Annotated in this window: 32 protein-coding genes (1 of these 32 cut by a window edge); 5 read left to right on the forward strand and 27 right to left on the reverse strand. The window is 62.9% G+C overall.

Annotated elements, in window-relative coordinates:
- The 4 genes from HBO41_RS12145 to HBO41_RS12160 all read right to left on the reverse strand — a co-directional run.
- Positions 1-356 carry the beginning of a LysR family transcriptional regulator gene (locus HBO41_RS12145; protein WP_017139629.1) on the reverse strand. The gene continues 541 nt to the left of window position 1, outside the view, so the window shows 356 of its 897 coding nt (coding positions 1-356); it begins with the start codon at positions 354-356; its stop codon lies beyond the left edge, outside the window.
- Positions 357-375: 19 nt separating this feature from the next.
- Positions 376-681, reverse strand: coding sequence for an XRE family transcriptional regulator (locus HBO41_RS12150; RefSeq protein WP_017139630.1), 306 nt, complete (start codon positions 679-681; stop codon positions 376-378).
- Positions 674-1,039, reverse strand: a complete 366-nt coding sequence (locus HBO41_RS12155; protein ID WP_138453449.1) for a type II toxin-antitoxin system RelE/ParE family toxin — start codon at positions 1,037-1,039, stop codon at positions 674-676. The genes HBO41_RS12150 and HBO41_RS12155 overlap by 8 nt, the downstream gene beginning before the upstream one ends.
- A gap of 215 nt (positions 1,040-1,254) precedes the next feature.
- On the reverse strand, positions 1,255-12,633 hold the full coding sequence (locus tag HBO41_RS12160) for an autotransporter-associated beta strand repeat-containing protein (RefSeq protein ID WP_169986389.1): 11,379 nt from the start codon (positions 12,631-12,633) through the stop codon (positions 1,255-1,257).
- A gap of 302 nt (positions 12,634-12,935) precedes the next feature.
- Here HBO41_RS12160 and HBO41_RS12165 point away from each other — a divergent pair, with 302 nt between their 5' ends.
- Positions 12,936-14,744, forward strand: a complete 1,809-nt coding sequence (locus HBO41_RS12165) for a monovalent cation:proton antiporter-2 (CPA2) family protein (RefSeq protein ID WP_017139633.1) — start codon at positions 12,936-12,938, stop codon at positions 14,742-14,744.
- A 72-nt stretch (positions 14,745-14,816) separates the two neighbouring features.
- Positions 14,817-15,374 carry a hypothetical protein gene (locus HBO41_RS12170; RefSeq protein ID WP_017139634.1) on the forward strand — a complete coding sequence of 186 codons (558 nt, stop codon included), beginning with the start codon at positions 14,817-14,819 and terminating at the stop codon, positions 15,372-15,374.
- A gap of 72 nt (positions 15,375-15,446) precedes the next feature.
- Here the strand turns inward: HBO41_RS12170 and HBO41_RS12175 are convergent, their stop codons facing one another.
- The 22 genes from HBO41_RS12175 to gspG all read right to left on the reverse strand — a co-directional run bounded on the left by HBO41_RS12175 (position 15,447) and on the right by gspG (position 50,942).
- Entirely contained in the window at positions 15,447-16,166 is a 720-nt protein-coding gene (locus HBO41_RS12175) for an alpha/beta hydrolase (RefSeq protein ID WP_169986391.1), read from the reverse strand.
- Positions 16,167-16,177: 11 nt separating this feature from the next.
- On the reverse strand, positions 16,178-16,933 hold the full coding sequence (gene cobF / locus HBO41_RS12180) for a precorrin-6A synthase (deacetylating) (RefSeq protein WP_017139636.1): 756 nt from the start codon (positions 16,931-16,933) through the stop codon (positions 16,178-16,180).
- A gap of 9 nt (positions 16,934-16,942) precedes the next feature.
- Positions 16,943-17,533 (reverse strand): histidine phosphatase family protein, encoded by a 591-nt coding sequence (locus HBO41_RS12185; protein WP_169986458.1) that lies wholly within the window; start codon positions 17,531-17,533, stop codon positions 16,943-16,945.
- A gap of 105 nt (positions 17,534-17,638) precedes the next feature.
- On the reverse strand, positions 17,639-18,619 hold the full coding sequence (locus HBO41_RS12190) for a LysR family transcriptional regulator (protein WP_017139638.1): 981 nt from the start codon (positions 18,617-18,619) through the stop codon (positions 17,639-17,641).
- Between the two features lie 53 nt (positions 18,620-18,672).
- Complete coding sequence (locus HBO41_RS12195) at positions 18,673-19,614, reverse strand: peptidylprolyl isomerase (RefSeq protein WP_017139639.1); 942 nt, start codon at positions 19,612-19,614, stop codon at positions 18,673-18,675.
- Positions 19,611-20,090 carry a YbjN domain-containing protein gene (locus HBO41_RS12200; RefSeq protein WP_099549256.1) on the reverse strand — a complete coding sequence of 160 codons (480 nt, stop codon included), beginning with the start codon at positions 20,088-20,090 and terminating at the stop codon, positions 19,611-19,613. The genes HBO41_RS12195 and HBO41_RS12200 overlap by 4 nt, the downstream gene beginning before the upstream one ends.
- Before the next feature lie 19 nt (positions 20,091-20,109).
- The gene (locus HBO41_RS12205) at positions 20,110-20,739 is read right to left on the reverse strand and encodes a DNA repair protein (protein ID WP_169986393.1); all 630 of its coding nucleotides are present in this window, start codon (positions 20,737-20,739) and stop codon (positions 20,110-20,112) included.
- Positions 20,740-20,757: 18 nt separating this feature from the next.
- Positions 20,758-22,458, reverse strand: coding sequence for a putative porin (locus tag HBO41_RS12210; RefSeq protein WP_169986395.1), 1,701 nt, complete (start codon positions 22,456-22,458; stop codon positions 20,758-20,760).
- Positions 22,459-22,500: 42 nt separating this feature from the next.
- Positions 22,501-23,202 carry an energy transducer TonB gene (locus tag HBO41_RS12215; RefSeq protein ID WP_099549254.1) on the reverse strand — a complete coding sequence of 234 codons (702 nt, stop codon included), beginning with the start codon at positions 23,200-23,202 and terminating at the stop codon, positions 22,501-22,503.
- Between the two features lie 3 nt (positions 23,203-23,205).
- On the reverse strand, positions 23,206-23,631 hold the full coding sequence (locus tag HBO41_RS12220) for a biopolymer transporter ExbD (protein WP_017139644.1): 426 nt from the start codon (positions 23,629-23,631) through the stop codon (positions 23,206-23,208).
- 11 nt (positions 23,632-23,642) lie between these two features.
- Positions 23,643-25,442, reverse strand: coding sequence for a DUF2341 domain-containing protein (locus HBO41_RS12225; RefSeq protein ID WP_169986397.1), 1,800 nt, complete (start codon positions 25,440-25,442; stop codon positions 23,643-23,645).
- A gap of 23 nt (positions 25,443-25,465) precedes the next feature.
- On the reverse strand, positions 25,466-27,046 hold the full coding sequence (locus HBO41_RS12230; protein ID WP_017139646.1) for a ShlB/FhaC/HecB family hemolysin secretion/activation protein: 1,581 nt from the start codon (positions 27,044-27,046) through the stop codon (positions 25,466-25,468).
- Positions 27,047-27,108: 62 nt separating this feature from the next.
- Positions 27,109-27,702, reverse strand: a complete 594-nt coding sequence (locus HBO41_RS12235) for a transposase (protein ID WP_017139647.1) — start codon at positions 27,700-27,702, stop codon at positions 27,109-27,111.
- Between the two features lie 725 nt (positions 27,703-28,427).
- Positions 28,428-41,042: a filamentous haemagglutinin family protein gene (locus HBO41_RS12240; protein WP_169986399.1), complete on the reverse strand. Its 12,615-nt coding sequence runs from the start codon at positions 41,040-41,042 to the stop codon at positions 28,428-28,430.
- A 227-nt stretch (positions 41,043-41,269) separates the two neighbouring features.
- Complete coding sequence (locus HBO41_RS12245) at positions 41,270-42,442, reverse strand: substrate-binding domain-containing protein (protein ID WP_017139649.1); 1,173 nt, start codon at positions 42,440-42,442, stop codon at positions 41,270-41,272.
- A 471-nt stretch (positions 42,443-42,913) separates the two neighbouring features.
- Positions 42,914-44,125 carry a type II secretion system inner membrane protein GspF gene (gspF, locus tag HBO41_RS12250; RefSeq protein WP_017139650.1) on the reverse strand — a complete coding sequence of 404 codons (1,212 nt, stop codon included), beginning with the start codon at positions 44,123-44,125 and terminating at the stop codon, positions 42,914-42,916.
- Positions 44,125-45,543: a type II secretion system ATPase GspE gene (gene gspE, locus HBO41_RS12255; RefSeq protein WP_169986403.1), complete on the reverse strand. Its 1,419-nt coding sequence runs from the start codon at positions 45,541-45,543 to the stop codon at positions 44,125-44,127. The genes gspF and gspE overlap by 1 nt, the downstream gene beginning before the upstream one ends.
- Positions 45,544-45,670: 127 nt before the next feature.
- Positions 45,671-47,995 (reverse strand): type II secretion system secretin GspD, encoded by a 2,325-nt coding sequence (gene gspD / locus HBO41_RS12260; protein WP_169986406.1) that lies wholly within the window; start codon positions 47,993-47,995, stop codon positions 45,671-45,673.
- Positions 47,992-48,504 carry a type II secretion system protein GspM gene (gene gspM / locus HBO41_RS12265; protein WP_169986408.1) on the reverse strand — a complete coding sequence of 171 codons (513 nt, stop codon included), beginning with the start codon at positions 48,502-48,504 and terminating at the stop codon, positions 47,992-47,994. Before gspM ends, gspD begins: the two co-directional genes overlap by 4 nt.
- Entirely contained in the window at positions 48,497-49,582 is a 1,086-nt protein-coding gene (gene gspL / locus HBO41_RS12270; protein ID WP_169986410.1) for a type II secretion system protein GspL, read from the reverse strand. The genes gspM and gspL overlap by 8 nt, the downstream gene beginning before the upstream one ends.
- On the reverse strand, positions 49,579-50,484 hold the full coding sequence (gspK, locus tag HBO41_RS12275) for a type II secretion system minor pseudopilin GspK (RefSeq protein ID WP_158235129.1): 906 nt from the start codon (positions 50,482-50,484) through the stop codon (positions 49,579-49,581). Before gspK ends, gspL begins: the two co-directional genes overlap by 4 nt.
- A gap of 8 nt (positions 50,485-50,492) precedes the next feature.
- The gene (gene gspG / locus HBO41_RS12280) at positions 50,493-50,942 is read right to left on the reverse strand and encodes a type II secretion system major pseudopilin GspG (protein ID WP_017139656.1); all 450 of its coding nucleotides are present in this window, start codon (positions 50,940-50,942) and stop codon (positions 50,493-50,495) included.
- Between the two features lie 148 nt (positions 50,943-51,090).
- On the opposite strand from gspG, the gene gspI reads away from it, so the two are divergent.
- Complete coding sequence (gspI, locus tag HBO41_RS12285; protein ID WP_017139657.1) at positions 51,091-51,456, forward strand: type II secretion system minor pseudopilin GspI; 366 nt, start codon at positions 51,091-51,093, stop codon at positions 51,454-51,456.
- On the opposite strand, the gene HBO41_RS12290 is transcribed toward gspI, so the two are convergent.
- The gene (locus tag HBO41_RS12290) at positions 51,443-51,874 is read right to left on the reverse strand and encodes a type II secretion system protein N (protein ID WP_169986412.1); all 432 of its coding nucleotides are present in this window, start codon (positions 51,872-51,874) and stop codon (positions 51,443-51,445) included. The two genes, gspI and HBO41_RS12290, sit on opposite strands and share 14 nt — an antisense overlap.
- 93 nt (positions 51,875-51,967) lie before the next feature.
- Between HBO41_RS12290 and gspH the strand changes: the two genes are divergently transcribed.
- Both gspH and HBO41_RS12300 read left to right on the forward strand, forming a co-directional pair.
- The gene (gene gspH, locus HBO41_RS12295) at positions 51,968-52,420 is read left to right on the forward strand and encodes a type II secretion system minor pseudopilin GspH (RefSeq protein WP_026013888.1); all 453 of its coding nucleotides are present in this window, start codon (positions 51,968-51,970) and stop codon (positions 52,418-52,420) included.
- A complete protein-coding gene (locus HBO41_RS12300; RefSeq protein ID WP_017139660.1) occupies positions 52,417-53,028 on the forward strand; it encodes a prepilin-type N-terminal cleavage/methylation domain-containing protein in 612 nt (203 codons plus the stop codon). Before gspH ends, HBO41_RS12300 begins: the two co-directional genes overlap by 4 nt.
- Positions 53,029-53,288: the final 260 nt, after the last annotated feature.

Genomic DNA, 53,288 nt, shown 5'->3' on the forward strand with positions numbered 1-53,288 from the left:
GGGTACTCACGATGAAAGTCCACCAACGCCGGAATCAACAGGCAATTGGCAAACGAGGCCGGTGCATCCACGCGCAGGTGCCCGCCGGGCTTGAGGATCTGCCCGCGTGCGGCGCTGTCCACTTCATCCAGCTCAGCCACCAGCCGTCGCGCATGGCGGTAATACTCCAGCCCTTCAAGCGTGGGCGCCAGGGCGCGGGTGGTTCGGTGCATCAGCTGGGTGCCCAGGTGTCTTTCCAGGTCAGTGATGAGTTTGCTGACGGTAGAGCGTGGCAGCGCCAACTGGTCGGATGCACGGCTGAATGAACCGGTATCGACAACACGGACGAAGGCGCGCATGGCCAGGAGCTGATTCATCGGGGTGGTCCACTGTGACTTAGTGAGCGAAGTTGTCGATCTTGACCTGGCCATCCGGGAAGGTCGCGATGATTTCCAACTCGCCGCCCATCGCCCGGATGTAGTCACGCAGCGTGCTGATGTACATGTCGGTACGCCGCTCCATCTTGGAAACCGCTGCCTGGTTGATATTCAACGCCTTGGCCAGGCTTTCCTGGCTCAGTTGCTGGGCCTTGCGCAGCTCATGCAGGGGCATTTCCTTGAGGTGCTGGCGGAACAGCTGCTCGGCTTCGGCACGCGATTGCGGGGTCATGCGCGCTTGAAGTTCAGCGAATTTTTTAGCCATGGTGACGGGCCTCTTTACGCAATGTTTGCAAATGGATGTCGTACACATTTTCGGCCAAGGGCACATGCACCTCGTACCACCTGGGGTGTGCGGCTTTATCGCCGCCGATCAGCAGGACAGCGCAGCGCCGGGGATCAAATGCATACAGCACTCGATAGGGCCGGCCGGCGTGCCGGACCCGCAGTTCCCGCAGGTTGCCATGCCGGGAACCCTTGATATCACTGGTATGGGGGAAGCCCAGGCCAGGCCCTAAAAGCCCCAGCAGATCAACGCTGGCGGACACGGAGACTTGCTCCTTTGCGCCCAGTTCATCCCACCATTCTGCGAATTCATCCGTGTATTCAACGTCCCAATCCATGCGAATATGCCACCTAAGGAATATAAACTCAAGGGCATACTTTAGATTCAGAAAAGACTGCATTACCAGCCGGGTTCCAGGGGAAATTGTTTGTACATCCTTCTGACCAGACGCTGAGCAACAACCCTGCCCTATTGGCAAACCATCGAATAGCGTTAAGAAATACTTCCAAAAAAAAACCGCCCTTTCGGGCGGTTAAAAATACTCGGCTTTGATCAGAAACCGAGGGAGAAGCTGATCGTCATCGCATGGTCTTTATCGTTGCGCGACAGTTGGCCGGAATAGCCCAGGCCCAACTTGCCATTCTGACTGATCTGGTAGTCCACGCCCGCCTCCACCACCGCGCTGTCCTTGGCGATCGGCACACCTTGGGTGCTGAACGATGCACCGCCGTTGATAAAGCTCAGGTCGGCATCCGACTTGGTGTCGCCAAAGGCATGACGCCAGCCGATGCTGCCCCGTGGGTTGATTTTCGAGCCGTTACCCAAGGTGATGGTCTGGCCGATGCGCACGCCCAGGGTCGAGAAGGTCACGTCCTGATCGGCATCACCGCGCAGGGCCGCCGAACCGCCTTTCTCCTTGATCGTGTCGCTGTCGTAGTTGACGTAAGCCAGGCCGGCGAACGGTTCTACTACCACTTTGCCGGTTTCAATGGTGTAGCCCACTTCACCGAACACTTGCGCGCTGCGCGCTTTGTAGTCGGCTTTGAGGCGTTGCCCCACGCCGCCTACGGCCACATCGCGTTTGCTTTCGATGTCGTGCCAGCTGTATGCCACGCCCATGCGAGCGGCGAAGGCTTCCTGCTGGTACGCGGTGTAGGCCATCAAGTGGTAGCTGTCGACGTCGGCGCTGGAGCTGCGGCGCTTGGCGTCCAGGTCGCTGCGGGTGTAGCCGGCGGCCACACCGACGCGCCAGGCGTCATCCACTTGTTTGTCGGTGCCGAGCAGGAAGCCGCCGAGGTTGCGGTCCAGCTTGGCGGTGTTGCTGTCGCCGCCCATGTGGCCCCAGGTGCCCAACACACGCATCCAGCCGACCATCTCGCCGTGGCAACCGGCGCTGCTCAGGCGGTTTTCGCTGGGTGCCAGGCTGTTGCGTGGGTCATCTTCGCGGTAGCAGCCGGGCTGACGCAGGCGCTCGTTGACTGCGTCACGCACGTAACGCGAATCTTCGAGCATGGCGCTGGCGGTGCTGGCATGAATCTCCCCGGACAAGCTGTCGAACGCGGCGCGCGCCCCGGCAACATTGGAGTTGAGCAGCGCGTTCTGCACCGTTGCGCCACCCACCGCGGCACCGCTGTCCAACGCGGCGGCCACGCCACGTTGGTTACCAGTGGCTGCCACGCTGGCGTAGCTGACGTTGTTGCGGCTAACCGCCAGCGCCACCTGAGTAGGGCTGTAGTTCAACGCGGTATTGAGGAATGCCAGGTTCTCCAGATTGGTGGTGCCGAAGGTGCCGTTCACTGCACCCGCCGTGAGCAGCGTGTAGGTGGCCGGGCCGGCGTACGGCGCCAGGTTGACCACATTCAACGTGCCGCCCAGGTTCGCCGTACCCCCAACGGCCAGGGAGCCGGTCGACGATGGGGTGATGAGCAGGTTCAACGCGCCGGTACTGCCATTAGTGAAGTTACCGGCCACCGTCAGCTTACCGTTATCAGGTGTGACGCTGCCGTTGTTGACCAACGCGCCGACGCTGCCGTTGCCGGTCAGGCCTGCACCGTTGGCGACGGTCACCTGCCCACCAAACACCGCACCTGGGTTGGCCGCGTTGCCGACTTGCAGTACGCCCTGGTCCACCGCCACCGTGCCGCTGAATGGCTGGTTGCCGGTCAGCAACAGCGCGCCTGCGCCTTGTTTGGTAATGCTGCCGGTTCCGCTCAATACACCATTAAAGGTGCCGTTAGTGGGTTGGACAAACAACAGTTGCGCATTGTTGAGGATGCGACCCTGCAAGCTCAGCGTGTTACCGGCCAGCGTACCGCCACTGACGGTCGTGCCACCGGAATAGGTGTTGGCGCCGGTCAACAGCAAGGTGCCGGCGTCAAGTTTGTTGATCGACCCGGCCCCCACGATTGGCGCAGCCACTTCGGTAGTGACGCCCGAATTGACACGCACCACTGCGGCACCGGTTGGCGACAAGGTCCCACCTGCGCCTGCCGTCAGCGTGTAACCAGGGTCAAGGAATTGCAGGCCAGTAAAGCCTTGGTTACCGACCACGGTGACCGTACCGCCCTGCCCGCCGAACACGGCAAACTGGTTATTTGACGCCTGGCCCTGGGTACCGGTTGGATCGGTCCAGTTGGTGCCTGGGCCCCAGGTACCACTGCCGCCGGTGATAGTGCCGTCAGGGTTGGTGGTGCCGCCGTTCCAGAACTGGATTTGCCCCGGCGTGGTTTGCACCAGCAGGTTCAGTTGGTTGGCCAGCGCCGTTTGCAGGCTCAGATTACCCACGCCGACCGGCAGCGAGCCGAGGGTCAGGCCGTTGTCGGTCAAGGCGCCGCCGTAGCGGAACAGTTGATAAACGCCGAGTCCGAAGCCCCCGGCATCGGTAACGTTGAGCGTGCCATCAAGGGTCAGGTTGCCCGCCACATTCACCGCCGTGGTGGATGCGCCAGGCGCGCCGAGGGCGAAGTCCAGGGCAGTGCCCGACGACAACGCCAGCGAACCCACCGACAGCGGCGTCGCCGCCCCGGCCTTGAGGGTCGAGCCATCGGCCATCGTCACAGCACCGCCCAGGCTGCCGCTGCCGCCAAGGGTCGCGCCGCTGGCTACCTGCACCGCTGCGCTGTTCAAGGTGCCGTTGACCAGCAAGCTGCCGGCGTTGACGTTGGTGTTGCCGGTCAAGGTGTTGTTGCCAGTCAACAGCAACGCGCCGGTGCCGGTTTTATTCAGCACGCCTGCGCCGGTAAGGTTACCGGTGTAGGTGCCATCGGTGCCTTGCTCGAAGGTCAGGGCCGCATTATTGGCAATCGCGCCTTGCAAGCTGTTGGTGTTGCCGGTGGTGGTGCCGCCGTTAAGGGTGGTGCCACCGCTGTAGGTGTTGGCGCCGGTCAACAGCAGCGCACCGTTGCCGTTTTTCACCAGGCTGCCGGTGCCGCTGACCACGCCGTTAAGCGCTAGTGCATTGCTGCCGACCAGGGTCAGCGGCCCACTCAGGCTGATGGCGTTGGCCAGTTGCAGGTCGGTGCTGCCATCCAGCGCCGCAGCGCCGCCGACGGTGAGCGCGCCGCTGCCCAATGCGGCGTTATTGCCCAGGGTCAGTTGCCCGGCGTTCAGGCCGGTGCCGCCACTGTAGGTGTTGGCGCCGTTGAGCGTCAGGGTTGCCGCGCCTTTTTTCAGCAGGCTGCCATTGCCGCTGATACTGCCGTTAAGCGTCAGCGCATTGCTGCCGCCGATGGCCAGTGCACCATTGAGTACCGCAGCGTTGCCGAGTGTGACGGCCGCGTTGCTGTCCAGGGTGGTGCCGTCGGCCGCCGTCAGTGCGCCACTGCCCAGCGCGCTGTTATTGCCGACCACCAGCGTGCCGCCATTGAGCGCAGTGCCGCCGGTGTAGGTATTGGTGCCGTTAAGCACCAAGGTGCCAGTGTCGAGTTTGGCCAGGGTGCCAGCACCACCAAGCGTGACGCCCAACGTTGCGGTGGCGTTCGGGTCGACACGGATCGCCGTGTTGCCGGTGCCGCCATTCACCAGGTTGAGCACGCCCGCCGTGCCGGAGGCCAGGTTGTAGCCATCGGTGACGAACTGCATGCCGGTGAGGTTTTGCGTGCCCTCCACGGTCACGTTACCCGCCGCGCCCTGGAACACTGCAAAGCTGTTGTTCCAGTTCTGGTTGAGGGTGCCGTCAACGTTGGTCCAGTTGGTGGTGCCAGTGCCCCAGGTGCCGTTGCCGCCGTCGATGGCGCCGTTGCCGATCAGGTTGGCGCCGTCCCAGAACTGCACGGTGGTATTGGGCGCAGTCACCAGCAGGTTGACCTTGTTGCTGATGGCCGTCTGCACTTGCACATCGCCCGGAATCACACTGCCCGGCAAACTGCCAAGGGCCAGGCCATTATTGGTGAGTGCCCCGCCGTAGTTGATGATGTTGTAGACGCCGCTGCCAAAGCCGCCGATATCGGTGACGTTGAGTTTGCCGCCCAAGGTCAGATCGCCGCCGACATTCAGCAGCCCGCTGCCACCGCCCACCACCGGCACGCCGAGGCCGACGTCCAGGTTGGCGTTATTACCCAGCACCAACGAGCCCACCGACAGCGTGCTGCCGGCGTTCAGGCCGATGTGCCCGCCATCAGCCACCGTCACCGCACCCGCTAATGAGCCAGTACCGGCCAGCGTCGCGCCGTTGTTCACCGCCACCGTGCCACTGGCCAGTGAGCCGCTCACATTTAAAGTGCCGCCATTGACGTTGGCCGCGCCGCTGATCCCATTGGTGCCGCTCAGGTTGAGCACGCCGGTGCCGTTTTTATCCAGGTTACCGGCACCGTTGAGCGTGCCTGCGAAGGTGTTGTCGAGGTTGCTGCCACCCACCGCCAGCGTGCTGCCGCCCGCCACTTGAATCGCGCCGGTACCGGTCAGGGTATTGAGGCTGGCATTGCCACCCAGGTTGAGGCTGGCACCGCTGCCGACGTTGACGCCGGTGGTGTTGCCCAAGGCCGCGTTACCTGTAGTGGTCACACTGCCGCCGAGCACATTGAGTGGACCGGTGAAGGTGTTGTTACCACTGAGCAGCAAGTCCGCCGCGCCATTTTTGATCAGCGCCGCATTGCCGGCCAACACACCCGCCAGGGTCAGGTTGTTGTTACCGGCCACACTGAGGTCGGCATTCAAGTTGACGGCGTTCGCCAGTACCAGCGGCACGCTGTTGTCCAACGTACTTGCTCCATTGACGGTCAAGGCGCCGGAACCCAAGCCCGTGGCATTGCCGACAGTCAGCGTACCGGCCGCGAGGGTGGTGCCGCCGCTGTAGGTATTGGCGCCGTTGAGGGTCAGGTTGGCAGTGCCGTTCTTGATCAGCGATCCGGAGCCATCAACCACACCGCCAAGCGCCAGGTCGTTGCTGCCAACCACGGTCAGCGCAGCATTGAGCGTGGTGTTATTGGCCAGCGCCACTGCGGCACTGGTATCCAGCGTCGCTGCGCCGTTGACGGCCAGGCTGCCGGTGCCAAGTGCCGAACCATTGCCCAGTACCAAGCCACCTGCGTTCAACTGCGTACCGCCGAGGTAAGCATTGTTGCCGTTGAGTGTCAGGTTGCCCGCCCCACTTTTAGCCAGGCTGCCAGCCCCGGTGACCAACCCATCCAGGGTCAGGTCGGCGCTGCCGAGAATGCCCAGGTTGCCCGCCAGGTTCACGGCGTTTGCCAGGGTGACTGCACTGCTGGTATCGAGCGTGGTGCCTGCCGCCGCATTCAGCGCGCCGGTGCCCAGCGCAGTGTTAGAGGCCAGGATCAACCCGCCGACGTTCAATGCCGTCGGCCCTGCATAGGTGTTGTTGCCACTCAAGGTCAGGCTGGCGATGCCGTTTTTGATCAGGCTACCGGTGCCGGCCACGCTGCCGGCCAGGGTCAGCGCGTTGCTGCCGCCGACTGTCAGCGTGCCGTTGACGTTCACATCATTGGCCAGGCTGACAGCCGCATTGCTGTCCAGGGTGGTGCCATTGGACGCGGTCAACGCACCGCTGCCCAACGCACTGTTATTGCCGACCACCAACGTACCGCCATTGAGCGCGGTGCCGCCGGTGTAGGTGTTGGCGCCATTGAGCACCAAGGTGCCCGCATCCAGCTTGGCCAGAGTACCACCGCCATTGAGGGTGACGCCCAGGGTCGCGGTGGCATTCGGATCAACGCGCACGGCGGTGTTGCCGCCGGTGCCATTGAACAAGGTCAAGGCCCCCGCCGTGCCGCCGACCACGTTGTAGCCGTCGGTGACAAATTGCAGGCCGGTAATCGCTTGGGCGCCGTCCACGCTGACAGTACCCGCCGCGCCCTGGAAGACCGCAAAGCTGTTTGGCGCCCAGGCGGCGTTGAACGAACCGTTGACGCCTGTCCAGTTGGTGGCGCCGCTTGTCCAGGTACCGCTGCCGCCCTCGATGCTGCCGTTACCGGTGGTCTGGCTACCGTCCCAGAACTGCACGGTGGTGTTGCCGTTGACCAGCAGGTTGATCTGGTTGCCGATTGCTGTTTGCAGGTCCAGGTCGGTGGCCGGGATATTCACCGGCAAGCTGCCCAGCTGCAGGCCGTTATTGGTCAGGCCGCCGGTGTAGTCGATCAACCGGTAGATACCGGGGCCGAAGCCACCGATATCGCTGACATTCAGCGTGCCATCCAGGGTCAGGTTACCGCCCACATGAATCAGCGCCGTGCCGCCGGTAGACGGGGCACCGAGCCCGGCATCGAGGTTGGAGTTGGTATTGAGCACCAACGAGCCGACTGTCAGGGTGTTGCCCGAGTTGACGGCCAGGTGGCCACCGTCGGCAATGTTGACGGCCCCCACCAGGGTGCCGGTGCCGCCGAGGGTGGCGCCATTAGCCACGTTCACGTTGGTACTGGCCAGCGCGCCGTTGACCAGCAGGCTGCCGGCGTTGACCTGGGTGTCACCGGTCAACACGCTGAGGCCGCCGAGGGTCAAGGCACCGCTGCCGATTTTGTTGAGACCGCCCAACCCGGCGAGTACGCCGCCGAACGTGCTGTCGAGGTTATTGCTGCCGACACTCAAGGTGCTGCCGGTGCCAACAACGGCCACGCCGGTGCCGGTGAGTTCACCCAGGCTGGCCGAGCCACCCAGGTTCAATTGCGTACCACTGCCCAGGTTGACCCCGGCGCCTGCGCCCAGCGCGCCATTACCCACGGTGGTAAGGCTGCCTGCTTGCACATCGAACAGGCCGGAGAAGGTGTTGTTGCCAGTCAGGGCCAGGTCGCCAGTGCCGGTTTTGATCAGATTGGCGCTCCCCCCCACCACACCCGCCAGCGTCAGGTTGTTATTCAGGCTGCCCACCGTGAGGTTGGCGTTGACGTTGACCGCATTGGCCAGCACCAGTGGCGTGCCATTGTTTAGGTTGGCCGCGCCGCCCACCGTCAAGGCGCCCGTCCCGAGGGCTGTCGCGGTGCCCAGGGTCAAGGTACCCGCATTGAGGGTCGTTCCGCCGCTGTAGGCATTGAGGCCATTGAGGGTCAGGTTGGCCGCGCCATCCTTGACCAGCGCGCCGGTGCCCGTGAGCAGGCCACCCAGGGTCAGGTCATTGTTGCCAGCCACCGTCAACGCAGCGTTCAGCACAGCACCATTGCCGATGCTCAGCGCGCTGCTGTTATCGAGCGTCGAAGCACCCCCCACCGTCAGGTTGCCCAGGCCCAGCGCGAGGTTATTGCCCAGGGTCAATGTGCCCGCGTTCAGCGTCATGCCGCCGAGGTAGGTATTAGCACCATTGAGGATCAGGTTGGCTGCGCCATTTTTCGTCAGGCTGCCAGCACCATTGATTGCACCGCCCAAGGTCAGGTCAGCCGTGCCGCCTATACCCAGGTTGCCTGCCAGGTTGATCGCGTTATTGGCAGTGACCGCCGCACTGGCATCCAGTGTCGTGCCGCCAGCCGCATTCAACGCGCCAGCGCCCAAGGCATTGTTGGCGGCCAGGATCAGCCCACCCGCGTTCAAGGCCACAGGCCCGAGGAAAGTGTTACTTGCGCCCAGGGTCAAAGTGGCCGCGCCGTTTTTGATCAGGCCGCCAACGCCGCTGATCCCGCCATTAAGGGTCAGCGCGTTGCCGCCCGCGACAGTGGTGTCGCCGTTCAAGAGCACCGTGTTGCCCAAGGTGATGGCAGCATTACTGTCCAGTGTCGTCCCGGCCGCTGTCGTCAACAGGCCGCCGCCCAGTGCAGTGTTGCTACCGACGATAAGCGCGCCGCCATTGAGCAAGGTGCCACCGGTATAGGTGTTGGCGCCGTTGAGCACCAGGGTGCCGGTGTCGAGCTTGTTCAAGGTGCCGGCGCCATCGATATTGACCCCGACGGTCGCGGTTGCGCCCGGATCTACACGCATCGATACATTGCCACTGCCGCCATTGATCGCAGTCAATTGCCCGCCTGCGCCGCTGACCAGGCTGTAGCCGTCGGTGACAAACTGCAGGCCGGTAAAGGCTTGCGGGCCTTGCACGGTGACCGTACCGGCAGCACCGGTGAACACCGCAAAGCCACTGGACCAAGGAGAGTTGGTCAAGCCGTCGGCGGACGTCCAGTTGGTACCGCCGGCGGTCCAGGCGCCCGTGCCGCCATCCACCACGCCGTTGGCGATAGCTTGGCTGCCGTCCCAGAAGCGGATATTGGGCGCCGACACCACCAGGTTGACCTGGTTGCCGACCGAGGTTTGTACCAGCAGATCGCCGAGGCCATAACCCACGGGAACACCCGCTACCGTCAGGCCACCGGTCAGGCCGCCGGTGTAGTTGATCAGGCGATAAGTGCCCGCGCCAAAACCACCGGCATCGGTGACGTTCAGGTTGCCGGCGAGCGCCACGTTACCGCCGACATTGAGCAAGGAAGTGAGGGATGGCGCACCGAGGGCAACATCCAGGTTGCCACCCGCGACCATGTTCAGTGCACCGGCTGACAAGGTATTGCCGCTGCTCAAGGCCAAATGGCCGCCGTTATTGACGTTCAGCGCACCCAATAACGAACCGGTACCGGTCAGCGTACCGCCGTTGTTGACATTGACCTGGGCGCTGGCCAGGGAACCACTGAGGTTCAAGGTGCCTGCATTGATCGCCGTGTTGCCAGTGACGCCATTGATGCCGGTAAGGTTGAGAGTGCCGGTGCCGACCTTGATCAGCCCGCCAGCGCCACTCAAATCACCATCAAACGTACTGGTGGTGTTGACCCCGCCAACGGTCAAGCTGTTGGCGCCACTCAGTTGCACGCTACCGCTGCCGCTCAAGCCGGCCAGGCTGACGTCGGTGGCCAGGTTGACCCCGGCGCCCGCACTCACGTTAACCCCGGAAGTGCTGCCCAAGGCATTGGCATTGAGCAACGTCAGGCTGCCGGAGACCACGTTCACGGCGCCGGTGAAGGTGTTGTTGCCGGCCAGGGTCAGGTCGGACAAGCCATTTTTGATCAGGTTGCCAGCGCCGCTGACCACGCCGTTCAGGCTCAGGTCGTTGTTGCCGGCGACCGTAAGGTCAGCATTCAGCGCAATGGCATTGCCGATGCCAAAGGACGCGCTGGTGTCCAGGGTCGCCGCACCGCCGACGGTCAAGGCGCCGCTGCCCAGGCCATTGGCGTTGCCCAGGGTCAAGGTCCCTGCATTGAGGGTGGTGCCGCCGCTGAAGGTGTTGTTGCCGTTGAGGGTCAGGTTGGCCAGGCCACTTTTGGTCAGCGGCCCTGCCCCACTGAGCACACCCGCCAGGGTCAGGTTATTGGTACCGCCGGCCGTCAACCCGGCGTTGAGCACAACGTTGTTGCCCAGGCTGAATGCCCCGCTGCTGTCCAGCGTCGACGCGCCGCCAACGGTCAAGTTACCCAGACCCAGGGCTGAGTTGGAGCCCGCCGTCAGGGTGCCCGCATTGAGCGTGGTGCCGCCCAGGAAGTTGTTGACGCCGTTGAGCACTAGATTGGCGGCGCCGTTTTTGGTCAGGCTGCCAGCGCCATTGATCGTACCGGCCAGCGTCAGGTCGGCGGTGCCGCCAATGCCCAGGTTGCCGGCCAGGTTGACCGCGTTGGCGAGGGTCACCGCCGTCGTGGCGTCCAGCGAAGTGCCCGCAGCCGTATTCAGCGCGCCCGTCCCCAGGGCGGTGTTGGTGCTGAGCAACAAACCGCCGGCATTCAGCGACGTTACACCGCTGCGGGTGTTCTTACCGGCCAGGGTCAGCAGGCCCGCGCCGGTTTTGGTCAGGCCGCCGACGCCGGACATCACGCCGCTCAGGGTCAGTGGGTTGGCGTTGAGCAGGCTGAGATCGCCGGTCAAGACGACATTGTTGTTCAGTAATGAGGCGCCACTGGTGTCCAGGTTGGCAGTACCTGTCACATTCAGGTTGCCGCTGCCCAGGGCATTGTTATTGCCCAGCACCAGGGTGCCGGCGCCCAGGTTGGTGGCGCCGCTGAAGCCGGTGTTGACGCCATTGAGCGTCAGGCTGCCCGCGCCGCTCTGGGTAAGCCCACCGTTGCCGGTAATGGCGCCGTTCAGGCTCAACGTACCGGCCACATCGGTCGTCAGGTTGTCGTTAAGCGTGAACGTGTTGGCAAGGCTGACTGTGCCAGGCGCCTGCAAAGTCGATGCGGCGGTGACGGTGACAGCGCCGCTGCTCAGCGCCAGGTCATTGCCCAACTGCACCGAACCGCCGGACAGCGTGGTGGCGCCGGTGTAAGTGTTAGCGGCATTGAGGATCAGTTGACCCGTGCCCGTCTTGGTCAAGCCGCCGGTGCCCGAGAGCACGCCGCCCAGGGTCAGCCCGGTATTGGCGCCCTGGACGGTCAACCCGCCGGTGCCCAACGTGAGCAGGTTAGCCAGCGTCAGGTTATTGGCCGTTGCCTCGATAACCCCGCCATTGGCGGTGATTGCCCCAGTACCGAACGTCGCACTGTTATCGAACTGCGAAATGCCACCATTGAGCGTTGTGCTGCCGCTGACCAACGGCCCCTGCAACGTCCAGGTGCCGCCGTTGATGGTCAGGTTGTTGAAGTTGACATAGGTGGCGCTGGACGCCGTGCCAGTGCCGCTGCTGCCGGTGGCGCCGGGGTTTTGCAGGATCAAGGTGTTGCTGCCGTTTGCGCCGCCATCCACCTGGCCGGTGGGGGCAAACGTCAGGTTTACGCCCAACAGGCCGCCGAGGCTCAAGCCGATACCGCCACCCGAGGACACGCTCGACCCGGTCACCGCCGTAAAGGTGTTGGTGCTGTTTGCTCCCATCGACACGCCGCCGGAAATGGTCCCGCTGTTGACGAAGGTATTACCCAAAGTGGACGCCTCGAAGGCAACCCGCCCGGTGAGCGTGCCACTGTTGGTCATGTTGACCTGGCCGCCACCTTGCACGGCGACCACTGGCGTGTCAGAGGCAAACAACGTAAGACCCAGCAACGAACTGGAGCCGAGGGTGCCGGCGTTGGTGAGGGTGGTGGTGCCACCGACGCCATTCGTGACGTTCAGCGCCGCACCACCCAACGAAGTCAGATTAAGCCCCAGCAGTGCGCCGGTACCGCGGATGATCCCGGTGGCCGTGTTGGTGATATTCACCGTACTGGCCGCGGTATTGCCCACCACCACACCGCCACTGAGCACGGATACAAACCCGAGCAGCGCCGGGTCGATGGTGCCGGAGTTGTTCAGTGTGGTGTTGTTACCGGTCAGGTTCAACGCAATGCCGCCCAACGTTGCGTTGAGCTGCGCGCCAGGGTTGACGTTGACCGTCAGGTCATTCACCGCACTCGAGAAGGTGTTCAGAAACAGCGGTAACGACGGCACCCCCGTACACGTCACCGTGGCACCCGCCGTGGGGCTTGCGGGCGAGCAGGCCGCCATCGCTTCGGGGCTTGCAAGGCCCATCACCAGCCCCGCTACGCCGAGGCGAATAGCAAGAGAAAGCGCAGAAATACGAGGTACAACGGCAGTAGCAAGTCTTTTATCCACGCTCAACTCCTTGTGGTCCAAGCCTTTCATCCATGGGTGCGTAGAAGCTCAACTTTATTGACCCACACGCATCGAATTCGAGATACCTGACCGTGGTGACAATTGATCCAATTTGTCGAAACGGTAGTAGACCTACAGAAAAGTCATTGAATTAAATGGTATTAATACTTTCGTAAACTCCCTGTCAGAATGGGATTACAGCCAGCATCCATTGACTGTCGCGACATAAATACAAGTTTCCAAATGTAAAAAAGGCGCTAATAACGCCCTGTTGATTCGCTTTAAAGATCTGGGAGATCTCAATGCCCCATGAAGGCAACCTGTTACAAGCAGCCGTGGTGTTCCTGCTCGCCGCTGTGTTGACCGTGCCTTTGGCCAAGCGCCTGCAATTGGGCGCCGTGCTGGGCTATCTGTTTGCCGGTGTGATCATCGGCCCGTCGGTGCTGGGCCTGGTGGGCAACCCGCAGAGCGTGGCGCAATTTTCTGAACTGGGCGTGGTGTTGCTGCTGTTTATCATCGGCCTGGAGCTGTCGCCCAAACGTTTATGGGTGATGCGCAAGGCGGTGTTCGGCGTCGGCCTGGCCCAGGTGGTGCTCACCGGCGTGGTGATGGGCGTGGCGGCGCTGTGGCTATTTGGTCAGCCGTGGAACAGTGCAATCGTGCTGGGCCTGGGCCTGGCGCTGTCCTCCACTGCCTTTGGCCTGCAAAGCCTGGCCGAACGCAAGGAACTCAACCAGCCCCACGGGCGCCTGGCCTTTGCCATCCTGCTGTTCCAGGACATCGCGGCGATCCCGCTGATCGCCATGGTGCCGCTGCTGGCCGGCAGCGATCACCCGACGACCGAAGCCCAGGGCGTGCAACACGTGCTGCAGATACTGGGCAGCATCGCCGTGGTGATCATCGGTGGGCGCTACCTGTTGCGCCCGGTGTTTCGCATCGTCGCCAAGACCGGCCTGCGCGAAGTGTCCACCGCCACCGCGCTGCTGGTCGTTATCGGCACCGCGTGGCTGATGGAACTGGTGGGTGTGTCCATGGCCCTCGGTGCCTTCCTCGCCGGGCTGCTGCTGGCCGATTCGGAATATCGCCACGAGCTGGAATCCCAGATCGAGCCGTTCAAGGGCCTGCTGCTGGGCCTGTTTTTTATCAGCGTGGGCATGGGCGCCAACCTCAGCCTGCTGCTCAGCACGCCGTTGATGGTGATCGGGCTGACCTTGCTGCTGATCGGCCTGAAACTGCCGCTGCTGTACGCCGTGGGCCGGCTGGTGGGTGACCTCAACCGCGAAAGCGCCTTGCGCCTCGGTATCGTGCTGGCGGCGGGTGGTGAGTTTGCCTTTGTGGTGTTCAAGATCGGCCGCGACCAGGGCCTGTTCGAGCCGCACCTTTACGATGTGCTGGTGCTGACCATCACCTTGTCGATGGCGGTGACGCCGCTGCTGTTGCTGGTGTGCCCCAAGCTGTTCAAACACAAGGCCAAGACCGTGGAGGTGCCGGAGGAATACCGCACCATCGAAAGCGATGCGCCCCGCGTGGTGATCGCCGGCATGGGCCGTATGGGCCAGATCGTCGCGCGGATCCTGCGCGCGCAAAACATCTCGTTCATTGCCCTCGACACCTCGGTGGAAACCATCGAGCTGACCCGCAGCTTCGGCGGCATGCCGGTGTTCTACGGCGACCCGCAGCGCCCGGAAATCCTACATGCAGCCAAGGTCGACCAAGCCGAGTTTTTTGTGATAGCCATGGACGACCCGGAAATAAATATCAAGACCGCCGCCCTGGTGCGCAGCCTTTATCCGCACATGAAAATCATCGCCCGCGCACGTAACCGCCAGCACGTTCACCGCCTGGTCGACCTGGACGCCTCGCCGGTGCGCGAGACCTTCTACTCCAGCCTGGAAATGAGCCGTCGCACCCTGGTCGGCCTCGGCTTGAGCCAGGCCCAGGCCGATGCACGCATTGATCGATTCAAAAACCACGACCACCAGTTACTCGCCGCTCAACACGCGGTGTATGACGACGCGGCCAAAGTATTGCAATCGGCCCAGGAAGCCCGCACGGAACTGGCGCGGCTGTTCGAGATGGACCGGCTTCAAGAGGAGTCCGACAAGGTGTGAACTTAGGGATGAACGATATTGCGAAATTTCTGACAGAATATGCCGCAATTTCGTTCATCCCTGGAGCGTTTCATGGCCACTTTCACCAAGACCGCCGTCCTGCTGGCCCTTGCGCTTACCGCCGGTAGCGTGTTCGCCGCCAGCAAGTCCCCTGCCACCCAGACCATCTCGACCTTGGGCGGCAAGTTCACCTTCAACCTGCCCAAGGCTTTCGTCGCTGACACGTTGCCGACTGGCAAGGTCGAGGATGGCACCGCCGATACCCAAGGCACGCTGTACGCGAACTCGACCACGAAAAGTGTCGTGATCGTCGCCGAAACCGTGCGCAACGATGGGGCAACCATCAAGGACAATGACCCGCAGTTTCTCGATGGTGCCGTGGCGGACTTCGTCAAGGACCAGAGCGCTGCCCTGCCCGACTTCAAGAAGCAAAACGAGAAGAAGCTGACCTTCAAAGGCCTGGGCCTGCGCCAGGTGGACAGTACGGCGACCCAAGGCGGTGGCAAGACCCTGAACTCCACATTCCTCGGCGGTTCGGGCAACCATCTGCTGGTGATCCAGGCGATTTCGCGGGCGGATGACGTGAAGGGGCATGCTGAGCTGGTGAAGCAGATTACCGGCGGCAAGTAACCTGGTTTAACAAACAACACACATCAACTGTGGGAGCTGGCTTGCCTGCTCCCACATTGTTTAACCGCGTTTTTACTTCAAACTATTTTCCAGCCAGGCTTTGAGGTCCTGTATTTCAGCCGCGCTCACGGTATGCGGCATGCCCATATACCCATGAAACTCAGGCTTCAGCCCCAGCCCCAGCAACACCTCATTGGCGCGGGTGGCCGACGCATACGGCAGCGCCTGGTCCAAGGTGCCATGGCCGATAAAAATCGCCAGCTTATTCAATGACTCATCAGGCTTGAGCTCAGCCTTGAGCACCGGCAACACGCTGCCACTCAGCGCCGCAATCCCGCGCACCATGGCAGGCTTTCGCAAGCCCACCTCATACGCCATGATCGCGCCCTGGCTGAACCCCACCAGGAACACCCGATCGCTTTGAATGTGGTACTTGGCCGTGGCCTTGCTGACAAAGTTTTCAATCAGCTGGGCGCTGCGCTGCAAATCCGCCGTCTCGCCGTCGTAATCACCCTCCCCGGGCTTCTTGGCAAACCAGCGATAACCACTGGGGTCCACCGGCATCGGCGCGCGGGCCGACAAATAGGTCCAGGTGGACGGCAACGCGTCCTTGATGCCAAACAAGTCTTCTTCGTTGCTGCCAAACCCGTGCAGGAAGATCACCAGGGGTTGGTTGCGCGCATCACTCTGCGTCTGCTCCAGGTAGGCCAACGGCAAGTCCGTGTGCAAGGCATCATCGGCGTGGGCGGCACCGGCGACTAACGCCAGCGTCAGGGCGAACAGTTTGAACATGGGCATCAACCTCAGGGTTTGCGCAACAGATACGTGTCCATGATCCAGCCATTCTCCAGGCGCGCAGCCTTGCGCACCCGTTGGATTTCGTCGGCCACTTCACTGACTTTGCCGCTGATCAGTATTTCATCCGGCGTGCCCAGGTAGGCTCCCCAGTAAATATCCATATCCTGGTCGGCCACAGTGCGGTAGGAGTCCTCGGCATCAAGCATCACCACCAAGGTATCGGCATCACTTGCCTGCCCCGCCGCCAGCCGGCGCCCGGTGGTGATCTCGATCGAGCGGCCGATACGGTTGAGCGCCACCTTATGCTGAGCCGCCAGGGCCTGCACGCTGGTGATGCCGGGGATCACTTCGAACTCAAACTCACAACGGCCGCTGGCCAGAATCGCCTGCAGGATGCGGATGGTGCTGTCGTACAGCGCAGGGTCGCCCCACGCCAGGAAAGCGCCCACTTCACCGTCGGCCATTTGCTCGTTGATCATGCGCTCGAAGGTCAGCTGCTTGTCGCGGTTCAGGTCCTGCACGGCGGTGGTGTAGTCGATATCACCGCGCACGCGCTCGGGGCAGTCGGCCTCGACGAAACGGTAACCGGGCTCGGTGATGTAGGTTTCGCAGATCTCACGGCGCAGGTCGATCAACTTGTCTTTGCTCTGGCCCTTGTCCATCAAAAAAAACACGTCGGTGCGGTTCAGCGCCTTTACGGCCTGCATCGTGATGTAGTCAGGGTTGCCGGCGCCAATGCCGATGATCAGGATGCGTTTCATGGGGTGCTCTCATTGCGGGGCGTGGATTTTGCCATGTTCATGGCACTCGGCGTGAGTTTCCAGGCGCAGGCGCCATACAGTGTTGAAGCGCAGCTCGGTGGCGGACAGCGGCTCGACGTCGATCAAGTAGAACTTCGAGAGGGGAAATTGCATGACGTACAGCAAGGCGGCACGGATCACGAAGGGGTGGGTGACGGCCACGACATGGCCGGCGTGGCTTTCGAGGGATTTGATCCAGTGCCCAACCCGCGTGCAGAGCTGCTCTACCGATTCACCGCCATGGGGTGCGGCGGCGCTGTCGGTCATCCAGGCCGCCAACGCATCGGGGGCCAATTGATCGATGGCCTGGCCTTTCCAGGCGCCGAAATCAACATCACGCAAAGCATTTTCGATCTGCGCGTCGGCACCGAACAGGCCCGCCGTCTGAAGGCTTCTGGCCTCGGGCGCGCTGACTAACCGCGTGGTTTTCTTGAAACGCCCGGCCAGGGATAACGCCGCTCGTTGCCAATCCATCGCGACAGACTCGTCATCGGGAAAACGCCCGCGCTTTTGCAGCGGCGTGACGGCATGGCAAATCAAGGTCAACCGGGTGGCCTGCATCACTCTTCACTCTGTTTCATGGCGCAGTCCGCGGAGACTGGCGAGGTTGTCTCGATATATTACAACACACATGAAACAGGATGCCTCTCGGTACTCAGCAGCCCGTCAATCAAACCACTCCCGCCGCCCTTCAAACGTCCCCACAATCAGCTCCACCACCATCCGCACCGCTTCAGCATCATGCGCCTGTGCATTCACCGCCAGCCACACCTGACGCTGCATGGTCTCGCCCATCAACCCGGGCAACGCCACCAACCCACGGTCGAAGCTGCCCATGTAGTGCGGCAGCAGGCCAATGCACGCGCCGCAACGAATCATCTCCAGCATCAGCGAATAGGCCTGCACTTTCACCACCGCCGCCAAGCGCTGTTCGACCACGCTGTTCCAGGGTTGCAAGGCCTCGACCTGCACATCCGGCTGCCACTGCACCAGCATGTAGTCATCCAGGTCTTCCACACTGTCCGGGCGCGTGGTCAACCGCGAATAGCGCTTGGCGATATGCGGCAAATACTGCAAAAGCGCCAGGCGCCGCGGCGGCTCGGTGGCAAAACTCGGCCCAGGTACCGGCCCGTCGGCATCCGACAGCCATAACACCACGTCCACATCCACCGCCTGCAACGACAATTGGCTGTCGATGGAGATGATCTCCAGACGCACACTGGCATTGCGGCGCAACAACGCGATCAGGTCGCGGCCGAGGATGTCATGCAGGATCGGCTCAGCAACGGCCAGGCGTATCAGCGGCTGTTGCACCATCACCGGCAGGCGCCGCTCGCGAGCCAGGCTCACCAGTTGCGCTTGCAGTTGCAAGCCGTCGCGGCTCAGCGCCAAGCCATTGCCTTGATAGCTGAACAGTGAACGGCGCAGTTGCTCTTCCAACTGCGCCAGGCGCTTGCGCAACAGCGTGGCCTTGATATTCAAACTGCGCGCGGCTTGCATAAAACAGCCACACCGCGCGCTGACCAAAAAGTAGCGCACCACCTCCGGCTCGATCTCCTCTGCCAGGGCCAGCCAGGCGCTGCGCGGCTCGTTTGGCGCGCGATAGGCTGCAGCCCCCTGAGGGCCGGACGGTTCTAAATATGCCATGGGAGACTCCCTGTCGTGTCGGTCGATACATCCAGTGCCAAGCCAGGCCGGTGTTATTCCAGCACCTTGTTCAGCTCGGCACCGTCAATGCTCAAGGTCGCGGTATTGAGCATGCCTTCCAGGTAGGCCTTGGCGATCTGTTCCTGGCGTTGGGCGCGCAAGGCTTGGGTGAGGCGTTCGCGCAGCTCATCAAGGCTGGCGGTGCGTGCCGGTTGTTGGCCGGTCAGTTTGAGCACATGAAAACCGGCCGCGCTTTGCAGCGCATCCGACACCGCGCCGACTTTGAGGCGCGAAACCACGCCACGTACTTCCGGCACCAGTTGCTGCAACGGTTGCAACCCGGAGTCACCGCCTTGTTGAGCGGTGCCAGGGTCCTGGGAATATTGTGTGGCCAGGGCGGCAAATTCAGCCGGTGCAGCCTGGGCCTTGCGGCTCAGTTCCTGGGCCTGGCGGCGCACGCTGTCGAGGTTTTGCGGGTCATTGACGGCGAGGAAAATCTGGCTGACCCGGTACAACGGCGGCGTCATCCATTGGGCCTTGCCGCTGTCGTAGGCCTGCTGCAATTCAGCTGCGCTGGGGTAGTCGGCCGGCACTTGGCTGACCGACAGCATGTAGTCACGGAACACTATCTGCTCAGTGGCGGCGCGGGTCTGCTGCTCCACCTCCGGGCGCTGACGCCAGCCCTGGGCATCCGCCTGTTCGAGCACGGCTTTTTGCGCCAGGCGTGAACGAATCCAGGCTTCCAGTGCGCCACGGTTGCCGCGCAGTTGTTCGCGGGTTTCAGCCGGCAAGCCGGCCAATACGCGTTGCAGTTCAGGCAGGTCGATCTGCTGGTTACCCAGGCGCGCCACCGCCGGGCCTGCGCCTTCGGTGTTCACGCCCGGCGCCGGCTGCTGAGCGGCGACCGGGTCAGCACCCGGTCGCAGACTCAACCCTACCGCCACGACCAGCAATGTCAGCGCACCGGCGCCGACCAGCAGGGTTGGTTTTTTCACAGGACAGGCGCCTCTTCATCCACCGGTGCTGCGGCCGCCTGGGCCTGCAATTGCGCGGCTTGCTGGCTGTAATCGCGCAGGTACACGATAAACTCCTGCAGCAGTCGGTCCCACAATTCCAGTTGGCTGCGCAGGTGCGCGGCGCCCACGCCGGCCACCACCACGTCCATTTCCATCAGCAAAAATTCACCCTGCAACGACAGGCGGGCAAAGCGCCGCGAGGCGTTCCACACCTCGGCCAGCCCCTTGGGCAGTTCACCTTGTACTCGCAGCGCGCAGCTGTAGGTGAAGTCCACGTAGCTGCCCTGCTCGGCCGCCGCGTTACCAAAACGCACGGCAAAACCGATGCCCTGGCTGGCGCTGAGCAGTTGCACGATGCCGTTCTGTTCGGTCTGGTTGACCCGGTAGCCGGCTTCCTGCAGCAACTCGGTGAGGCTTTGCGGGGTGACGCTGGAGATCAATTGAACATCGCTCATAGTGTCTCTTCCTTGTTGATCATTGATTAAGGGCGGTGTGCGGAGCATCAAACCGATTAAGGTATAGCTCATCTCCAAAACCCTGGGCCAGTTCCTCGAACTTGACCCGCGCGCTGCTGGCGAACGGCTGGCGGATGCTCATCACCTCGGCCACGTCGATTTTTTCGTAAGCCGCCAGCAGTTGCCGGGCCACGCCGTACATCTGTTGATTCTTGGCTGAACATTGCTGCACTTGTGTGTCACGTTCGCTCAGTTGCGCCTGCAGGCGGGCACGTTCGGTTTCCTTGCCCTTGGCCAAAACCAAGAGCTCGTCATAGGCCTTCTTGAACTTGCCGATCTGTTCATTGCTCGCCGCCACCTGGGCTTGCGCCTGGCTGTGCAGGCTCTGTTGCTGGCCGGCCAATTGCTCGGCCGCACCCCGGGCCTTTTCCAGCTCGGCCGTCAATTGCTTGATCTGCGCCTGGGCTTGCTTGGCCTGTGCTTCGGCGGCGATACGCGCGGCACTGGCCTGGGCCTGCTCGCTTTGCAACGCCTGCAACTGTTGGGTGGTGCTACGCAGTTGAGTGCGCAGGCGCTCCTCCATGCCTTCGGCCGAAGCGCCCGTGGCCACCAGCACCAGCAACAGCCCGCCTAAGATTCGCGTGTTCATGTGGCATCTCCCTGCGCATCAAAAGCGCGTGTTGAGTTCCAGTTGCATCACATCCACTTCAAACGGTGCGCCATACACTTCGGAGGCGCTCAACCAACGGGCGCTGGCATAAATGTTCTTGTCGATGCCGTAGTTGCCGCCCACGAAATAGCCCTTGGCGTTGGTGCCGCCCAGGTGAAACGAGGAATCATTGAAACCATCCGGCAAGGCGTCGGGCTGGATGTATTTGTAGCCGGCCAACAGGTTCCAGTCGCCGCGCTTGCGCATCTCGAACGCGTTGCCGAGGGTGAACTGCACCATCGCCGCATTGCCGCCGCTTTCAAACTGGCCCTTGCTGTTGATGTTGTTGACGATCTGGCCTTCGCTGCGCTTGAGCATCTCGCCCTTGTCGTAGGCCAGGTTGTGGATGTAGTTGCCTTGGGTGCGCAACTTGAAGTCGCTGGGCAGCTCGGCGTCCCAGGCCAGGTTCAGGTCGAGCACGTCGAACTTGGAGGCCAGGCCCACAAACTGCGGCTGCGGGGTCAACCCAGGTGTGGCCGGGTTGGGGGTGATATCGCGCAGCAGGAACACGCTGTTGCCCTTTTGCATAAAGGCCAGGCGCGAGCCGTCGCTGTCGCAGGCGGGTTGGCCGGCCCACGGCCTGCACGGGCTGGAGCGTTGGCCTTCGATATCGTCGAAGTGGTAGTACGCCATCGCACCCTTGAGGCTGTTGCTGCGGTTGATCTTCCAGTTGGCGCCAACCTGGCCGCCAAACAGCCATTTGGTGTCGCTGTCTTCCTTGTCGAAACCGTTGCTGCTGGACGCGTCGGAGGTGTACTCCACGGGGAATACGCCGAGGGTGCCGAATACGCCCCACTCGCTGTTCAGCGCATGGTTGAAGTTGGCCGCAATACCATCGAAGTTCAGGTCCGGCGAGTACAAAATGTCGGTGGAATAGAACGGGTTGGCGAAACGCCCGGCGGTGAGGGTCACGTCCGGGGTGGCTTTCCAGCTCAGGTAACCCTGGTCGAGCCAGATGTCCTTTTTACCGAAGCCGCCGCCCAGGGTCTGGGTGGTGGACACCGGGTTATTGTCCGAGCCGGTGCCGATGCGGATACCGGCGGTCCACTCCGGCGTAATCAGCGCTTTCATGCCCAGGCGAGCGCGCAGGCGAAACAGGTTTTCGCGGTCTTTATTGGCGTTAAGCAATGGCGGCAACTTGGTGTTGGTGTCTTTGTTGACGTCATACGGGCCGCTTTCATTGAGCTTGGCGTAGTCGACGATTTCGTTGCTGTTGTTGCCCGAGAAGTAGCGCGACTCGTCACGCAGGCGAATATCGCCGTCGAAGCTGACACGCGACACCCACTCCGGGAAAGTATTGGGCTGCGCCCAGTTTTCCTGCTTGGCGGTGGCCATGACTTCGGCCTTGACCTGGTCACGGATCTGGTCACGCACCGCTTGCGGCACGTACTGCACGCGCACATCACCAGGCGCCGCCGTCGGGCCGCTGGCAACCACCGGCGCAGCAGCGGCTTGCCGGGCCTGCTGGGCTTGTTGTTCGGCCTGGGCGATCAGCCCGTTGGCGGCGTCCTGGGTCAGCACACCTTGCTGCACCAGCAGGCGGATCAGGTTGATCGTGACGTTTTCCGACGGTGCAACCGGGGCAGCCGTCGCTTGGCCAACCAGGGTCGCGATGACCATGCCGACCGCCAGGGTCAGTCGATTCACGGGGGAAATCATGTATACGCAACTCCTGTAAAAACCTGCAAGAAATGGGTGTGATCAATCCGGGCGTCGGCCCTTGAGCGACAGGCGCACCGGCATCGTCACGGCTGCTGGAACGCGTTGTGTGGCATGGGTTGCGCGCAAGGCGGCGAGCACTTGCGCGTCGGTCTCGGCATCGCCGCTGGACTTCACCAGCTCTGCACGCACAACCTCGCCTGCGGCGCTCAGCCACAAATCGGCCTGCACCGCATACGCCTTTTTGCGTAACTCGGGGTCATCCCTCAGCAGCCGTTGAAACAGCCCCGCCAGGTACTGCTTGTAAGTACCGGTGCCCAAGCCGCCGCCACCGGAACCGGCCATGCCGCCGCCCTTGCCGGCGCCGATGTTGAACGCGTCGTTGCCGGACTGCGCATCGCCATCGATCTGCATCGGATTGGCCAAGTCATCGGCGGGCGAAGGCGGTGCTTCTTCCGCCGGCTTGACCTCTTCGGGCTCAGGCGTGGGCACCGGCTCCGGGATTTTTTCTTCAACCTTGGGCTCGGGCTCCTTGGGTTTTTCCGGTGGTGGCGGCGGCGGTGGCGGCAACGGGATAATGGTCGGCACCTTCGGCGCTTCGCGGCGCACGCCACTCATGTCATTGGCCCACTGCCACAGGAACCAGGCCGCCAGGGCGGCCAGCAGCAGGCCAGCGCCCCACTTCAGCGGGCGCAGCAGCTTGTTCTTCACGGGCATGGGCGGGATCGGCATCTGTGCGGTCATGGTTCAACCCTGGCTCGGCTTGCCGGTGACCAGCCCGACCTGGGACAGCTCCAGCCGGCGCAGCAAGTCGAGCACCTCGATCACCTTCTGGTACTGCACCATGGCGTCGCCGCGCACAATCACCGGGAAGTCCGGGTTCTGCGCCTTCTCGATGCGCAGGCGCTCCTCCAGCTCGCCCAGCGTCACCGGGTAGGCGTCGAGAAACACCTGGCCGCCGTCGTTGACGGAGATGGCCTTGGTCTTGGCCTCGGACAGCGACACCGAAGCACTCGCCTTGGGCAAGTGGATCTGGATACCCGACACCTGGGCGGTGGCGGTGAGGATAAACATCACCAGCACCACCATCAGCACGTCCACCAGGGGCGTGATGTTAATAGTGTCGACGGCGGCGTCATCGTCATCGTCGTGGGCGGCATTTACGGAAGCCATGCTGATTCTCCTCAGGCCGGAACGGAGGCGTGGTGGCCGCGCGAGTGGGCGGCTTCACTGAACTGGCTCTCGCCGTGCATTTCCGCCAGGCGGGTGATGAACTCATCGACAAATACGCGCATATCGGCGCTGACTTCCTTGTTGCGCGTGATCAGGCGGTTGTAGCCAAACAGCGCCGGGATCGCCACGAACAGGCCCATGGCCGTGGCCAGCAAGGCGGCCGCCATGCCGGGGGCGATGGCATTGATGTTCACATCACCGGCCATGGCCGTGCCGAGGAACACCACCATGATCCCCAGCACCGTACCCAGCAGACCGATGTAAGGGCCGCCGGCGATGGCATTGGAAAGGGTCGACAATTTGGAGCTCAGGGCCTGGTTTTCGCGAGTACGCACGCCGTCCATGGAGCAGCGGATTGCTTCGATGGTGGCCGCCGAAACCGATGAGGTATCTGCGCCCTGGGCACGGCGGGTGCGGATCTCCTTGACCGCCACCAGGTACAGGCGCCAGAGCGAAGAGTGGCCCAGGCGCTCGGCCAGTTGGGCGTCATCGGCATACATTTCCAGGCGGGTGCCGATCTGCGCAAAGTGCTCACGGAAGATCTCGTTGGCACTGCTCACGCGGCCGACCTGACGGTTCTTGCGCAGCATGATGAACCACGACTGAACCATCATCGCCACCAGCACCAGGATGATCACCCAGGCGTCAATCGGCACGGCCTTGAGCAAAAAGCCCAGGCTGCCGAAACCGAAGCCCGACTGTTCTTCATCCACGCCATACGCCACCAGCTTGGATTCGGCGCCCTGGGCGCTCGCATCGGCCAGCAGCAACGCGGCCGGGCGCGACACTTTCGACAGGCGCAACTCATCCATGGCGCCAGCAAACGGCAGGTGCGTACTGCCCGCCTCCGGCACATCGGCACCGATCGCCGTCTGTGTAGTGAAGGCCGGCACGGCCACGGCCAGGTTCGCGGTTTCACGGCCATTGACGTACAGCGCGACTTTTTCGCCCTCGGCGGTGAACGCCAGGTGTTGCCACTGGCCCGGGTTCAACGGTTGGGTGGAGACCGCGCGCTGGCCGTCGATTTCCACAAACGGCGTGCCTTGGTTCAAGCCCAGCAACAGGCTGTGGGGGCCATCGCGACGGGCCAGGACGATTTGCTCGCCACTGGCCTGGTCCAGGCGCAGCCAGGCACTGAAGGTCAATGCACTGCCGGCGGCGTGTTGCAGGGATGGGCTGGCCGGCAGCATCAGCGGCTGGCCGCCAAACTGCAGGGCGCGGCCGATCACGCCATCGATGCTGGCGCCGGTGGCGTTCAGCGCGGTGTTGCTGTAGGCCGTGGTGTCCCGGGCCGGGGTGCCGTTGGCCCCGTCAAAATGGTAGACGCCGGTGTAGTTCGGATCGAAGGTCAGTTGGCCGTTGGCGATGGCCGGGGCTTTTTGATTGCCGTAGTACATCCAGATTTCCTGGCGCTGGCCGCCTTCGACCTTGGGCACGTCGACCCAGATCAGCGCCATGCCCATCAGCGGGTCGAAGCTTTCGATCTGGTGATTGAACACGGTCTTGTCATCGGCGCTGACAAAGCGCAGATCACTGCCATCCTCCTTCACCCCATCGAAGGTGAAGTTGCCGGTGTGCAGACGCACCAGCAGCGCGGTGCGGCCCAGGGCTTGATTGATGGCCGCGCCTTGGGCGGTAGTGTCCACGGTAATCTGTTTGCGGTAGTGCCAATCGTCCTGCCACCAGGCATGGGCGGTGGCCGGGAGCGCGAAGCCCAGGCAGATCAACAGGCTCAGAAATAGGCGTTGCATGGTGAAGTCTCCGGGAGAAAGGGTCAGAAAGTCGCCTGCACACTGAAGTGCAGTCGCGAGTCCTGTTTCTGGGTGTTCGGTCCATCGAGCAGCGGGTAGCCCCAGTCCAGGCTGCCGGATAACCATTTGCTCAAACTGGCGCGGGTGCCGAGGCCGACACTGGCCAGGCTGTATTCGTCTTCTTGCTCGGCCAACGGCTTTTGCAGGCGCAGGCGCGCGCCTTCGGCGAACGCGTAGAAGCGCCATTCCTGCACGTAGCTGCCAAGAAACTTGGCCAATGAGGGCGTGCGCATTTCCTGGGAGAACAGGAGGCCCTCGTCCCCCGTGCGCTCTGCCGCCAGGTAGCCGCGCACCGAAGTGGCGCCACCGGCGGAATACTGCTCGTTGGACACCAGCGGCCCGGAGGCCAGTTGGAAACCGCCCTTGGTTGCCGATTGCCAATCACTGGCGAAGGTGTAGGTGTACGTCGTGTCGCCTTTAAGCACCGCAAAACTCGGGCTGGCCTTGTAGCGCTTGTATTCGAATTCCTGGGCATCGCTGCCGTAGCCGAAGAACGCACGGGTGCCGACCACCAGGTTCAGGCCCAGGCTGAGGGCCGATTGCTCGCTGTAGCGATAGCCGTTATAGCCGAAGGTGAATGGCGCATATTTGAGCGGCACCTTGTCGGCATTGCTGCCCAATTTGAGCTGCTCGTCGAAGTCCTTGAAGTCCACGCCGAAGGAGAACGAATTGGCCCAGTTATCACTGGCCGGCAAGTTGTAGATCGCCGACACACCGTAGGAATGGCCTTTGCCCAAGACATTGCTGCCGCCGATGGTGGCGATGTTGCTGTCGGACTGGTAGCCGGAGAACTGCAAGGTCCAGCGCTCATCCAGCGGCGCGCTGTAGGAACCCGACCAGACCTTGGCATTGCTGCTGTCCTGGGGCGCGGTGAAGTAGGTCAGCGAGATGCTGTGGCCCAGTTGCCAGAGGTTGTCGTAGCCCAGGGTCGCCACCGTGCGCAGCTTCTCGGTGTCGGCGCTGTAGTCGTTGTTCAGGCCGATGCTGGCGTGCCAGGGGTTCTGGTCTTCCACTTGCAGGTCCACGTCCATGGTGCCTGGCCGCGCGCCTTCGCGTACCAGCGGCGTGACCTGGCGCCCGACGCCCCGGTTAAGCCCGGCGAGCTGGGTTTGCACACTGGCAAAATCCGGCACCGCGCCCTCCTTGAGCGCCGGCACGTCTTCGCGGATTTCCACCGGCGAATAGTGTTTGGCGCCGACCACGCGCACGCGGCCGACCTTGGTTTCGCTGACTTGCAGGTAGACGATGCCGTCATCGACCTTCTGCTCCGGCAGCTCCACAAACACCGACTGATAGCCACGCGCCTGGTAGATCTTTTGCAGCGCATCGCGAGCGCCTTCGATATCACCGAGGGTCTTTTGCGGGCCCAGGAACGGGTACACCGCTTCCTCGATGGCCGCCGCATCCAGCACGGTATTGCCGCGCACGAAATATTCGTTGACGTCGACCCGCCGCGCTGCGCCCTCCTCCTCGGCCAGCGCGGGTTGGGCCAAGGCCCCCAGCGTCAGGCACAGCGCCAGCGTTGACTTGAACAGATGCTCCACACTGCCCCCTGGTTGTCTAAAAAAGTTGCGCGCCTTCACCGATTGCACGGCGTTCGGCCTGCTCAATTGCTGGTGGTCGAAAGATGGCTGTGCCGGGCCAGCCAGGTGTGCAACAAGGCGAAGTTCAGTGAGAACTCCGGCATGTGCAGCAAGGCGCCACAAAACACTTCACCGATGATTTTCTGGATCAATTGCACCGCCTGCGGGTTGTTCAGCAGGCTGGCGATGTCACGCTGCAGGGCGTGGAGGCTCCACACCTTCTGGGTCAGGTCGAGGCCGACAAACCAGCGAAACAGCAGGTTGTAATTGAGCTGCTCGTGCAGTTGCTGTTCGCTGGGCACCGAATACAGCAGTTGCAGCAACAGGATGTGCACCACGGTGTGCGGCGCGATCAACATGCCCGGCTCGGGCTGGAGCCAGTCGCGGTACTGTTCGAGCACGTCGTCGATCTGCGGGCGCAACAACACCAGCGAGTGGCCCGCCGGAATGTAGCTGGAGACTTCCTTCAAGGCGCCTTGCCAATCGTCCTGGGAGACGATCCACACCCACGGCGCGCCGTAGCGGTATACCGAAACCGGCTTCTTGCGCGCGGCTTCGACGATCTTCGACAGGCGCTGATCGAGCTCCTGCATGCCGACTTTCGAATAACGTTCCATAGTTCCCATTGCCCCACTCCTGGCGTCCTGCTGACGGCTTTGGAGGCGACTTTTGATCGCCTGCAGCGCGTTACATAGGCAAGACGGGAGTGGGTGGGGGCTACCGAACTTTTGTCATGAAAGCTTCATTTGGGATTGGTTCGGGGGCAATTTTTGCTGAGAGATTGTAGGGGTGTATATCCGTTATTCAGGTAACGGCGGCTATTGGTTGCGCTCTAACAGCGGGTCACTTTTGCAAGGACCGGAATGCCGGCCCAGCCAAAAGTAACCAAAAGGTCCTCGCCCCAACACTCGGTGCCTCGCTATGGCTCGGCATGCCCGCAATCCGCCAGTGATTTGGGGGGCGATTTCAGATCAAGATCAAAAGCGCAGATCAAAAGACCGCTGACTTCGTCAGCGAAAAGGATGTAAGAGCAACAGCAACAGCAGAGCCACACTCGATCAAAGGTGGGAGCTGGCTTGCCTGCGATGGCATCAACTCTGTGAACCTGATGTACCGAGGTGTCTGCATCGCAGGCAAGCCAGCTCCCACAGAAAAGCAGTTCTTCAGTGTATTCAGATTGGTTACTTTTGGCTGGGCCGGCATTCCGGGCGTTTGCCAAAAGTGACCCGCTGTAAGAGCGGAACCATAGGTCGCCATCACCCAAATAACGGATATACACGCAAAAAAAAGGGGCAATCACCGATCGCCCCAAACCTTACAACGAGAGGTCCCGCAAAAACCCTTACAAACTAATCTGCCTACGCTCCTCGTCAGTCAACCGCGCCCGCGCCTGTTCACTCAACGGCCCCGCGCCCAACACCTGCACCGGACTGCCGGGGTTATACCCCGAGGTCTTTTGCTGGCCCGCAGGCTGCGGTTCACGCTCCACCGGCTCAGCGCCAAAACCCAACACCTCCACCGTCACGATCGAAGCCCTGCCCTGCTTCGCCGCCGCCTGCTGACTGCGCGCCGCGTCCTCCGCCGCCTGGGACGCCGCCGACCCCGCCGCACTCGCCGAGGTCATCGCCCCAGTGTTGACCGCCGCCGTCACCGGCACCCCGGACGACTTGCCCTGGGTCTGGATATTGGCCGCGTTCACCACGCGCAACGCCGCAATGTTGACGTTGCCCGAAACCCGAATCCCCGCCTCGCCCGCATCAATGGTGCCCGCCGGCGCCAACAGGTCGATATCACCGGCCGGCACTTCGGCAATCGGCGCCAACGTCGCAATACCCGCCCCCGCGCTCGGCACGTTAGGCGACAAAGTCACATTGCCCCAGTTGTCATACACGCGTTTCGGCGGGGTATAGAGCACGGTGGTTTTCGATCCCCGACCGGCGTTGATATCACCGGCATCGGACCACGCCAGAATCGAGCCGCCAAAGGTGGTCATGATGCGGCTCTGGCCCAACAGGATGCTGCCCTGGGCATACAACTGAATATCCCCGGCACCTTGAGTCAGCACCCCGGCAGTCGCCGGCGGCGCAGTCCCTTCAATACCGAACACCTGCTGCCCACCAGGGCTGAGCATCTGGATATCGCCGCCAAACCGGGTATGCACCCCGGCACCGCCATACAGGGTGATATCGCCGTCATACACGATCGGGTTGCCCGCCACGTCCTTGCTCGGCAACAACCCGTCGATAGCCGCGCGGCTGCGCAAAAAGCTGCCGGAACGCGGGCCTGCGCTCAGGTTGAATTCACGACCGCCCGCGCGCACTTCGGCGAAGTACACCGAGCGCGCAAAAATGCGTTGCTGCTCAGGCCCCAGGCCGGCGAAGTACGCCCGCGCCTGATCGGCATCACCACTGAAGGCATAGCGTTCCTTGAGCCATTGCCGCAGTTCGGTCTCGTAGGTTTTCACCACCTTGCCCGTCTGCCCGGCCAGGGGCACACCGTCGAGCGCTTGGTTGGCGCGGTCCAGGTAAGGCGTGACGAACTTCAGGTAATCCAGGCCGTTAGGCCCTACCCCGGCTTCCAGCACGATAGACGCACCTGGCCGGGAATCCCCCACCGCCACCGGGCCCAGGCTGGTGATGGAGGCTTTGTCTTCCATCAATAGATTACGCCCGGCACTGACTTCCAGGGTGCCGGGGCCGGCGACGTTGAAGCTGCTGTAGGTAATGTCGCGCCCGGCAGACACCACCGAGACATCCTCGGGACGGTTATGCACGAACAGGTTGCCGCGGCTTTCGCCTATGTAGTCGCCGTTGTCAGCAAGCAACGCCGGAAACACCGTGGATGTGCCCAGATACGTGCCTGAGCCGACAATATCGCGCCCCGCTCGCATCCACACCGGACCTGCGGATTCATAGCGGACCTGCCCTTGCCGACCGCTGCTGAACGTGATGATTTCACCACTGCGCAAGCCGACGATATCGCCTTGATTGGCATAAAACCTGGCCGGCTGTGTCTGGGCTGGCGGGCGCGCAAGATCGGTTGGGCTGCGCAAGGCAAACAAGGAAAGATCAGCCTGTATCGCGTCACCGCCCAGGTTGTCGATGACGCGATTGAACCCGTTCCTGCCAACAAAGGCTGGCGCCAAAGGCGTCGCTATGGAACTCAGGCTGTCACCCGACTGGTTGACTGCATAGCCACTGGCGTAGATGGAATCGCCGGCCAACATCGCCAGCCGCCCCTGGCTCGATGGCGCCAGCAATAACGAGTAAACGGGATTATTGGGCAGCGGGCCAACGCCCAACGCGGACGCACCGAGATAGATGCTGCCATTGGCTGCCACCACGCCCAGTTTGGAAGGGAAGATAAAACGCCCATCGGAGCTTGAGTAGTTCTGCCCTTGCAAAGGCGCAAGGATGCCTGACCTGGCAAGCGACATGCTCTGCACGCTAGGCGTCAAACTGCCACCTGCGGAAAAAAGGTCAATGGCCGTGCGATCGGTCCACAGCGAGAACCAGGTGGTCCCATTGCCATAGTCTGTGCCGTTGTAACTGAATGCCTGGGTATTTTCGGTAGAAACACGTCCTGGATCGCCTGTCCCCGCCAGCACCAAGTCACCTCGGGTCGACAGGTTGGCCGTGGCGTCCCCCAACATCAACGTGATACCGCCCGTGGCCGTGCCCAGGCTGGCGGTGTACGGTGAGTAAGCACGGCTGTCCTTGGCATCCTGAGATCCGGGCACTTCACCGTAGTTCAAGGCAATGCCCCCCAGGCTGCCTGCTTGCAGGTTCAATGCACCACGCAGGTTGGTCAGTACGCCGTTGAGGCTGAGCACCTGCGCTTTATAATCGGCTGACAACGTAGCGGATTTATCACGGCTCGCGCGGGCATCCAGCCCGGGGTTCAAATCACCGCCCATGCGCACATCCAGATCACCGCCACCGGTGAGCAGCAATTGCCCGTCGACCACCCGGCCAGTGCTGCCAACAGCCAGCACCAACCCTTCGCTGCGCGGTGCTCTGACTGCACCGGGATCGCCGCGACGAACGAGCATGCCGGCATCGCTGCCCAAGTCCAGGGTCAGGTTGCCACCGCCCAGGGTGCCTACACCTGTGAACCCCACCAGGCGTGGAAGCAGGTTTATCTGTGCGCGGTCTTCGAGTTCGATGTTGGCACCACTGTCGCTTTTAACGTAAGTACCAAAATTGATCCACCAACTGGCAGGTGTCGGGGTCACACCCGCAGTGTTTCCGGTACCTTGGCGCCACAACCAATTGCCCAGGTTCGCACTGTTGAGTTGAGTGCGACCGTCATTGGGCATGATCGCGTCGGTGAGCGGCGTCCAAACATCGCCTGTCAGGCTACCACCCGTGCGCAACAACACATTGCCGCCCCCATCGGGATACCAAGCGGCATAGGGGCTGCTTTTATCGACAAGCGTTTCATACGCCTTGGCCGCGCTGCCCAGCACCGTTCCATCCGCTGAGGTGGCGCGAGCGCGATCAAACTCAGCGGCGGCACTGCCTGCACGAGAAGCACTGGAGGCGCCGGCGGTATAAATACCATAGGGCGACTTCATCGCCACATTGCCCGCGGCTATCAAGTCCAGATCCCCGGTGCCGGTGCGCAGCACGCTAAAGTGCTGGCTCACGGGTGAGACCCGTTTCACCGGCCCGATGGTGACCTGCTCAGGTATTGCTGGAATCGGTTCGCCCAGGGAAACGCACAAATCAGGGTCGCAGGTGCCTTCGTCCTGAGGCGATACCGGTTGGCCCGGTACAAAGCCGAAGAGTTCCCCGAGGTCGCTCCATACGTACTTGACGCGAATACACATGTCGGGTTCATCACACAATCCCGACTCGGACTGCGACACTGGAGTCCCTGCCTCGTAACCGAACAGCTCGGCGGCCAAATCACTCCAGTACCATGCCCCACCCGGCCGCGCCGGTTGCGCCGGGATGATGATTTTGTCGTGGGTCTCATAGATTCCGTAGTGCGTGTCGGCCAGGGTCAGGTCGCCGGCGTAGGCTGGCTGGATCGCACGGGTATCAGCCGCCTGGGTATCGGCACCGGACACCAGGCGCAATGACCACGACTGCGAGCCCTCGGCCAGCATCGGTGCCACGGCCCAGTTCTGGCGCGCCGTGGCGCCGGTCACGGTGCGCAACGGTACCGACACCGCACCATTGGGCAACTTGACGTCTGTACCATACGGAATCAGCGCCCCGACCTTGAGGGCCATGTCACCGGCCAGCAACACACCGTCCGTTGCACTGCCCGTCACGCCCCCACGGCTGGGCAGTGGCACGCCCGCCGGCCAGGTCATGGCGCGCAGCGAAGCCGCGCCGGCCAAGACCGTGCCCGCCTCCAGTTGTGTTCCGGCCGCCAGCACCACAGGCTGCTGCAATAAGGTGCCCGCGGCGTACAACAGGTTGCCGCCACTGTCGCGCACCGTCGCGCTCAACACCGTGTTGGCCGGCAGGGTCAGTGGCGCGTCGAGTGTGCCTCGGGTCGGCAGCACAGTGCCTTGGGCCAATGCAGTGGCCTGGATCGGTAACGGGTAATTGAGGGTCTTGCCCGTGGGGAATGCGCTGCCGTTGGCGAGTACCACGCCAGGGCCGGGCACAATCACATCGGCACCGAACCCTTGCAGCCCCGGCGTCAGCACCCAGCCATTATCGTCGGGCGTCTTCGGTGGCGGCGCAAAGCCATCGTTGATGCTGCCGTAGACATCCAGGTTGCCACCGGCACGCACCACCAGGCTGCCCACCTCGCCCGAGCCGTACACCGAAGTCTTCGGCGTGTTGGGGTTGACGCTGGCGTAACGGTAGCCGGAAAGGTCCAGGTCGCCGCTCACCACCAGGTCGCCCTGGGTGACGATCTCCACACCTGGGCGCAAGTGGAACGCCTCGGTATAACGGCTGTTATTCAAGCCCGCGAGCTTGCCCTGCATCAGCCCGGCGTTGTTAAGGGCGTTGTTTATGAAAGCCTCGGCAAGCGCGTGCTTTTGCGTGAGGTAGTTCTGGTCAATCACCTGATACGGTCGGCCACTGGCCGACGGTTCTGTGCCCACCGGCGCATCGCTGTAACGGGCCACCGCGTTGACTGCAATGGAGCGGGCGCCCTGGATGTTGACCTGCCCGCTGGCGTCGATGGCCACGTCATTGGCATTGAGTCGCGGTGCGTTCAATTCCAGCGTGCCCCGGGCCACGCCGTCAGAGTGTCCCGGACCACTGCCCGGGGCCGCAGCGGTGCCGTGGCGCAGGTCGATACGCGCGCCATCGGCCAAGGTCAATTGACCGTCGCCACTGTTGAGTTCCACCATCGCTCGGTTCGGCGCATCGATGATCTTGCCGTAGCTGTCGACCCGCAATACGCTGCCGTGCGCATCCAGCAGCGCGCTGCCGGCAAGGGTCACGCCCTGCTTGCCGGCCAGGCGAATACTGCCGACCCGCTCGCCACTGGCATCGATGGTGCCCAGCACCGTCAGGCTGCCGTTATCCACCGAGACATTGACTTGATTGGCCTTGAGTTCATCGCCAATCACCAGGTTGCCCTGCTTGAGCTGGAAGCTGCGCGAGCCAACGACCTGGCCCTGGTTCAAGCGCTGGTTCAAGGCGGCAAAGTCCCCTACCTGCTGTGCGCGGATATCCACACCACCGGCTTTGTACGGCACCAGGGTGCCACCGGCATCGTAATAACCGCTGCTGCCGGCGCGAACCTGCCCTTGCAAGTCGACCTGCCCGGCACCGGCGTCCACCGCCACAGCCTTGAGCAAGCCACCCTGGTTGAACTGCGCAGACAAGTCGATCAGTGCACCTGTCGCCTGGCGAATGTTGCCATGACGGCTTTCCAGGCTGACATCACCGCCCCAGCTGTATTTACTCACATCGCTGATTTGCACTTTGCGCCCACTGAGGTCCAGGCGTGAAGCCGCGCCAAGGGTCAGTTCTTCATCGGCGCTGAGGGTGAGCTTGCCGCTCGGCAGCACCACCGAGGTATCCAGCGCCACGCTGCGACCGGACAGCAGCAGCTCGGCGCCCAAGGCGTCGATGGCCGCCTCTACCGGCGCTGTGCCGCTGGCCGGGGCCCGCACAGTCAACGCGCCACCGACAGTGATGCGATTGACCGAGCCGGCTTCGCCGGTCAACAACGGCGTGCTGATGTTCAGGTTGCCGCCACTGTAGGCGAAGCCTTTGCCGGCCTCGTACGCACCCTGGGCCTGATGTACCGTCAGGCTGCCTTTGTGGTTGGCCGTGATACGTTCGCTGGCGTTGAGGTTGACCGTGGCAAAGCCCAGCGTCATGCGGCCATTGTTGGCCAGGCTGTCGGGCTGGGCATCGCGGCCATAACCGAACGCGATGCGCCGGGCCTGCAACGCCAGGGTGCCGCTGCCGGTACCCGCCCCATTGCTGATCACGGCTGGCGGTGTGCTGGTGGCGCCACCCCATACCAGGGTGCCGGTCTGGATCAGCGCCACATCACTGGCGCTGCCGTACCCATAGATCGCAGGCGTGGTCAGCAGCAGCTCATCGAGCAGCGACTTACCCGAACTGTCGAGGGTGCTCAGCGTGGTGTTGCCATAAAAATTCAACGATTGCCCGGCGGTCAGCGCCAGGCTTTGCAAGGCCGGTGCACCGCTGGAAGCATCGCCGCGCAGCAGGCGGTCCAGCACCTGCTGGTTGAGGGTCAGGCCCGACGGCAGCACACCCCGCGCAGCGGCGTCGGCCAGCGCTTGGGCACTGCCGACGTTGATCCCACCCACCGCCAGGGCCAGATGGCGGGTGCCATAGCGCACGCTGTCACTCAAGGCAAACCGGTTGGTGGTGGCAAAGGCTATCGAGCCTTCGGAATAGAGTGATGCGTCGCCGCTGCAGGCACTCAGGCTGCATTGGCCGATAAGAATGCTGCCCGGCCCACTGGGGCCGTCACCGTTTACCGGCGCCAGCATCTGCAAACGTCCATTGGAGACTGCCAACACGCTGCGGGTGCCCGGCCGGTAGATAAAACCATCATCGGAGTCATAGGCGGCCTTGCCGCGCCCCAAGGTATTGATCGACGCACCTTGCTCGATTTCAATCGCACCCGATGACCTGCCCGACACCAGGAACACTTCCGGCGCCGCCAGGGTCGCGTCCTGGCGCACAACCACCGAGCTCGCGGTGATGGCTGCCAGGTCGGACCTGACGAAGTTGCCACCCTGGCCATACACCACCGTCAGTTCACCGCCCACCACCAAACGGGCAGCCCCCAAGGCATTCAAGTCGCTGGCCCGCACCGACGCCATCAATGCAGCGCTACTGGCCGTTGCGGTGTCAGAAACCACTTCTATGTCGCCACTGGACAGCACCGCAACAGTGGCACCAAAACCGCCCTGTGCGGGTTTGAAGCGCCCCTCACCATCAAAGCTGAACCCCAGGTCTTTTTGACCGCCCACCAGTCGCAATCTCAGGGTTTTGGCATCGGCTTCAAGCGCAGCACGTGGCACACCCAGGCGTGCCGCATCCGCGCGAATAAAGTCTGCGTAAGCGGTTTCGTTGTACTGGGAATAACGGCGCAATACCTCAGCCGGAGTGACAATCAACTGGCTCGATAAACTGTCACGAATGTGAGTACCGGCAACCGACAGTAAGCCTTCGGTTGACCAGGAACCGTTATTCATGGCCGCGGCGCTGTGCATCGCGCCGCTGGCGAACGGCGCGGCCAAGCCGTTGATCTCCAACCGAAACGCCCCTGGCAACAGGGCGTAAGTGGACGGCAGCAAGGTGTAGGTCCCCTGTGGCAGGCCAGGCACACCCGCACCGATATTGATTTGCTGGCCGACCAGAGGCTGGGTCGCGCCCGCTTCGCCGCCGCTCGGCGCTACCCAGGGCTGGCTGCCGGGGACAATCGCATAGATGGGGTTGGTGGCCAGGCCCGGTAAGGAAAAGCGTCCGTCCGCTCCGATTTGCACCAAGGGGTTGTAGCGCGCATCCGTGGAACCGCCGCGCCCGGAAACGAATGCCGCGCCAAGCAATTGGCCGCCACCGGAAAGGTCCAGCACTGCGTCCCGTTGCACATTCAGCGAGCCGCCCGCCAGTTGCACACCCACCGCCGCATTACCTGTACTGCGGGTGCCGCCAACGCCCAACAACTCTACCTGCTTGCCGTCGTAGCGCCACGTCACGCCGTCGACTGTTCCACCATAAGGCAGCACCAGGCCACCTGCGCTGACAGAGGTCAGGCTGCCCGGCAACAGATTGATCACTTTGGTAGCGCGCGTAATACCACCGTCCACACCCAAGCTGAGACTGCCCATAGGCGAGCGAAGCACACCGCCTTGCTCGATGGTCGAGGCGTTCAGCGATAGGCTGCCGAACACTGAGTAAGGCAGCGCCGGGTCCGTACTGCGCACCCGGCCAATGCGCAACGTACGCGCCGAGTCAAATTCACCGCCGGTGTTACCTGCCGTCACCTCGGCAACGGCCCCGGTCGCCGGGTAAATCTGCGCGGCGATCAGGTTCAGGTCGGCTTGGGTGGTCAGGGCGGTTTGGGTTTTGTCGGCGCTTCGGGCCAGAAAGCGCATATCCCCCTGGCTGACCAAATGAGCCTGGTCAAAGGCACGCCGGTCAATACCGTTGGCCAACGCTTTGGAGCGCTCGGCATGGGCGCCGAAATTGACGCTATCACGCACATCCAGCACGTTCGACGCTTCGACGCTCAACAGGCCAGCCGTACCTTGAGTGGAAACGCCGCCCTGGACCGTCGGGCGCACCAGGCTGTCGGTGGCGCTGTTGTTGTTGCCCACCCCGGCAAGGCGCACATAGGGTGCGGTCAAAAACACCTGAGACGGCTTCGCGGCGCTATCGGTCAAAGCCATGGCCCCTGAATACAGGCTCAGGCTCTGCCCCAGACGCAAGGCCACATCACCGTCAAAGCTGATCAGGCCGTTGCTCAGCAGCGACAGGTTGTCGAAACCGCCGGCGCTGACCTGGTTGGCCGTCAGCCGTCCATGCCCGTAGGTCAAGCCGCCCGCCACCGCTTCGGGCGTACTGCCGATCGGTAAAGGCGCGCCTGAATCGGCGGCACTGACGATCAATTCACGCGCCTGGCGCACACGGGCAACGGCGGTATCGAGGTACAACGGCGCTTCCAGGGCCACGTTCAGGCTGCCACCCGCCGCACCGGCGCCGCCGCTGTTGGCGCTAAGCGTGCCGTCCAGATAAAGGCCATTGTTGGAAGCCAGGGAGATGGTGCCGCCACGGCTGGCGACCACTGTGGGGCCGGCACCGGACATGTCCAGTAGCGCCTGGCTACCAGAGGCGTCCAGGCGTGCGCCTTCGCGCACCACCACAAACAGGTTGGCCGCGCTGGCGATTCCGGTGGCCGGGTCGATCAGCCCGCCAATCACGATAGTGCCGCCCTGGCCCACCACGCCGTAGCGCCGCCCCAGGCTGTCGACAGCCGTGGCTGCGCGTGCGGCCACGTCCAGCACGGCGTGTTCGCCGACCCAGATCGAACGGTCGTGACCTTTGGCCTCAACACCATCGGCCACCGTGGGCTGCACGCTGACGCCACCCAGGGTGATAGTGCCGCCCCAGGCATTCAACGTGCCGTCCACGGTCAACTGGCCAATGCTGCGCACGCCGATGGACTGGCCCGGATCCACGTTGACCACCGCGCCCTGGCCAATGCGCGCCTGCACCACTGCCATTTGCGCGGCAGTGGACAATGGTGTGCCGGCTTGCAGGCTCAGGCTGGCGCCTTTGCGTGGCGTCAGCTGGCCTTTGGTGGGGGTTTCGCGGTATTGCGGCGGGGTCCAGATTTGCAGTGCGCTGCGCGGATCGGCGCCGCTCACCAGGTTTTGCGCGGTGTCATTGAGGCGGTACACCGGCGCAGTCACGTCGACCTGAGTACCGTCGGCCACTAACAAACCTTCGTTGCCGGTGATGTCGTAGGCACCAAAGCCTTTGTTGAAGAACCCGCTGTCGAGTTGCAGCGTGCCCGCTTGGGGCGCGCCGGGCTGATCACTGATCAGCACCTTGCCGGCCTGCACACTCAAGCGCCCGCCGCCACTGACGCCATAGCCGAGCAACTCGCCGTTGAGGGCCAGGTTGCCGCGGCTGTCTGCACTGTTGGCGTTGGCCGCAAGCGTGACGTCGCCGCCCTTGCCACCGATCAGCTGGTTCCTGGCATCCAGGGCCGCGCCGGAAGACACGTCCACCCGGCTGCCGGCTGCCAGGCTCACATCGCCACTGCTGCGCAAGGCCACGTTGCCGCCGTTGAGGTAAGGCAACCGGCTGCTGTCGCTCACACTGAGCAACTGGTTGCTCCACAGACCGCTGGTATCCAGCGACACGCCAGCATTGACAACCAAGCTGCCGCGACCACCAAGGGTCACGTCGTTCTTGCCGGTCGGCGTAATCTGCGCCTGCACGTTGCCCAGCTGCAGGCTGCCGGAATGCGCGGTGAGGTTGGCATTGACCTCGATCCTGGGACCAAACAAGGTGATGTCACCGGCGGGCTCCACCTCCAGTGCGCCATTGACCAGAATCGAGCCGGTGCTGGCGACCTTGATCGATCCCAGTTTCGTCGCGCTCAACGCCTCACTGTCCAGATACAACGTCGACACTCGATCAGCCGGCAGTGCGCTGTTCAAGTCCAACCCGGCCGCGACGGCAGCGGCCCTTGGCCCCAGCACCACGTTCTTCGCCGTGTTGGCGTCCGCGCCCAAGGCATACTGCAACTGGGCACTGTCCTTGACGTAATACGGCACATAACTGCCCACCACCAGGGCGGCGCCACGGGCCACGGCTTTTTGCGATTGCAGGTAACCGTCCAGGCCTTTTTGCGCAGCCTGGGTCTGGCGCTCACCCTGGTAGGTGTCGCCGACAATTTGCCCTTCCAGCACGGCGCCGGCAGTACTGACGACCAGGCGCCCGGCATCGCGCCCGACGGTATAGCCGGCTTCGCTGCGCTCGCGCGGGGCGATCAGCGGGTTGTAGTAATAGTCGGTCACGCCCCAGCGCTGGCTGTGGTCTTCGTAACCCTTGTAGATCCCGGTATAAAGCAAATCCCCCGGCGCACTGGACAGCTCGTACAAGCGTCCATCAGGGCCTTTGAGCCAGGTTTGCTGGATCTTGCCGGCCTGCACATCAAGGGTGCCGCCCGACAGGTTGATCTGCGAACCCTGCCGGGTCACCACGTCCTTGCCGCTGAACGTCACGGTGCCACCCTGGGCCATCCATTCGCCAATGCCGTGGTTGCGCGTGCCCAGATAGCCGCCCACTTCCAGCAGGCCGCCCGCGGTGTACCAGCGGTCGGTGGCATAGCCATTGGTGCCGGCCGGGACAAAAATCAGGTCGCGGACATCCACCCACACATCGTTGTTGTTCAGCGCTTTGCCGTCACGGTTGACCGCCGCATCGCGCTGCTCGTTACCCTGGATATTGACCTTGACGCTGTTGGACTCCATCGCCAACTTGACGCCGATGGCGCCGGACACGTCGATCACTGCGCCGTCACGCAGCAAGCTGCGCTGCGCGGCCTTGACGCCGACCTGACCACCCGTTGCCAGCGTCAGGGAGCCGCTGCGAAAGTCCACCGTGCCGTCACTGGTGATTTCCACCAGGGATTGGTCGCGCCGGTACACGTCAGCCGGCACGACGTTACCGGCCTGGTCAGCCGCCGGGGTAATCAACCCGGCGCGCTGGCTGTCGAGGGCGTTGCTGCTGTCGAGCACAATGGCGCTGAGGCTGCCCTCGCCCAGGCTTACGCTGGCGTTGCTGCCGGTGCCCTTCAAATGCAAGGTGCCACGTGCTTCCACCGAGGAGCTTGAAAGCACCACGCCGTTTTGCAGCACCTGCTGGCCGGTCAGGGTGATGTCCCCCGTAGAGGCCTGGATCAACCCCGTGTTGCTGGCCTTGCCACTGCCGGTGACGCTGACTTCGTTGCCGCGTGTAGTGGAAGCAACATTGCCGTCGGTGCTGTAGCCCTTCTTGATCACAAAGCTGTCGCCCGCCGCCAGCACAGTCTGGCCGCGTGCAGTGGAAATGCTGCCGGCGTTTGCCACCTCTTTGCCCAGCAACAGCACATAACCGCCACCCGCCGTCGATGTCGCGGGCACCTGGGTCTGGATCTGCGCGCCGCGCTCGACCGTCACATTGCCGGCGGCCTGGGCAAAACTCGGCGCGCTGTTGCTGGCGCTGTACAGGCCCCTGGCGGTGAATTGCTCATCGCTGAACCCGGTGGCTGCCGCCACCAGGTTGCGCACATTGACCTGGCTGCTGCCGCTGAATACCACGCCGTTGCCGTTGACGATCATCACCGTGCCGTCGGCCTTGATCGCCCCCTGGATCTGGCTAGGCGCGGTGCTGTTATTGATCTTGTTGAGCACCGCCCAATCGCTGTTCTGCTGGAACTGCACGGTGGTGTCGCGGCCCACGTTGAAGGTTTGCCAATTGAGGATCGCCTTGTCGGCCGTCTGCTTGATCGACACCAGCGTCTTGCCGTTGGCATCGGTCTGCACCGGCCCTTCGGCGTTGACGAACAGCGGCTTGCCATCTGCGCCAATCACCACATTCAAGCCATTACCACCCAGGCCGTTGTGGATGCTCTGCGGCGCCGCGCCCGCGCTGCTTCTGGCAGCGGCCTGCACGGCCTGTTGCGCGGCAATCGCGGCGACGCTGGTATTGAGGTTCTGCAAGGAGCGCTGCAACTGCTCGTTGCCGCGCTGTTGCTGGGACAACGGCGGCGGCGTTCCCGGCATCACCACACCCGGTCGTGCGCTGCCGGCCGTTTGCGCTGCGCCCTTGGCCGAAAACCAGCCCGAACTGAACGCCTGAGGCTGCGCCGCGTGGGCACCACCGGCAAACACCAGCAGCGCAATGACCTGGGCCAGGGGTTTGAGCAGCAACACTTGACCTGAGGTGGCAGGCACCTTGTCGGCACGGGTAGCAGGCAGCTTCAGTCGGGAACGCATCACTTACAGGTCCTTTTGACGGGTCAGGCGAACGACGGGCACGCAAACACTGCGCGGCCACGTGTCGGGGTTATTGCTTAAGGCAGTTGCCGGGGGGCGCGACCGAACTGTTGTCACACAATGTTCACGCAGTGCGGTTCAACTGGCTGGTTGGGCGAGGAAACGACAAAACCGGCAATGACGCGAAGTCATTGCCGGTTGTGGGGCAAACCCTGTCGAGACGGGGCTTACTGCGGACGGCCAATACCGTTGCAGGTGTTGGTGTCGCCCAGGCGCAGGGCGCTGGTGGTGGCGTAGAAGTTGTCGTGGACAGCTTTCTGCCAAGTAGCGGACAACGGGATGAACGAGTGGCTGCTGGTGGTTGCGTTGTTCAAACCGGTGTAGTGACGGTTCAAGAACACACGGATACGCGCGGTGTCAGTGGTGTCTTTGTAGCACTGGCTGAAGACCAGGTTGGTGTAGCCCACAATGGGGTAGCCTGCGGTAGGGTTAGGAAACGTAGGGACCCAGTTCAAAGGATTTTTGGCTTCGTCGCTGCCAAGAACCGGAGGTACAACACCGTCAAGGCTGGCTTGAACGTTGACTTCAGTCGGCAGGAAACCGTTGACCGAAGCAACAGCGGCAGCGCTGTTGAACTGTGCATAGTCAGGGCTGACGTAACCGATGGCACCGTTGTTGTTGGTAATGGCAGTGGCAACACCTTGACTGCCGGTGACCGCGATGTAGCTTGAGCCGGCCGGAGCGCTGGTGGCTGGGTCAAAACCGATGGCGGTGACGAAGCTGTTGCTGACAGCCGGCACCGAAGCAGGTTTTACCGCCTTGAGGTGGTTGGTCAAGATCTCGGTAGTGCCGCTGGTTTCCTGGCGATAGACCACTTTGATCTGCAGGTTTGGACCCGCAGCCCCGTTGAATAGCACCTGGTTCCAGTTAGTGATTTTGCCGGCAAAGATATCAGCCAACTGGCCACTGCTGAGCTGCAGCGATGTCTTGCCGTCGATGTGGTAAGGCACTGTCACCGACGTGGCCTCGGCCGGGATTTGAATCAACGGGCCGTAGGCGGCACGGCCGTTCACGGCGTCAGCATTATAAGCCGCCAGTTCCGCAACGCTAACGATCGAGTCACTGCCCGCATAGTCAACGGTGATGCCGGCAGCCAGTTTCAGCTTGGTCGAATCATTACCGAAGAAGGCCTTTTTGCCGTCGCCGCTGCCTACACCGATATAGGGGTTAAAACCAGGGACGGTGGCAGAGAGGATGCCGGTAGCCGTGGTCGAAGTGGCCGTGCTGCCGTAGAGTTTTTCCGGCAGGGTGGCACCGCCACCGACCACTGCGGCCATGGATTGGGCGGAAGCCAGTGCTGCAACTACCAAAGAGGCTGCGATCATAGTGCGCTTAAACATGAAGAATCTCCTTTCGTCGTGTTTGTACGTTTGGGTAGAGGGCTCTTGCATGACGCTATGGCTTCGGTCCCAAGCCGTGTTCCGGGGGTGGCTGGGGTTGAGGCCATGGGTAGGCAATTTCGCAGCATCCGATGACAGCAAAAGGAAAAAACCTCGGGAGGAAGCGCTTGATTTTACGAAAGATTCTCGGGTGTTTCGGTCATGCTTTTGAGCGATTTCAAGGCAGGTGACAGCGAGGTTTCAGCGGGGTTTTGCTGGATGCGGTGTGGGCTGTGTCGCAGTGGGTTGGATGTGACGGAATGAGGAACCCGAGGTTGCAGTGATGCATATAGGGAGCGAGCAGAATCAACTGAATAAAACCGACCCAGATGTGGGAGCTGGCTTGCCTGCGATGCAGATACCTCGGTACATCAGGCACACCGAGTTGATGCCATCGCAGGCAAGCCAGCTCCCACATTTGACCGGGTGCAATCAGGTCACCAGTTGGTTGATCTCGATGATCGGCAACAACACCGCCATCACAATCACCAACACCACCGCCCCCATCACCACAATCATCAGCGGCTCCAGCAACGCCGTCATGCCCATCGCCCGGCGTTCGATATCGCGGGACAAGGTCTGCGCCGCACGTTCAAGCATCGGCGGCAGTGAACCGGTTTTTTCGCCGCTGGCAATCAGGTGAATCAACACCGGCGGGAAGACCTTTTCCACTGCCAATGCAGGCGCCAGGTTAACGCCTTCGCGAACCTTGGCGGTGGCATCGTTGACGCACTGGCTGAGGCGGTCATTGGACAAGGTCTGGCGCGCCGCCTCCAATGCCCGCAGCAACGGCACGCCGGCGCCGCCGAGAATCGCCAGGGTCGACGCAAACCGCGCAGTATTGAGCCCCAACACAAACCGCCCGATCAGCGGCAAGCGCAGCACCCGGCTATGCCAATTGAGCCGCGCCAGCGGGTTGCGCAGGTACAAGCGCCAGCCCCAAAACCCACCGACAATCAAGGCAAAACACAACCAGCCCCAGGCGCGGATAAAGTCGCTGGCATTGAGCATCGCCAGGGTCAGCCCCGGCAGGTCCTGGCGCGCCTGGGAAAACGCGCTGACCACCTGCGGCACCACATAGCTCAACAGGAAAATCACAATGCCAATGGACACCAACCCGACCACGCCGGGGTAGATGAACGCCGTCATGATCTTGCCGCGCAGGTTGTTACGCTCCTCGATGTAATCGGCCAGGCGCTCCATCACCTGGGCCAGGTCACCGGACTCCTCCCCCGCCGCAATCAAGGCACGGTAAATCGATGGAAAGTCCCGTGGCCGCGCCGCCAAGGCGTCGGCCAAACGCATGCCGCCGCGTACATCGCCGCGCACGGCGGCCAGGGTCTGGGCGATGTGTTTTTTCTCGGCCTGCTCCACCGTGGCACTCAGCGCCGCCTCCAACGGCAGGCTGGCGCCCAGCAAACTCGCGAGTTGCCGCGTGGCCCAGGCCAGATCGTTGTCCGAGAGTTTGGGCGTGAACAGGCTGCCGCCGCCGGCCGCCGCTTGATTACCCTCAATCTGTACCTGCAATGCGGTCAAGCCACGGCTGCGCAACTGGGCAAACGCCGCGCTCTGGCTGTCGGCTTCCACGTGCCCGGCTTCGATTTTGCCGCTGGCATCGGCGGCTTCGTAACGATAGCGATTCATCAGGCGTCCCGTGTCACGCGCAGGATTTCTTCGACTGCGGTGGCGCCGCTGCGTACCCAGCGCTCGCCATCCTCGCGCATGCTGAACATGCCGGCGCGACGTGCAGCCAGGCGCAAATCCTGCTCGCCGGCGCCTTGGTGGATCAGGCTGCGCACATCGTCATCAACGCAGAACAATTCATGGATGCCGGTACGCCCGCTGTAACCGATCTGGTTGCACTGCGCACACCCCACCGGCCGCCAGGTGCCAGGCACCGCCGGGTCTTCCTGCTTGCAATGCGGGCACAGGCGCCGCACCAGGCGCTGGGCCAATACGCCCAACAATGACGAGGCCAACAGGAACGGCTCGACGCCCATATCGATCAAGCGGTTGACCGCCGACACCGCGTCATTGGTGTGCAAGGTGGCGAGCACCAAATGCCCGGTCAACGAAGCCTGCACGGCGATTTGCGCGGTCTCCAGGTCGCGGATCTCACCAATCATGATGATGTCCGGGTCCTGGCGCAGAATCGCCCGCAGTGCAAGGCCGAAGGTCATGTCGATCTTGGCGTTGACCTGAATCTGGCTGATACCGGGCAAGTCGTATTCCACCGGGTCTTCGACGGTGAGAATATTGCTGGTGCTCGCATCCAGCCGCGCCAGGGCAGCGTACAGGCTGGTGGTCTTGCCGCTGCCGGTCGGCCCGGTGACCAGCACGATGCCGTGGGGCTGGCGGATCAAGGTATCCAGGCGCGCCAGCAGTTGCGGCTGCATGCCCAGGGTTTCCAGCTGCAAGCGCCCGGCCTGTTTGTCCAGCAGGCGCATCACGACCCTTTCGCCATGCCCCGTCGGCACGGTGGACACGCGAATATCAATCGGCCGCCCCGCCACCCGCAGGGCAATACGACCGTCCTGGGGCAAGCGTTTTTCGGCGATGTCGAGCTGGGCCATGATCTTGATCCGCGACACCAGCGCGCCATGCAGCGCCTTGCGCGGCGACACCACATCACGCAGGGTGCCATCGACGCGATAGCGCACCACGGAATGGGTTTCGTAGGGTTCGATGTGAATATCGCTGGCTTCATCGCGCGCAGCCTGGGTGAGCAAGGCGTTGATCATGCGGATCACCGGCGCGCCGTCCTGGGTGTCGAGCAGGTCGGTGATTTCGGGCATGTCCTGCATCAGGCGGTCGAGGTCGACTTCGTTCTCAGCCGCGCCAACCACCGCCGCCGCACTGCCGGTGTCGGCATAGGCACTGGTGAGCAGGCCGTCGAGTTCGTCGTCGCGCACATGCTCCAGGCGTGATTGGCCGAACTGGCGCTGGACCTCGCTGATCGACCAGCCGGGGGTTGAGGGGCAAACCGTCAGCACCCTGCCTTCATCGCCGGGGCGCAGGAGGATGCGCTGGGATTTGGCCCAGACGTAGGGGAGCAAACTCATACACCACCGTACATGTGGGAGCTGGCTTGCCTGCGATAGCGGACTTTCAGCTGAAAAATGTTCAACTGACCCACCGCCATCGCAGGCAAGCCAGCTCCCACAGTTTGATCTTCATACTTCAGGTAGATCACGGCCGCACCTGCGAAACCGGCACTGCCCGAATCACCGCCCTTGGCCCCTGCTGCTGCGCCCCGGGAATCGCCTTCTCCACCGAAGGCAACTGCGGCGCCTGCACATCCGGCAGCGCCCAACTGTGCTCCGGCTGCAACCCGCCCTGGGCGCGGCGCATGAATTCATAGCGGTTCAAGGTGATACTGCGCCCAGCGCCACTGTCGCGAATAATGTAGGGGCGTAAAAACACCATCAGATTGGTCTTGGTGACGCTGCGCTTTTCATTGCGAAACAGCGCCCCCAACCCAGGGATATCCGCCAGCCACGGTACCGCGTCATTGCTCTGGCTATAGCCGTCCTGCAGCAACCCGCCGAGCACCATGATTTGCCCGTCATCCAGCAAAATACTGGTGTCGATCGCGCGTTTTTGGGTCACCGTGCCCGCCTCCACCGAGGCGCGCGTGTCGACGCTGCTGACCTCCTGGTAAATATCCAGCTTCACCGTGCCGCCTTCGGAAATCTGCGGCCGCACGTTCAGCTTCAGCCCCACCTCTTCGCGCTGTACGGTCTGGAACGGGTTGTTGCTGGTGCCGCCGCCACCGGTGACATAACTGCCGGTGACAAACGGAATGGTCTGGCCGACAAAAATGCTCGCTGCTTCGTTGTCCAGGGTCAGCAGGTTCGGCGTGGACAGCACGTTGGTGCCGCCTTTGCTCTTGAGGGCGCGGGCCAGCACCTTGAGGTCGAGCACCTTGCCGATCCCCGGAATATCCACGCTGCCGTTGACCAAGCCGATATTCAGCCCTTTGGGCAACACATCAATGCTGGTCTTGCCGGTGGTGACCAGCCCACTGCCGCCCAGGTTAACGCCGCCAAAACCGCCCTTGCCGCCCAGGTTGCCAGCCTGCCATTGCACGCCGAACTCACTGGCGTCGTCTTCGCTGACTTCAACGATCAGGCTTTCGATAACCACCTGGGCGCGGCGCTGGTCGAGCATGTCGATCACTTCGCGCAGGTTGCGGTACAGCGGGTCGGGCGCGGAGATCAGCAAGGTGTTGGTGGTAGCGTCCGCCTGGATCGTCACACCACCGGCGCTGAACGCAGTGTTCTGATCGCTGGGGGTGCTGCTGTTGGCGCTGCTGCCCGAACTGCTCGACTGGCCGTAGCCCGACGACTGCACACCACTGCCGGTGGGCGTGCCGCTGCTGTTCTGAGTATTACTGCCCTGGTTGTTCTGGGAGCCGCCGCCCATCGAGCTGAGTTTGCCACGGGCCTCATCGCTGACCCCGGACTCGCTCTCACCGGTCAACAGCCCGCGCAACGACTGCGCCAGCTTGCCCGCCTGGGCGTTGCGCAGGTACACCACGTGCATATTGCTCGGGTTGCTCTGGGCATTGTCGAGTTTGTAGATCAGGTTACGCGCCAGCTCTGTGCGCTCGGGGCTGCCGGAACGAATGATGATCGAGTTGGAACGCGGGTCGCCCACCACGTTGATCTTTTGCGTCTGGTCGGCACCCTGGGTTTCCAGCAATTCAGCGACCATGGCCGCGATATCGACGGCGATGCCGTTCTGGATCTTCACCACATCGGTGTCGATGGCGCTGGGTGTGTCGATGCCGTCGATAATCTGCGCCACCCGCGCCAGGTTTTCAGCATAGTCAGTGATGACGATGCTGTTGTTGCCGGGGTAGGCGTTGATCGGGTTGTTCGGCGACACAATGGGACGCAGCACCGGGATCAGGTTCACCGCGTTTTCATATTGCAGCCGAAAGGTCCGCGTCTGCATGCCGCTGCTGCCGGCGCTGTAGATCGGCCCGCCGAGCAGCTTGGCATCGGCCTCCGGCACCACCTGGGCAACGCCACCCACATCCACCACGCTGAAGCCCTGCATGCGCAACGCCGCCAGCAGCATGTCGTAGGCCTGATGCGCCGGCACCTGGCCTTCGCTGACCAACGTGAGGTTGCCTTTTACACGCGGGTCCACCAGAAACTGCTGGCCGGTGGCGCGCGACAAGGCACGCACCACCGCCTGGATATCGGCATCCACAAAATTCAGCTGTACCGGCTGGTCGCCCAGCGGGTTGCGCGCCTTGAGCACCGCCGGGGCGTGGCCACGGGCGCTGTTGGTCACCGGGTGCTGCACGCGCGGGGCCGGCGCGGGTTCGCGCTGGCGGTCCAACACGGTTTCGCCGCTGCGCCGCGTGTCGGCCAATGGCTGGCCCAGCTCACTGTCCACCAGCAAAGGCTTGGGTGACTGCGGGTTACTGCACGCGCTCAGGGCCAGCAATAGCAGCGGCGCGACCTTGCGAAAAGGCGCGGAGTTGGGGACTGACCACTTCATGAAGCTTCCTTAGCGCCAAGCGCCTGATCCATGCGAACGGTCCCGGACACAGTGCCGGCCGAGTTGTCGACAGCGTCCTGGGCGCGTTGCAAGCGCGCCTCGGACACTTCCAAAGAAAACGAACGGGGGTTGCCCAGCAGCCAGTCCACCACACGGTCAGCCGGGGCATTCTCGAAGGTCAGCTGCCAGCCGCCGGGGGCCAGCGCCTGCAATTGGTAATGGCCTTGCAGGCCGGCGCCATCGAGGGCTTGGCGCAGCGCGCTGTCATCCGCCTGACGCGGCGCCGCGACGCCCTGCAACAGCACCTGCAAGGCTTCGGCCTGGGAGCGCAGCTTCGGGATTTCGACCTGCCAATAGTCGATTTTTTTTAGCGCCGGCTGAACCAGCACCAGCCAGGTCAGCAGGCTCGCCAGGATCAGCCCGGCACCGGCCAACATGCGTCTTTCACGCACGGCCAGGCCAGTCCAGAACACATGGGACTGACTGCGCACCTGCTGCCACTTATTCATCGTCGTCCTCCTCCGGGGTGACGGTGTTGTCTGCCGGCCCCAGGGTCCAACCTTGCTCATCACGGGTCGCGGCAAAACCGGCTTCCGCCAACGCCGCCTGCCAGTCGCCTTGCGCCGCCGGGCTATGGCTGTCGGCCAACAGGCCCAGGTGCAAACGGCCCTGCTCAAAGCTCAGGCTGTCGACACTGCCGACCATAAACGGCAAGTGGCTGCCCGCCAGTTGCAGCAGGCTGGTAAAGCGTTGGCCGGGATCAGCCGCCGCCCCGCTTTGCCGCGCCGCCAACTGTTGGCGCACCTGCTGCAGAGGGTTGAGGATCACCGGCAGCTCGGGAAAGGCCTGGCGCACCTGTTGGCTCATTAGCGCCTTCAGCCGCTGGCCTTCTTCGGCCTGGCGGGCGGCGTACAGGTTCAGGCCAACGGTCCAGATAACGACGGCCAGCGCCGCACAAGCCAGCGCCCTGCCCCAGCCGCCGGTAGCACGTTGATTGAACTGCCCCTGCAAGCCCCAGGCGGGCACTGCGCCGCTCCAGCGCTGCGCAGCCTCGACCAGCTGCACATCAAGGGTTTGATCCAGGGCGTGTTGCCCCAGTGGATGCACGGTGGCTTGTTGCAGGCTATGTCGCGTGAGCAAATGCCCATCGTCCAGTGCCGCCGTGGCCACCGGCAAGGCGTACGGCGCCGGGTAAAGGCCGCGCAGCTTGAGCGGCACCTGCGCCAGTACCTGGCCCAGTTGTGCCAGCCCGGCCTTGGGCACCCAGGCCACCTGCACAAGACCGTCGCTGCCACGCGGGCCGTGAGCCACCTGCATCTGATCGATTGGCCCAAGAATCAATGCCTGCGCGGCGCAGGCCACGGCGGCCGCGGTTTTGGCGGCGGGTAATGGCGGCAACTCCAGGCTGGTCAACAGGCTGTCACGCGGGTGCAGGAAGCAGTCCACTGGCTGGCGGTGTTGGCCCAACTGCTTCAGGCTTTCGCGGCCCTCGGCGATCACCCTGCCAGCGTCCAGCCAGGCAAAGTTCACCGGACTGTCGACCGTCAGTTGATCAAGTGGCGGCAAGCCAATGCGCAAACGCTTCATACACCCACCCGCGACCAGATCACCTGCGGCTGGCGGTCTTCGGGCCGGTGCAACAACGCCTCGATCGTCACTCGGCGTTGCTCGCGACGGGCCTGGCCCTGCAAACGGAACCACTCGCTGGTAATACCCACCTGCACCGAATCCATCGCCACTTGGGGCATGCGCAGACGGTTAACAAAGTCGCCACGGTTGATAAACCAGCGCCCGCTGTCGCGCTCGGCCACCAGCGCCTGGGCCTGGGCCAGGCTGAGCAGCGGCACCACCGCGCTGAGCACTTCGGCGCTGGCGGTATTGCCGTTGACCCAGGTGTTGCCGGGCAGCACGCTGACAAAAGCGTGCAGGCGCCGCAGCACCTGTGGGTCGATGCCTTCAATACCACTGAGGTCATCGAGGCTGCGCAGCATCGGGTATTTGGCCGGCAGCCGCTCATCCGACGCGCCTTTGTGTACAACGCGCTGGTCATAGGAGCCGATCACCCGCTGGCTGATGCGACGGCTCACGGCCGGGTCGACGCCGATCAGCCGACACAAGCGTTCGAAGTGCTGCAATTGCTCGTCATCTTGTTGCTGGCGATTGACTAGGTTGCGCAGGTTGAACTTGCCCTGTTCATCCTCCAGCCGCCCTTCAAACACACCGCCCTGGGCGCGTGCCCATGGCTGGTCGAGGCGGGTCAACACATCCTTTTTACGCGCGTCCCACAGCAACAGGCGGCTCTGTTCCAGCGCGCCCAGCAACAGCCACTGGCCCTGCACGCGCTGCTGCTCGGCCTCAAGGCTACGGGTGAAGACGGTCTGGCGTGTGAGCATGGCGCCGGCGATCACCGCCACCACCGCCGCGATCAGCAGCGCGCTGATAATCGCCATGCCGCGCTGCTTCGCCGCTGCGGGCGAATGCCTGTTCATGGCGGGCCTTACAACTGCCAGGAGCCGATATCGGCATTCACGCCGTCGCCATCCGGTTTGCCGTCGGCACCCAGGGAGAACACATCGACCTCACCATTGGCGCCGGGGTTGAGGTAGTGATAAGGGTTGCCCCACGGGTCGTTGGGCAGGCGCTCCAGGTAGGCGCGCCAGTTACTGTTCTTGGCGTCGGCCGGGCGTTCTACCAGCACTTTCAAGCCCTGGTTCATGCTTGGGTAGCTGCCGTGGTCGAGGCGATAGAGTTTCAGCGCCTGCATCAACCCACCGATATCCTGCTTGGCCGCCGTGGCCCGTGCCTGGTCGGGCCGATCGAGCACTTTGGGCACCACCATCGCCGCCAGAATCCCGAGGATGACCACCACCACCATGATCTCGATCAAGGTGAAGCCACGTTGGCCGCGCGGGCCTGGCAATGGGGACGTTAGGGGCGCGATTTCCATCTCGACATTCCTTGGCTTGGGTGCATTTCGTGGCGCAGTGTTGCAAGAACACATGTCAGTCGTATTGAAAATCCTCGGGAGGTTTGGTCGCTAATCGGTCAACTGCCGGCGCTAGTCTGCGGGCCTGTTTCCCGGCTTTGAGAGCGCCATGTACAGCCGCCGCAAGGAGCAAGGCTTTACCCTGATTGAAGTGCTGGTGGCGCTGGCGATCATTGCTGTGGCCATGGCGGCCGCCGTGCGCGTGGCCGGGTTGATGACCCAGAGCAACGGCCTGCTGCGCGACAAATCCATCGCGTTGCTGGCCGGACAAAGTCGGTTGGCGGAGCTGCGGTTGGGCGGACAGCTACGCAGCGGCAAAAAGACCTTCGACTGCGACCAGGGCCGACTGAAGCTGCGCTGTGAGCAGACCATCAACGCCGAGGGCCGCCTGTTTCAGGTCAGCCTGCTGGTGCTCGATGCCAGCCGCGAAGCGCCGCCGCTGGCGCGTCTGGCGACCCAGGTCATGGCCGAGTGAGTGACGGTAATGCGGGAGCGTCCGGCAACTTGTCGAGGTTGACGCGCAGCTTCTCGCCGCCGCGCTCGATCTCCACGCCATCACCTTCAATGGCCGTCAGCCGCACACCGGGGCTCAAACGCTCGCCGAGCAGGAAGCTGCGCGGCGGCCCATCGTTAAGGCTGAGGATCGCCACCGCGCCACGCGCGCCGGCGAGCACGCCCGAGACTTTGACCTGCAACGCCGAGGGCGCGCTGGCAAACCACTGCAACGCCGGGTTGTCACTGCGCGCCGCCAGCGTCTGGGGCGCGGCCTGGGGCGTGTGGGACTCGGCGGATGTCAGCAGCAACGGCGTCCACACCGCCACCCCGGCCAGGGCCGCCAACAAGGCCAGCGCCTGCACACTGTGGGCGGGCGAAAATCGAAGAGCAAATGCCATGAGCGGGACCTCCTGTCTGTGCGTGCTTTCAGCCTACAGGCCAATTCGCACGTTTTTATTTCACAAGCTCACCAGTTGTTCAGGAGTCGGGCGATGAAACAGCAAGGCTTTACTCTGATCGAGTTGATGGTGGTGCTGGTGATCATCGGCATTGCCAGTGCCGCCATCAGCCTGACCATCAAGCCCGACCCGCTGCACCTGCTGCGCAAGGATGCCGAACGCCTGAGCCAACTGCTGCAAGTGGCCCAGGCTGAAGCCCGTGCGGACGGGCGCCCCATCACCTGGCGCGCCGACGCCAAGGGCTTTGGCTTCAACCGCCGCAGTGATGACGGTTCAGGTATCGAGACCTTCAAGGGCGACAGCCAACTGCGCCCGCGCCCGTGGGAACACACGCCGATGCAGGTCTCAATCGAACCCGGGCGGGTGCTCGTACTCGACGCCGAATGGATCAGCCCGCCGGTGCGCGTGGTGCTGTCCGATGGCCAATACAGCCTCAGCCTGCAGCGCGATGCGGCCGGGCTGATGCGTGTGGTGACTCAACCATGAACCCATCCCAGCAAGGCTTCACCCTGATCGAAGTAATGGTGGCGATCATGCTGATGGCGGTGGTCAGCCTGATCGCCTGGCGTGGGCTCGACAGCGTGACCCGCGCCGACCAGCACCTGCAGGCCAGCACGGAGCAGACAGAAGCGCTGTTGCGGGCGTTGAACCAGCTGCAACGCGATGTCAGCCTGCGCGCCAGCGTGGAACTGAGCGCGCCTGGCCCAACCGAAGACGACACCGCCAAACCTGCCGGGTTGGCCGCCGTGACGGTGCGCAGCTCCGACAGCAAGGGTTTTACGCTGGAGGTGATTCGCAGTGCACCGGTGGCCGGAGATGGATTGCAACGCGTGCGCTGGTGGCTCAAGGGCGACAGCCTGTACCGTGCGGCGGCGCCTGCGCGGGAGCGCTTTCCGTTGCCGGCGGCCAAAGGCGGGGTTGTGGTGTTGAGTGGGGTCAGTGATGTGCAGGTGCGGGTGTGGGAGGCGGACAAGGGTTGGCGGCAGTTGAGTGGCAATCGGCGGGAGGATCCGTTGGGCATGGAGATCAGCCTGGTCAGGCAGACGCCCCAGGGGGTGGAGCGGTATCGGCAGGTGTTGGGGCCGTTGCGTTAGCTTTACTGCCTTGGCGCGGTGGGCGGTGGGCGGTGTACATATCCGTTGCTGCGGTAACGGCGGCCTATGGTTCCGCTCTTACAGCGGGTCACTTTTGTAAAGACATGTACGGACCGGACACATGGTTGACACATGTGCGGGGACATGGTGGACACATTATTGACCATAATCAGGCTTACTAATGTCGATTGTTCGCAAAAAGTGATGGCAGAAATAGACGTCGAACAGACCATCGCTTTCTGCGTTCGGGCGGATTGCTA

The sequence above is a fragment of the Pseudomonas sp. WS 5146 genome (assembly GCF_012985495.1).
Lineage (GTDB): Bacteria > Pseudomonadota > Gammaproteobacteria > Pseudomonadales > Pseudomonadaceae > Aquipseudomonas > Aquipseudomonas edaphica.

Excerpts from the sequence above, each read along its gene's own strand:
- HBO41_RS12235 (WP_017139647.1), bottom strand. The coding sequence starts at position 27,702 with ATGGAACGTTATTCGAAAGTCGGCATGCAGGAGCTCGATCAGCGCCTG.
- gspK (WP_158235129.1), bottom strand. The coding sequence starts at position 50,484 with ATGAACAGGCATTCGCCCGCAGCGGCGAAGCAGCGCGGCATGGCGATT.
- HBO41_RS12245 (WP_017139649.1), bottom strand. The coding sequence starts at position 42,442 with ATGTTTAAGCGCACTATGATCGCAGCCTCTTTGGTAGTTGCAGCACTG.
- HBO41_RS12240 (WP_169986399.1), bottom strand. The coding sequence starts at position 41,042 with ATGCGTTCCCGACTGAAGCTGCCTGCTACCCGTGCCGACAAGGTGCCT.
- HBO41_RS12170 (WP_017139634.1), top strand. The coding sequence starts at position 14,817 with ATGGCCACTTTCACCAAGACCGCCGTCCTGCTGGCCCTTGCGCTTACC.
- HBO41_RS12220 (WP_017139644.1), bottom strand. The coding sequence starts at position 23,631 with ATGGCTTCCGTAAATGCCGCCCACGACGATGACGATGACGCCGCCGTC.
- HBO41_RS12155 (WP_138453449.1), bottom strand. The coding sequence starts at position 1,039 with ATGGATTGGGACGTTGAATACACGGATGAATTCGCAGAATGGTGGGAT.
- gspL (WP_169986410.1), bottom strand. The coding sequence starts at position 49,582 with ATGAAGCGTTTGCGCATTGGCTTGCCGCCACTTGATCAACTGACGGTC.
- gspH (WP_026013888.1), top strand. The coding sequence starts at position 51,968 with ATGAAACAGCAAGGCTTTACTCTGATCGAGTTGATGGTGGTGCTGGTG.
- HBO41_RS12200 (WP_099549256.1), bottom strand. The coding sequence starts at position 20,090 with ATGAGCGATGTTCAATTGATCTCCAGCGTCACCCCGCAAAGCCTCACC.
- gspE (WP_169986403.1), bottom strand. The coding sequence starts at position 45,543 with ATGAGTTTGCTCCCCTACGTCTGGGCCAAATCCCAGCGCATCCTCCTG.
- HBO41_RS12290 (WP_169986412.1), bottom strand. The coding sequence starts at position 51,874 with ATGGCATTTGCTCTTCGATTTTCGCCCGCCCACAGTGTGCAGGCGCTG.
- HBO41_RS12185 (WP_169986458.1), bottom strand. The coding sequence starts at position 17,533 with ATGCAGGCCACCCGGTTGACCTTGATTTGCCATGCCGTCACGCCGCTG.
- HBO41_RS12205 (WP_169986393.1), bottom strand. The coding sequence starts at position 20,739 with ATGAACACGCGAATCTTAGGCGGGCTGTTGCTGGTGCTGGTGGCCACG.
- HBO41_RS12150 (WP_017139630.1), bottom strand. The coding sequence starts at position 681 with ATGGCTAAAAAATTCGCTGAACTTCAAGCGCGCATGACCCCGCAATCG.
- gspF (WP_017139650.1), bottom strand. The coding sequence starts at position 44,125 with ATGAATCGCTATCGTTACGAAGCCGCCGATGCCAGCGGCAAAATCGAA.
- gspG (WP_017139656.1), bottom strand. The coding sequence starts at position 50,942 with ATGGAAATCGCGCCCCTAACGTCCCCATTGCCAGGCCCGCGCGGCCAA.
- cobF (WP_017139636.1), bottom strand. The coding sequence starts at position 16,933 with ATGAAACGCATCCTGATCATCGGCATTGGCGCCGGCAACCCTGACTAC.
- HBO41_RS12300 (WP_017139660.1), top strand. The coding sequence starts at position 52,417 with ATGAACCCATCCCAGCAAGGCTTCACCCTGATCGAAGTAATGGTGGCG.
- HBO41_RS12175 (WP_169986391.1), bottom strand. The coding sequence starts at position 16,166 with ATGTTCAAACTGTTCGCCCTGACGCTGGCGTTAGTCGCCGGTGCCGCC.
- HBO41_RS12190 (WP_017139638.1), bottom strand. The coding sequence starts at position 18,619 with ATGGCATATTTAGAACCGTCCGGCCCTCAGGGGGCTGCAGCCTATCGC.
- HBO41_RS12210 (WP_169986395.1), bottom strand. The coding sequence starts at position 22,458 with ATGATTTCCCCCGTGAATCGACTGACCCTGGCGGTCGGCATGGTCATC.
- gspD (WP_169986406.1), bottom strand. The coding sequence starts at position 47,995 with ATGAAGTGGTCAGTCCCCAACTCCGCGCCTTTTCGCAAGGTCGCGCCG.
- HBO41_RS12165 (WP_017139633.1), top strand. The coding sequence starts at position 12,936 with ATGCCCCATGAAGGCAACCTGTTACAAGCAGCCGTGGTGTTCCTGCTC.
- HBO41_RS12215 (WP_099549254.1), bottom strand. The coding sequence starts at position 23,202 with ATGACCGCACAGATGCCGATCCCGCCCATGCCCGTGAAGAACAAGCTG.
- gspI (WP_017139657.1), top strand. The coding sequence starts at position 51,091 with ATGTACAGCCGCCGCAAGGAGCAAGGCTTTACCCTGATTGAAGTGCTG.
- gspM (WP_169986408.1), bottom strand. The coding sequence starts at position 48,504 with ATGAATAAGTGGCAGCAGGTGCGCAGTCAGTCCCATGTGTTCTGGACT.
- HBO41_RS12225 (WP_169986397.1), bottom strand. The coding sequence starts at position 25,442 with ATGCAACGCCTATTTCTGAGCCTGTTGATCTGCCTGGGCTTCGCGCTC.